The sequence below is a fragment of the Marinomonas gallaica genome (assembly GCF_001639745.1).
Lineage (GTDB): Bacteria > Pseudomonadota > Gammaproteobacteria > Pseudomonadales > Marinomonadaceae > Marinomonas > Marinomonas gallaica.
The window spans coordinates 57,109-111,801 of record NZ_LTAX01000012.1; the positions used below are offsets into that span (position 1 = coordinate 57,109).

Below are 54,693 nucleotides of genomic sequence, written 5' to 3' on the forward strand. Positions count from 1 at the left end.
TGCTCATGGCAGTATGTGGGGGGCAACGATTCTGCTGTTGCCTTTGGCGTTGTTGATGCCTGCACGTGAGCCGATTACGTTAGACATTGGCTTGCCGGTCTTGGCGCTTGGTATCTTTTGTACTGGCTTAGCGTATGTGTTGTATTTTCGTCTAGTGGACGACATCGGCGCTGCTTCAGCATTGTCGGTTACCTTCTTGGTCCCCGTATTTGGTATCTTATGGGGGCATTTATTTTTAGGGGAACCTGTGGGCTGGAATACACTCATAGGTACTTTGCTTGTGCTATCAGGTACGTCTTTAGTCACGGGGTTTTCCGTTACTCGAGCCATACGTAATGTTCGCCGAGCAGACCAATAGAAGACAATTAAGGAGACGGTTTTGTCGTCGTTTAAAGAGCGTTTAGAAAAAGCGCATGCTGAGCTGCAGGCCCAGGGTGTGTGGCTATCAAACTACAAACCACCAATGTTTAGTTTGCTGCGTATGCTGGGTATTAAAGTCCCGCCGCCGTACTACATTGGCTTTCATTTGAATGCCATCATCGCTTTTTGGTATTTTGCGCTGATCATCTTCTTGGTCATGTACTTTGGCATTTTAGGCAGCTCAGATACCTTTCAAACTGCGATGGACAAAGCGCTGTTGTGGGGTTTTGTTTATGGCATAGGGATGGCGGTTTTTTATACCATTCGTCGCCGAAAATTATCACTCAGTGACTGGTCGTCGCTGTAACTATTTATAGGAATCTATATGTCTAGCAAAGTTTATTGTGTTGCGCAGTTCTTGCCAAAAGAAGGTCAAGAAAAAGCGCTGTTTGAAGTATTGCAAAGCCTTGAGCCAAACACCTTACGTGAAGATGGCTGTCTTCAATACCGTGTGACGCGACAAATAGCCAGCCCGTTTGCGGATGGCAAGAGTTTCCCAATTGCCTTTCACGAGCAATGGGCCGATATGGCGTCGTTTGAAGCGCACTGCCAGCGACAGGAAATCGCTACATTCTTTGAAAAGTACTGCCAAGCAGACGACGGCTTAGCAGCGGATTGGAATGTCTGTATTTACTCTGACGAGCCTGCTGATTTTGATGCCCCTGTGTTTGAGTAACTAAGACTTATTTTTCTGCGTGATGCGATCCGCGTTAATGACGCGATTTCGACCGTGTTGTTTGCCGTAATACATGGCTATATCAGCCCGTTCGATGACGCTGACTAAGGGCTCTTGGTGTCGTGCTAGTGCGACACCAATGGTCACGCTGATTTGAATCGTTGCGTCATCCTGATGAACAATTGGCGTGTGGTACACCGTATGTCGAATAAGCTCTGCCAGTGCTTCGGCCTGCTTAGCTTGCACGGCACACAGCATAATGATGAATTCCTCCCCGCCATAGCGGTACATCGATTGATCTATATTCAATACATCATGCATTCGCATAACCAACTGTTGTAACACGGTATCGCCCATATTATGCCCGTATAGGTCGTTAATCGATTTAAAGTGGTCCACATCGATAAACATTAAGGCTAATGCGCCAGTGCATTGTTGCTGCTGAGTGCGAAACTCTTGTATTAAGCGTTGACGTAACGGTAAACCGGTTAGGTTATCAATTTGGGTGTAATGGTAAATGGCTTGGGTTTTGAAGTAGGCCAAGTGATCGATCAGCTCGGCTTGGCAGCGCTCGAAGTGTTCTAAATCTTCGATATTGCCCGCCAGCCCTTGGCTGATTGGTCGTGCTAAATTTCGAATAGTATCGTGCATTTGCTGGTGCACGGTCACTAAACGTTGGGTTTGCTCGGCATTGATGGATGTAAACGTGATGAGGTGTTGCGCTAAAAACTGGCCAAATTGGCATAGATGGTGGGCATCGTTATGCATGACGTCATCATCCGGAAATGAGCGCAGCACGGTGCAGCGTAAAATCCTACGGCTCCACTCAAGGTGAGCTTGTTGCCCTGCATCAAGTGCGGTAACAAATTCTTGGAAATCGAATTTTTGCACGATTAGACCATAAACTAGATTTATGAAGGTAATGTCAGTTTATCTTAGCCCAATCGAATGATCTATCGTTTGTCGAAGTGGCTTGGTATTGTGCTAAGTCAGTACTGAAGCGCAGTGATCAGCAGGAAAAATGACCTAGAAGCCTTATTTAGTAAGGCTTCTAGGTATAAAACGTCGACCGGAATGTTAGCTGCTTTGCATGGCAATTCATAGAATACAAAGTATAAGGCGTACTTATCAAAACCACATTCCAGTCGCGCTGGGAGTAAGGCATACAGCAAGTTTCTGGTCGGCAGCAGAGTTCACATGTTTCACTAATACCGACGCTAAAACTACTGTAAGCAGGGTTGGTAAGCTAACCAAACCATAAATGTTATAGTATAACATTTATGGTGAAATGCAATACTTCTTTAAATGGAATGTTAGTACGCAGTCTGAGTGCTGAAATTATTGCGCCCACGTTAACTCATTTAAGTAATAGCTTCGTTCATACGGGTCAAAGCGGAATCCATTCAAGCGCTTGCTTACGGCCGTTTGTTGTACGTAGTAAGCGATTGGTATTACAGGCTTCTCGTCATAGATGACTTGTGCAATCTGCTGAGCTTTTTGTTTGTAAACGACAGGGTCGAGCTCAGTGACTAGAGACTTAAGTAGCGTTTGTACACTTTTATTGGCCCAATTCATACTGCCCCAGTCGCTGCCTTGAAGTGTACTGAAATCATCTATTAATACCGTTAGTGGGTCGGCGATGATTCCATAACTGCGCGAAATAAGAGCGGTTTCGAGCGAGCCATTTGAGTGAGCGATTGGGATGGCGCTGAAATGTTTGATTTCAATATTGAGCTTGATGCCGAGCTGTTTCCACTGATCTTGGATGACAGTAGCCACCTCAGCCAGTTCTGGACGGAGAGGGTAGGTCAACATGTCAATTTCAAAGCGCACTTCGTTTTTTTCGAGCCAACCATCTCGGTTTTTCGTCCAGCCTTGTTGTGTCAGTAATTCGCTCGCTTTTGCCATATCTTGCTGCATTGATGTTTCTGCTAAATACCAGTCGCCCATTGATGGCGGCATTAATTGGGCTGAAGCAGACTGGGGGGTTCGCAGTATTGCAATGGCAATACCTTGTCGGTCGATGGCAAGACTGAGGGCTTGGCGTGTCTTAATGTCCTTCAAATAAGGGTGCTCTGCATTGAGCTTAATCGCGACGGTGCGAGGCAGTTCGGAGCGCATGATATTGAGATTGGGCTGTCGTTGCAGTGTTCCAATGATAATCGGGTCTAAATCAAAAATAATATCGGATTTGCCGCTTCGAGCTTGCAGCATGCGGGCTTCGGTGCGAAGCCCTGTCAAATAGCGGGCATAAGGAATGGCGGCTTTTTTACCCCAGTAACGATCAAACTTTTTAACCACCAAACGATAAGGGGGGGTTATTTTGTAGGCCGAATAAGGCCCCGTGCCAATGAGCTGTGTCTCAATACTTTCTTGATCATAAGACTCTGTATCAATGATGCCGCTCGAATGGTGTGCTAAGATAGCTCCGAGTGGCTGGTAGGGGCTATTGAGAAAAATATCAATATATTGGTCGCTCTCTGAAGAGATAACCCTGACAGGAACGTTTCTCCAGACGCTGGCATGTTTCACAGCGTTATGTAAGGCTTTGACGACCGCCGCCGTTGTGAGCGTTTTGTCGTTATGAAAAACAACTCCGTCGCGCAGCGACAACCTCCAATGCGTGCCTTCCTCTAGGATTTGCCAGTCGGTTGCAAGTCCTGGTAGCAAATTGCCTTGGCGATCAATGTTCAGCAAGGTTTCGACCACTTGCATACGGGTAAACACATAGCCATAGCGTGACAAATCTAGATTCTGGAATTCAAAACTAGCACTAATATTGACTGTATTGGTCTGCGTAGGTTCAGCTTTTATCGATGCATTGGCCCCGAAAAATAGCGAAAACATAACGACCATAGATATCGCTTTTGAGAAAGACATGGTAATGGCGAGACCTTAAATTACATAAGTAATGTTCAATATACGTTCACTTAAAGATTATAGGCTTTAAATACGCATGAAAGATTTTCATGTTCTGAATGCACTTTAAGCGACGTATAACAAAAAACCAGTGTGTTTATGAATAATAGGCTGGTTGAGATGTTTTTTCTGAAATTTTGAGTGGAGAGATTGTGAACTAATGTGTACAATTTTCGGTCGAAATTCTGATTTAAGTCAAAATTGATTATATAATGATCAATTCTGTTCTGTCACAAGTCAACAACGTAGGTATCCGATAGTGGATGATAAACAAACCAGCAACATGATGAGCAATTTTGGCGAGCTACGCCAGCCTCTTCAGTCTCTGAAGTGGGCGGCTCGTTTGAATGCGTTTGTTTTAGCTGTCGTCGCGGTGAATCTGATTATTTTTCCGCTCGGTGGCGCTTATGATCCAAGTGACTTTTTCCACACGGTCTTCAAAGACCTTCCGCTTATCTCCCTGTATGCCTTCTTTGGCATGATCAGCCTCTTTGTGTTTGTCTACTGGCTATTTATGCCTAGTGGGCAATTTGTGTTGCCGGAAAGAAACCGTCGCAACATAAAGCCACCGCGTCAGGTGGTTATTCGACAAGCCAACTACCGTAAGGTATCTGCTTGTCGTGCACCTCCCGTTTCTGCTTAAAGAGTTTTGCGGATTAACTAACGACTCATCCGAGTTTGCGGTTAGTCACGTACTCTTTGAGTGCACGCATTACTCCCGCGCGGAAAAGTTACCGGCCTGAGCCGGTCTGAAATCCTGTCATCGTTTCGATGTCAGCCTACGTCAATCTGGGTTAGAGGATGAATCTCTTGTTAACTCGTAACTTAAGTAAAGTCGCTTTGGCAGCACTAGTAGCATTACTAGCTGGTTGTCAGGGTGGTGTGCTTGACCCGAAAGGACAAATCGGTGTGATGGAGAAGGAGCTGATTATTACAGCTACTATCCTAATGCTGCTTGTTGTGGTTCCGGTGATTCTCATGACTCTTTACTTCGCGTGGAAGTATCGCGAAGGTCGTGGTGAAGCATATGAGCCAAAATGGTCACACTCCACAAAAATTGAAACCGTAGTATGGGTTATTCCAATTATCATCATTGCGATTCTTGGTGTAATTACTTACAAATCAACGCATGCGTTGAACCCGTACAAGCCTATCGAATCTGAAGAAGAGCCGATCACTGTTGAAGTGGTATCTCTTAACTGGAAATGGTTATTCATTTACCCAGATCTTGGTATCGCTACGGTAAATGAGTTGGCGTTCCCTGCGAATGTTCCTGTGAACTTCAAAATCACGTCTGCCGGAACAATGAACTCATTCTTCATCCCACAATTGGGTAGCCAAATCTACTCTATGGCGGGCATGGAAACGAAGCTTCATTTGATCGCAGACGAACCGGGTACGTTCAAGGGCATTTCAGCAAACTACTCTGGTCATGGCTTTACAGGCATGAAATTCGAAGCGATCGCGACACCAACGCGTGAAGACTTCCAAGAGTGGGTTGAAGGCGTTAAAGCTAGCGGTGAAACACTGTCTACTGAACGTTATGAAGAGCTTGTTGAGCCGACTGAATACCACCCAGTCGAGTACTTTGCATCGGTTAAAGATGGCTTGTACTTCGATATCATCTGGGAATACATGGGCGATATGGGGCGCATCGATTTCTACGGTAAGCCTGAATACGGTGCACAGCTTCCTGAGGGCGTAATCCTTCCTCAGCGTGAGCAAAAGAGTACTACCCATGAAGCTGAGGAGGCCTCTCACTAATGAATCTTCTAGGTAAATTGTCTTGGGATGCGATCCCTCATGACCCAATTGTCCTAGTTACCCTTGCTATCGTAGCGATTGGTGGCGCGGCATTGTTCGTGTTCATGACGTTGGCGAAGAAATGGGGCTGGCTATGGCGTGAATGGTTGACGTCTGTCGACCACAAACGTTTGGGTATCATGTACATCATTCTTGCGTTAGTAATGCTGGTCCGTGGTTTCGCGGATGCCATTATGATGCGTACACAGCTCGCTGTGGCAACCAATGGTTCGGAAGGTTACTTACCACCGCACCACTATGACCAGATCTTTACGGCACACGGTGTCATCATGATCATCTTTATGGCGATGCCATTTATGATCGGTTTGATGAACATTATCGTGCCACTACAGATCGGTGCGCGTGACGTTGCCTTCCCATTCCTGAACAACCTATCTTTCTGGTTGGCAGTGTCTGGTGCGTTGCTAGTAAACATCTCTCTAGGTCTTGGTGAATTCGCGATGACAGGTTGGGTAGCTTACCCACCATTGTCAGGACTTGAATTCAGTCCGGGAACCGGGGTGGATTACTACATATGGGCGCTGCAGATATCCGGTATCGGTACCACTCTAACGGGTGTGAACTTCTTAGTCACTGTACTTAAGATGCGTGCACCGGGCATGAAGTTGATGGAAATGCCTATCTTTACTTGGACCTGTACTTGGGCCAACGTATTGATCGTAGCGTCTTTCCCGATCCTGACGGCTGCGCTAGCCATGTTGACGCTTGACCGTTACTTGGATTTCCACTTCTTCACTAACGACCTTGGCGGGAACTCGATGATGTATATCAACTTGTTCTGGGCATGGGGTCACCCTGAAGTATATATCCTAGTACTGCCAGCATTTGGTATGTTCTCGGAAATCGTATCGACTTTCTCGGGTAAGCGATTATTCGGCCACAAGTCAATGATTTACGCCTCCGGTGTTATATCGCTTCTAGGCTTTATCGTATGGCTGCATCACTTCTTTACCATGGGGTCGAGCGCGAACGTTAACGCCTTCTTCGGTATCATGACGATGATCATCGCGATTCCGACTGGTGTGAAGCTGTTCAACTGGCTATTTACTATGTACAAAGGTCGCATTCGTATGACTGTGCCAATGTACTGGGTAATGGGTTTCATGATCACCTTCTCTATTGGTGGTATGACAGGTGTATTGCTTGCCATCCCTGGTGCGGACTACGTATTGCATAACTCTTTGTTCCTAATCGCTCACTTCCATAACACGATTATCGGTGGTGCAGTGTTTGGTTACCTAGCGGGCTTCGCTTTCTGGTTCCCGAAAGCAATGGGCTTCCACCTAGATCCAAAACTGGGCAAGGTGTCTTTCTGGTGTTGGTTCATCGGCTTCTTCCTAGCATTCATGCCACTTTACGTGCTTGGTTTCCTAGGTATGACGCGTCGTCTAAACCATACAGACAACCCAGACTGGAACGTTTGGTTATACATCGCAGCAGTCGGTGCGTTTGTCATCGCTATTGGTATCGCAGCGTTCGTTCTTCAATTGATTCTTGGCTTCAAGAACAAAGACAAGAACTTGGACAAAACTGGCGATCCATGGAATGGCCACACTCTAGAATGGTCTCTAGCGTCTCCACCACAGTTCTACAACTTCGCGAAAATTCCGCACGTTGAAGACTTGGATGCGTTCACTGACATGAAAGAGAAAGGCACAGCGTACCAGCGTCATGCGAGCTACGAGCCTATCCACATGCCAAGCAACACCAATGCAGGTCCAATCATGGGTCTACTAGCGACAGCTATGGGCTTTGCCTTGATCTGGCACATTTGGTGGTTAGCTGGTGCAAGCTTCATCGGCTTGATCGTTGCCTTCATTTTCCGTGCTTACGCAAGTAATACTGATTACTACGTACAGCCTGATGAAGTAGCACGTATCGAGAATGAACACCTAGATAACGTGGCGAAGGGGTAATCATGAGTACTTCTGCAACTGCGCATCACGATGCGCACCATGACGAGCACCACGATACCGGACGTAATACTACGTTAGGTTTCTGGATTTACCTGATGACGGACTGCATTCTGTTCTCGTGCTTCTTTGCGACGTACGCAGTGCTGTTCATGAACACCGCAGGCGGTGTTTCTGGTAAAGATATTTTTGATCTTAATCTGATCGCAGGTGGTACGGCTGCACTATTGTTGAGCTCGATTACATTCGGCTTTGCAATGATCAGCGCGTACAAAAAGAGCAAAGGCGGCACGCTACTTTGGTTAGCTGTGACGTTCTTGTTCGGTGCGACCTTCATCGCGATTGAGCTTTACGAGTTTAATCACTTGATCCATGCGGGTCACGGGCCAAGCACAAGTGCGTTCCTAACGGCGTTCTTCTCGCTGGTTGGTTTGCACGGTTTGCACGTAACTGCCGGTCTACTATGGATCACGATTATGTTTATCGATGTTGCTAAGCGTGGTCTTAAAGACCGCACTGTAACTCGCTTAGGTTGCCTAAGCTTGTTCTGGCATTTCCTAGACGTAATCTGGATCTGTGTATTCTCTTTCGTCTACCTAATGGGAGCTATGTAAAATGAGTCAACATGATCACGATGCGCATTCTCACGGTAGTAGCGTAAGCTCATACGTAGTCGGTTTCGTACTGTCTGTTATCCTGACTGTGATTCCATTCTGGGCAGTGATGACGGGTGCGTTTGACCGTGCCACATTGTTCGCGGTAATCGTTGTAACAGCCGTGGTTCAGATCGTTGTACACTTGAAGTACTTCTTGCACCTAAACTTCACTAAAGAAGGCAAGATCGATACTTTATCGTTCATCTTTACAGCCATCGTTATCGTAATGGTCGTAGCGCTATCCATCTGGATTATCTACGAATCTGTTCTGATGATGATGTACTAGGCGAAGAAGCGTATGTTTAAGCGGATATCATCGTCGCAAAAACCAGAGCAACATAGTGTGTTCGACCGTTACGTAAAAGTGACCAAGCCGGGCATCATTATGGGCAACTTGATCTCTGTGGCGGGGGGGTACTTCCTCGCCGCTCGCGGAGACATCGATTGGCTACTTATGCTGGTGACCATCATTGGATTATCACTGGTCGTGGCTTCTGGTTGCGCAATCAACAACTGCATCGACCGCGACATTGACGCCAAGATGCAACGTACTCGTAACCGCGTAACAGTTACTGGTGAAATGTCGCTGAAAGCGGCATTAGCACACGGACTGGTACTAGGCGTGGTTGGGTTTAGTTTACTGGCGTACTTTACGAACGCTGTGGCTGTGTTTTTCGCAGTTTTCGGTTACTTCGTATACGTCGGTTTATACAGCCTGTACTTCAAACGCAATTCGGTTTACGGCACGCTAATTGGTAGTTTGTCTGGCGCAGTCCCTCCTGTGGTGGGTTACTGTGCTGTGACGGGTCAATTCGATGCGGGTGCGGCGATTTTATTGGTGATGTTTAGTATTTGGCAAATGCCTCATTCTTATGCCATTGCCATTTTCCGCTACAAAGACTACGCAGCGGCGGGTATTCCAGTGCTACCTGTAGCCGAAGGCATTCAAAAAGCGAAACACCATATTGTTTTGTGGATCGCCGTGTTTGCCGTCGCGTCAGCATTGCTACCTTTGACAGGTTACGTAGGTGTCGGCTTTATGGCCGTCGCCGCGTCAACCAGCCTCTGGTGGCTTGGTATGGCCCTTAAAGGCTACCGTGCTGACATTGATGTGAACCGTTGGGCACGCCAAGTGTTCTTCTTCTCCATCATTACCGTTACGGCATTGAGTATTACCATGTCGTTAGACTTTCGTGACGTAGCCCCTGACTATCTCGTTATGCTATCGAACTAAGTCTGATTCGTCTGACGAACTTCAAAACGCCCCGCTGGGAAACCAGCGGGGCGTTTTTCGTTTGTGTTAATCTTATAAGATGTGCCATGGATTTTGGATTTGTGCTAACTCGCTCATGCACTCGCGTCTGCCACTAAGTATGGCTTGCTATGCCATGGCATACAGCATGGTCTGATATAAGTTATTCGCGATGGTGATTTTTTGCTAACTGTACCCGCAAGCGATTACCTGCTGTATAAGTATGGATACAAGTTTATGCTTAGAGGCCAGCTGCTATGCTTGCATTAAAACTGGCAGAGTCTTTGCTTTAATTAGGCATCAAAACCTCCAAAGTGGGGCAGTATGGCGCGCCAGTAAATAAACCTTTTATTGGTCGCTGTGAGCATTGGAATCGCTAGTAGAAGGATGTCACTCATGAAACATTACTTAGAACGAGATTACGCCGGATACGGACGTGCTAACTTGCCAAAAGTTGAATGGCCAAACCAAGCCCGTATTGCGTTGCAATTTGTGCTGAACTTCGAAGAAGGCGGTGAAAATTGTGTGTTACACGGCGATGAGCATGCAGAAACCTTTTTGTCCGAGATCTTTGGTGCGCAGCCGTTTAAAGATCGTCATATGAGCATGGAGTCGCTCTACGAATACGGCTCTCGCAATGGTGTTTGGCGTATCCTGAATGAGTTTGAAAAACGTGGACTGCCGTTATCTGTGTTTGCTATTGCCACCGCATTGAAACGTAATCCAGAGGTCGCAAAAGCCTTTGTTGAAGGTGGGCATGAGATCGTTTGCCATGGTTTAAAGTGGATCCATTACCAAGAAATGTCCATCGAAGAAGAGCGTCAGCACATGCAGGAGGCGCTGCAAATGATTCAAGAAGTGACGGGTGTGATGCCCATGGGCTGGTACACTGGACGAGACTCACCCAATACACGAACCTTGGTCGCCGAACAGGCTCAACTGCAATACGACTCTGATAATTATGGCGATGATCTGCCGTATTGGGTGGAAGTACCGCATCATGAAGACAAGACCACAACTAAGCCTCATCTGATTATTCCCTACACGCTAGATTGTAATGATATGCGCTTCGCATCGCCTTACGGATTCAGTCATGGCGAAGAGTTTTTTCAGTATTTGAAAGACAGTTTTGACTGCTTGTACGCCGAGGGAGAAAGAACCCCCAAGATGATGTCGATCGGAATGCATTGCCGTACTTTAGGCAAGCCAGCACGCTTTATGGCGTTAAAGAAATTTCTCGATTATGTGCAATCGCATGATGGGGTATGGGTAGCACGGCGAGACGATATTGCCAAACATTGGATCGCACATCATCCGCCAGCTTGAAGAGTTCAGATAGAGAGCATCCCGTGCCCGATTGCTATCTTATTGAGAGTCAAGAATGTAGCAAGTGGGCATCGAAAAGTGGGTGTTTTCATAGCACGCCAGAAGTGCCTGCTCTTCTGCTTCAGTTTGAGTTTCTGCTTGTGTGCTTGCTTGAATACCCGATAAATTGCCAGCAATGGCTTTGTGGCCTGAGGTGGCTTGATGTTTATCCCAGTGGGCTGCATCGCGGTAAGCGATCACTTCTTTAGGGTAGTTATCTTGGTTTAAGGGCGCTCTATCGGTTGTGGATTCGTCTTCTAAACGACAACCCGTGTTTTGGTTTTGAGTGTACGCATGGCACAGCCTTAGCGCTTCTCGACGGGCTATTTCAATAGACAGCTTGTCATCAGCAAAACCAGTCGCTCGTGGAATGCCCTGTTTATCCCAATAGACGGCGAACGCTTTGTTGCCCGTTTTATCAAGGTATACTTGGTACTCATCTTCAAGCCATTGGGTTTGCTCTAACGCTTCGAAAAAGTGTGGGCGTAGCGTCTTTGATGATGCTGTAGAGTCGGTATTATGAACGATAGAACAGGCACTTAGCGTAGCCACAGTAAGCGCAGCTAGGCTTACTGTAAGTAGAGGCGAAGTTTTCATCTAATGCTCCCTGATGATTGATTAACCGTCATTGGTTTCATCCATTTATAAATACTTTATGACAATATTATATGTAATTCAGATGGTTAAGTTAAGGTTGTTTAAAGCGATAACATTGGTCAAGTAGAGCGTATTTTTTGCTTAGTAGCATTCAATTCTCCCGATATAACTGGGTTGTCGTACTTGGTTTTTATAATCCATTGGCGTCGCGTGTACGAGCTGCTTGAACTCCCGTAAAAAGTGAGATTGATCGCTAAAGCCTAAATTATGCGCCATATCTGATAATGTCATTTGATGGTTATGATGGATGCTGTATATGGCACTTTGACAACGCACGATGCGGCTAAAGCGCTTCGGGGACATGCCCATATCCGCACGGAAGACTCGTTGAATGGTTCGAGTTGTGTAGTCCGTGAGCATGGAGAGTTCATCCATACGGATGTTCCCTTGGCGATCAAAAATACATTGCATCACGGCCTGTGTGAGTGAGGATAACGAACGTGCGGTATACGGTTCAAAAAAGCCCTGACACAAGGCTACTCGCGCTGCGAAACCTGAATTCTCAACAATGCCTTCAAACAACGACTCCACGTGAGGGGCAAGCTCTAAAAGGTTGTACCCATGTTGAACTAAGTCCTCAGCTGAAATCGCCATCCAGTCGGGAACGGTGCCTGAAGCAAAGCGCACACCGAAGTAATGGTGGTCGTTTCTTATATCGGCTTCAATTGCTTCGATAGGGGTTCCAAATACCCGTGCACCTGGGTACGTGGCGTCACAATCAAATAATATATCGACACAGCCATCTGGTACAGCAAGCGTTTTAGTCGGACTGTCACTGGCTTTAAAGCTATAAAAGTGAGAGATGCTTGGATGATTAGAGTGCGCCAAACAAAATGTTTCAGCGGCACTTAAGACCATCCAAGGTTGTTTCGAACGAATTCTCTTTAAATCAACAATAGTCGCATGATACGGCATTTTATACCCCGTCTAGGAGACGTTATAAATACGTTGTCTCACGGTTAAGTTGTTATTTTCTGCCTAGGTATTACTTGTTATAGCATGTCGCAAAAATTCTATACATCCAATATCGGTAACATTAGCATCGAAGCATATCCCTATTTTTAGCTTGAGCATTTAAGTGTTCACGTACCTTTTCGTTTCAAGCCTAAAATAATGAATCGTTAATGAATCACTTCGAGGTGTTAACAATGTTTGGACAAAAACGAATACGTGTTCTGGAACAAGAACTTGAAAGAGCGCATCAAGAAAACCAAGCATTAGCGAAAGAAGTTGAAGACTTAAAGATACAGCATGAATCATTGCCCTCCATAGAGCAGGTAGACACTCGAGCAAGCACCGCCATGACCAGTGCGTTGTTGCAAAACCAAACGTCGGCCATGCAAGGTGCGCTTGAGCTTATCAATAAAATATTAGACCAATTGTTTGAACCGATGAGTGCATCAGAAGGTGCGAACGAGGAGATCGAACAGAATAAGCAAGACATTTCGACGTTGACACAGAAGATGTTTGCAATTGCACAACAAAGCTCGGCCAGCTTGGAAAACGTGAATGCGTTGAAAGATATTTCATCGGAGATTAGGGGGTTTACGGACACCATTCAAAGCATTTCTGAGCAGACCAATCTATTGGCTTTAAATGCTGCGATTGAAGCCGCTCGTGCTGGAGAGCAGGGGCGAGGCTTTGCAGTGGTAGCGGATGAGGTGCGTACTTTGGCCACGAAAGCAAAGGAGTCGAGCGATAAAATCTCGACCTTAGTACTGCGCATCGATGAGCGAACGCAAACGGTTGCGGATCAAATTGGCGGTTTAAATACCTCTGCTACGGATGTGAGTGAGTCGTCAAGACGATTGGAAGCATCGTTTGAACGCACCGCACAGAACAGTGATCAATTGTCGAAAGCGAGCTACTTGTCGATGACCTTTGCACACCTGACGTCGTCCATGTTAGATCTACATGTGTGGCGTTCAAGCGTTATCTTGGCGGCAACCGATGACTCTAAAAATTGGCCGAATGCCGTTGAGAGCACAGGGTTCTGTCAGTGGTATTATCACGATACGGATAACGACTTTAATTTCCGTCAACAAAAAGCTTTTATCGCCATTGATTCGGATTTAAAAGAGCTGCAGTCGTTAGCCGACGAGGCTCATCAGCTAACGCTGTCTGAAACGTCCGAAGTCACTCAGATGGATCAAAAAATGGTCCGAGCGATTGGTACGATACGCAGCCATATGGAAACGGTTCAGACTTATTTACTGCAGCATTTATCTTAAAGTGCAACGATCAATTTTCCTTTATTCTCTCCACGGAATAATAAGTTGATACCATCAGGGGCTTGATCTAAACCGTTTAATACATGCGCTCGATAGGTGAGTTCGCCTTTACTTAGCATTGCACCAAGCGCTTGACCGTATTCTGGGATACGGTGCCAATGATCAGGCATAGTAAAACCTTGAATAGTTAAACGGCGTTTAATAATGCCCACCCAGCTAGGTCCTGGCGATGCTTCCGTCTTATTGTACTCTGCGATCATGCCACATACGGCAATGCGGCCGTGCGGGTTCATTGCTTCAAAGATCGGCTGTTGAGCAATGCCACCGGTGTTTTCAAAGAATAGATCGATGCCATTTTTGGCTGCTGCATTGAGTTGGTCTGCAAAATCGGCGTCTTTATAATTTAGAGCATGATCAAAGTTCAACTCGTCTTTTAGCCAAGCGCATTTTTCCTTTGAACCGGCGACACCAATGACTGTTAGGCCTTTGTTTTTTGCCATTTGTCCGACTAGTGAGCCAACGGATCCAGCCGCTGCGGTAATGGCAATGGTTTGACCTGATTCCGGTTTGAGTACTTCAAAAAGCCCGTGGTAGGCGGTGATGCCGGGAAGTGCAATAACACTTAGTACGGCTTCGGCAGGAAGTTCGGCGGGAAGTTTGTTAAGGCCACTACCATCGCTGACCGCGTATTCCGTTAACCCCATAAGGCCCATAACGCGCGTCCCCACTGGGAATTGCTCATTGTTCGACTGCTCAACGAAGCCAATGCCGCTAGCGCGCATGGTATCTCCCAGTTGAACCGGAGGGATGTAACTGTTTTCGTCGGCGCTCATCCAACCGCGCATGGCAGGGTCCAATGAAAGATGAGTTAGTTTCACCAACAGTTCGCCGTCTTTTAATGTTGGAAGTGCTTGGCTAGTGGTCTCGAACAGATCAGGTGTGATGGCTTCTGTGGGGCGTTTAACCAGTTTGATCGCTTGATAAGTCATAGGTTTGGTTCCGAATCTAATAAGTATAAAATCGAGCCTAGACCTATTTGACCAATAGGTTAAGTAGTTGAGGCTAAAATGATGGGCCTTTCCATAGTTGTTTAATAATTGGTCGGCGTTTATTCTTACTTTAGGAAAGCAAAAACAATCATTTTTCGTGAGGGATCACTGTATGACGCGATTTTATCTATTGATGTGCGTCTTAGGCACGGCGTTACCGTTTAGCAGTTTTTTACCTTGGATCACGACGTTTGGCTTTGATTTACCTCTAATATGGCAAGGTATCTCTCATCCGCTCAGTGCTTTTGCATGGCTGGATGTAGTGGTATCAGCGCTGGTGTTATTTGGTTTTATCATCGTGGAAGGCCGTCGTTTACGTATGTCTAAGCTTTGGTTACCTATTATGGCAACCTGTATCGTCGGTGTTTCGTTAGGGCTGCCACTGTTTTTGTATTTACGTGAACGACAATTAAATGAAACAATCAACGCTAAGTCTGATCTTAGTTTCCCTTCTATTAATTAATGGGCTCATCATTCGTTCGTGAATATTTTTACTTCCCCTGATGTGATCCAAGAGTTCACACGAGTTTACTTAGCAGTCTTCTACACTGTCGTGGCATTGTTTTACACTGTTCGGATTATTACCTTAAAGCGCTCTACTGGTATGGAACGTGTGTATCATGGACCGTTTATGTCACCTAACTGGTGGCATCATAAAGTATTCGGCGTTTTTCGCGTGACTATTTGGATGGTGTGTGTAGTGCGCTGGCTGTCCCCAAGTACTGACAGCTATCTTGGTATTTTTCCTGCCATATCCTCATCATGGAGTCTGATGTTAGGTGATATTCTGCTTACGTTTGGTTTTGCTTGGACGATTTGGACGCATTTTTCATTGGGTAGACAGTGGACCTCTGGGATCAGTCAAATAGGTCCGACCAAGTTGGTCACACAAGGCGTCTATCACTACAGTCGCAACCCCATATATATCGGGGTGCTGGTGTCTCAGTTTGGGTTTGTGTTGGCGCTACCGTCTTGGTTTTCAGTGCTGTGTTTTGCGATTGGAGTCACAACCATTTTACGTCAAACTCGAGAAGAAGAGCGCCATCTAGCTCAGCTTTTCCCTAAAGAATACCCTGTTTATCAAGCGCAAGTGCCTCGTTGGCTGTAAGAGTTAGACGCGCTTGGCTAATATCACCGTCAATATCCCACCTAAAATACACAGTGCAGACAATAGCAGTCGTAAGCTAATAGGCTCAGCGATAAATAATACGCCACCAAAGGCTGCAATCACAGGTACCAGTAGCTGTAAAACACCGGCTTGCGTGGCACTCAAATGAGATAGCACAAGATACCAAACGGTGTAGCCTAATCCTGAAGCAATCGCGCCAGAGAGAATGGCATAGAGCACGCCTTGATAATCAAGTGAAAGCGTCGACCAGCTTGCCAGCATCAAAATAATGACGAATGGTGTGCAGCGTAGAAAGTTGTAAGCGGTGTCGGCTAATGGGTCACTAGAACCTCTTCCAAGTAATGTGTATAACCCCCAAGCAGCGCCTGCGATAGACATCAGCAGCACACCGGATACTGATGGCGTAGAGACTTCAGGCCAGACCAAATAGACAAACCCTAGAAAGGAAACCCCAATCCCCAGCCATTCTAATTTGTGTAAGACGTGTCCTTTCAACAACGACACAGCCACCATAGTGATTTGCACCATACCAAATAAAATCAGTGCGCCAGTTCCTGTCTCAAGCAGCAGATACGCGTAAGAAAACCCCGTTGCATAAAGAAACAACATAATACTGGCAAACCAACTGCCGTTAGCTTGCGTGGTAGCAGGGCGTTTTTGTCGAAGCCATAAAATCGACATAAGAATGGCGCTGCCCGACAGTAAGCGAATGCTGGTGAAGCTGCCTGCGTCGATTAGCGGTTCTGCCAGCGCCATACGTGTCAGAACCGAGTTAGCCGCAAATGCGATCAAAGCCAGGGCCGTTAGCAGTCCAACTTTAACAATAGGTTGAGTCGACACATTGGCTCCTAATCGATGCTATGGCATGTTTTGTAGTGGCTTGAGTAAGCGCCAACCCAGTTTGTTGTTGTAATCGGCAACTATAATTTGGCTACGGAACAAAGCGGGCAGCTCAAGTAAGCTCACTAAAATCAGCAGCGCTACGCCAAGTAGGGGAATGATGAATAATAGAATGCACCCGATCAGCATAAGCATCAGGTCTACTATGCCTGCTAGCCATTCTTTTAGGTAAAAGTTATGCAGCCCAGAGACAAAAAACCAATTGAGAGTGGCATAGGTATCCGGGTCTTTGAGTTGAGGTGTGTATTGCTTGTAAAAGAGACTGCGTTGTTCGTCAGATAAATTGCGTAGCGCTAACCGAAGCGCTTCATCTTGCTCTGTCACTTTTTCCGAGCGTAAATGCCAAGCTTCAAACATTTAGTCCCCTTAATCGACAGGGTCGTCGATTTTATCTACACGGTCGCGCTCATTGCACCGTTTTAGGCGCTTAAACGCCATGCAGCAACCTTTTATCGAGCCGTGTTTTAAAATGGCTTGGCGAGCGTATTCTGAACATGTCGGATTAAAGTTGCATGACACGCCGAATTGCGGTGTACCACCACCTTTTTGCTGATATCGATCGATACGTTGAAGTATAAAACGCTGCAACCAAGCCATAATAAAGGGGTTAACGGCCTAAAGTGAGAATAACCGTTTCACGCGTCCAAAACAGCCAAAAGCGCTTTTGTTCAATCACTTGGAAGACCATTTGCCAGCCTTCAGAGGCCGCTTCATTCAGTCTCGACTCAAGACGTTTGATCGGTAAACCTGATGAACCTAAAAGCAGTGTGCCACATCCGCCTTCGGTTACGATTTCGACTTTGTATTCCTTGTACATTGCTAAGTTCTCCAATTTAAGATGCTGGGATAATAGTTGGCAGTTTGTTAGCAATACATGGAATTTGCAACTAAAAATAGGCTAGCGTGGGCTAGCCATAGAGGGTTAAGCGTCAGTCGCTTTGCTTTTTGAAGAACGTACATGCAATTGTAGTCCGAGCAAAAAGTAACGCAAAATCTGGTCTTTACACTCACGGTAGTGGCGGTTGTCCGGTTTACGGAAAAATGCACTGAGCTCATGTTTACTTAGGTTAAACTCTGCCAAGCGCATCATTTCCAACATGTCTTCTGCTTTAAAGTTCATCGCGATACGAAGCTTTTGCAGTACGATGTTGTTGTTTAAACGTGTCTCAGGCTCAGGCTGTTCGCCGTCACGTGGACCACGCTTTAAGACGATTAAACCGTTTAAGAAAGATGCCAGCTCGACATCTTCAATTGGCTCAAAGCCGTCTACATCATCTTTTTTTAACCAAGCCGCTACTTGCTCTTCTGTTACTGTTACTTGCGCTAACGCGAAGATTTCCACCATAGTGCTGTCTTTAAAATCGAAGGTGTAGCGTACGCGACGCAAAATATCATTGTTGGTCAAAATAGATTCCAGTAGTCGATAAGCCCAGCTCAATCCACATGATTGCTGGTAAGCACGCATGGTAACAGACAAGCACTACTGCCAGCACCGAATTTTGACGCGATTGGCCGGTAAAAAGGGCTTTTCAGTGTATGTATTACGTCTCTTGGGTTAGTTTATGCGTCATAGCGGCGGCGGAGATCGCGTCGCAGCCACTGACATTTTGCCCTGCCCAAAGCGGAGAAAAATCTCCCGAGCCTTGTTTTTCTGCGGCCGCTCGAAGCGGCGCGATAGCTGCGGAAGCCAATGGGAAAGCCGGTGTTTTCTGGCTCATTGGCCCCAACTCTGTCATGGCACGATTGACGATACCTCGTGCGGCGCCGCCACTGAATAAATTGGTCAAAGCGGAGACGTGAGCCGCATTACTTTGCAGTGCTTCACGGTGAATAGGCGTGGTTTTCGCTTCGTCACATAACAAATACGCAGTACCTACTTGCACGCCCGCGGCTCCTAAGCTCATTGCCGCTTGAACCCCTTTGGCATCGGCAATGCCACCCGCGGCAATCACCGGAATGGATACCGCATCAACGATTTGCGGCAGTAAAGCAAAAGTACCGACTTGCGTGGTGATATCTTTATCTAAAAAGAAACCACGATGGCCTCCGGCTTCTAGACCTTGGGCGATGATGGCATCGACACCATGTTTTTCGAGCCATAGTGCTTCTTCAACCGTGGTCGCAGAGGATAAAACTTTGCCACCCCACGCACGAATCTGTGCAATGAGCGAGGGTGAAGGCAACCCGAAATGAAAACTCACTACTGGCGGCTTAAAGTGTTCTAGCACCTTGGCAAAGTGTTCATTAAATGGTGTACGGCCAGCCCCTGATTCTATTGTCGCAAGGTCGAGACCAAACTCCTCAAAGTAAGGCAGCAGAGCGGCACGCCAACCGCCTTCAATGGCACTATCAGGCTCTGAGGGACGATGGCAAAAAAAGTTAACGTTATAAGGTTTATCCGTTTTACGGGTCAGTGCCGTTAATTCACGTTCGAGCGCTTCGACATCTAACATAGCGCAAGGTAAAGACCCAAGACCGCCAGCATTAGAAACCGCCGCCGCTAGTTCATGATCTTGCACGCCCGCCATGGGCGCTTGGATAATGGGCAACTCAATGCCGAACACTTCTTGAATTGTCATAATGCCGCCTTACTCAGTCCATTGTTATAAAAACAGGCTACCACTGAATCATGACGGAATGAAATTAAGATTTTTGCCATTCTGCTTGAGGCTCTACAGGCGTGACAAACTCGATCCAAGAATAGTCCTGTAGAGATATTGGCACAGGCTTTGCGAACGCCTTTATAGCAATACCGAATCTGCTTACAAAACGGCATTTTTGCAGATTTTATCCACGGGACAGAGGAAATAAGCGGTTTAAAATTGCCATGTCTGCTCTCTCGCCCGTTATGTTTGATTATCAAAAGGAGTTTGTATGAGTATAACGTCAATAAAACTAAACCCCGATCTAGTGGGACGAGTGAGTCAAAATACCGCGACGGTGCGAGAGTTTAATGAGCTTCGCTCAGAGGGTTTGATTGGGGAACAATCTGGGGCGCTGCAAGAAACCAATCCTCGTAACAGCTACGACGACCCCATCGTGCAGCAGGAAAAGCTTAGATTCTGGAGTGAGCGTACCAATACTCAGTGGTGGGCGATGATGGAGGATGGTGAACACGGCCAGCAAGCGGCCAATTACTTGGCACAAATGACGGCAGAGAAGCGTCAGCTAGCCGCTGATTATCTTGCTAATTTCAACGATCTAGCGGATGCCTTGCAAGCACATTTGGGTGATCAAGCGGGTGGCGAAGGTGATTTGGACCAATTATTAGATAATGTTGCAGCTGGACGCGCGCCGACATTGAACGCCGATGGCTCCAGTGTGGAACATGCCGAACAGATCCAACCATTCTGGCAAGCGCAACAAGCCAACATCTCTGAAGTTGAGCAGCAATATGAAGGTTTAAAATCCTTCCCGCAGCATCTGTCTGAGTGGTTTAATGATAAACACATTGAGCGTTCAGCAGAAGTCGATGCGATGGTCGAGAAGCATCGCTACAGTGGCTTGAATGGTTTAAGGGAACACAGTGAAGCCTTAAAAGAAAGCTATCGTTTTAATATCCGCGACGGTGAAGAGGCGCAAAAAATAGTGCCGAGTGAACTTGGTGGTCTTCGTTCTAAAGACAACTTTTCCCTTTTCGATGCCTTGCTATTCTCTTTTCCCGTGCATGAAGACTATACCAAGCGATCCATCCAAATGGCGCTGATGCTGGGCGATGCGGGCGCTATGAAAAACGCTCTCGCCACCGGTATGATGCAACAAGAGCAGCAAAGCCAGCTTGCCAAATACAGTAATATCTACTCAACAGTGTCAGCGAATATCCAAGCTCAAATGCAAAGTATCGAACCTAGCATGTCGCTCCAGGAAATTTTGGATAACCTTGCATCGGGTAAAGACCCAGCGATGCTGCCTGGTGACAACTTACACCCAGATGCAGACAAAATTCGAGACTTAACAAACAAATTTGGTGGATTGATCAATGCGGTGCAAGCCCAGCAACAGCAATTTGAAGACTCCCCCAAGACAGTGGGAGAATGGTTGAAGCAAGGTGAAAATAGTCAACTATTCGACCAAATGGTTTATGACAAATTTGGCTTAGAGCCTTGGGAAGTCGGTACTAATAGTCGCTTACTACGTGAGTCCAATAGCCATCCAGGTCTAGCGTTTTTCCAGCAACAAGGTGAAGACTACCGACAGAAAGTTATGGATGAAGCGGTCGAACGTCGTGACCGTCTTGAGTCGCAACTCTTTCAAATCACTGGTGGTGACGGCACACTCGATTTAGACACTGTGCTGCATAACTTCCGCTTCAATCTTCCTCTTGGGTTGATGGAAAATGGTGAGATTCATGATGCCAGTTATTCTCTAAAAGCCTTTGTCGAAGACAACATGGACGATATTGCCAACCATATCGACTGGTCTTGGGTGCTTGGTGAACAAGAAAACCTCACCATGATCGACTACAACCAGTGGATGGGTTATGACCGTGCGGAGAAAATCGCCGAGCCAGTAGTAGATTGGTTATTGGAAAGCTTGAGATCTAAGAAGTTTTAACGCGTATTGAGAATGACAAAGAGTGACAGTCGCCTAATTTCATCGGGTGGCTGTCCATTTTAAGACGATTGTTGTCAGTTATACCTCAGACGGACATTGGCAGGCTTTTTACTATCTTCGCTCTCATTCGTTATTTAGGAGCGTTTCGGTCATGTTAGACAATCCGGCAAGAAAATACCCTGCTGCCCACATCATTGATTACCCCCAGCGTACTTGGCCAGCCAAACGATTACAGGCTCCGCCTAGGTGGTGTTCAACAGATTTGCGAGATGGCAATCAAGCGCTCGTAAATCCAATGGATGCGCAACGCAAACTGACATTTTTTAAGCATCTAATTGCCTGCGGATTTAAAGAAATTGAAGTGGCCTTTCCTGCCGCTTCTGAGGTTGATTTCGCTTTTGTGCGTTTATTAATAGAAGAAAATCATATTCCGGAGGACGTTACTATTCAGGTGATGACTCCAGCTCGTCCAGACTTGATTGAACGCACGATCGTTTCCTTGAGCGGTGCCTCGAAAGCGATAGTGCACGTCTACAATGCAACAGCCCCGATCTTTCGTGAGATGGTGTTTCAAAAAGACAAGGCGGAACTGATCGCATTGGCCACTGCTGCGGCGAAGCAAGTTCGTCAATTGTGTGAGCAATTCCCGCAGACGGATTGGACACTGCAATATTCGCCGGAAACCTTTTGCTTTACGGAAGCGGACTTCGCGTTGGAAATTTGTGAAGCGGTCGCGCAGGTATGGGAGCCAGAACCCAAGCGTCCTTTGATCCTCAATTTGCCAACGACAGTTGAGGTAAATACCCCCAATGTATTTGCGGATCAAGTAGAGCACTTTATGCGCTCTTTTTCAGACTTGAAGAACATCACTATTAGTGTACACCCGCATAATGATCGGGGAACGGGGGTTGCCACAGCTGAAATGGCAATGTTGGCAGGTGCGCAGCGAGTAGAGGGGTGTTTATTTGGCAATGGCGAACGCACAGGCAACGTAGATCTTGTCACCCTTGCGATGAATCTTTATACGCAGGGCGTCCATCCTCAATTGCAGTTTGCCAATATTCGGCAAACCGTTGAAATTGTCGAACAGTGTAATCAACTTCCGGTGCATCCGCGTCATCCTTATGGCGGCAGTTTGGTGTTTACGGCGTTTTCTGGTTCTCACCAAGACGCCATTAAAAAGGGCTTTGCTCATCGAGCTAGGCTGGGCAGTGAAGCGTGGCATATTCCTTATTTACCGCTTGATCCTCAAGACGTCGGTTGCAGTTACGAAGAGGTGATCCGAGTAAACAGTCAGTCAGGGAAAAGCGGAGCGGCTTGGCTACTACAGGAGAACCATGGGCTAAGATTACCGCGAGCATTGCAGGTTGATTTTAGCCAACATGTGCAGCGCCAGACGGAGCAAACAGGCAAGGAAATCTCGCAAGCACAGGTGTGGCAGCTGTTTCGTTCGCTCTATGGGGTACTAGAAAACCGTCCACTGAGTTTGCTGCACTACACAAGCGAATCACGCGGGGCGGAGCAACGCGTCACGGCGACACTGCGCTATGGCGTGGAGACATTGTCGCTTCAAGGGCAGGGGTGCGGGTTATTATCTGCTTTATCTGATGGTGTACAAAAAGCGTTCGATTGCGTATTAAACATCATGGATTACCAAGAACATACACTGGGGCCGCAATCGAGTAGTAACGCGATTTCTTATATTCAAATTGCCTCCCCTAGCTGTGCCGTCACGCACTTTGGCGTGGCCATTGAAGCCGATGCGAGCAAGGCTGCTTTGCAAGCCTTGTTGAATGCCGTAGCGAATTTAATACGAGAGTGAGGGGAAATAATCCCGAGGTGAGACCCCCAGTCGGCTTTTAAACATCGCACTAAACGCACTGGGGCTTTCATAACCAATAGCCAACGCCGTATCCAAGACGCTATGGCCCATCCCTAAGCTTTCCAGCGCGTATTGCAGTCTTTTTTGTCGCAGCCATTCGCTAAATGTCATCCCTAGCTCTTGCTGAAAGCGGCGTAATACGGTTCTCTCGCTGACGCTTAACCATCCCGCAATGTCGGCGGTTGTCCAAGGGTGTGCAATACGTTGGCTAATGTCGTGGCAGAGCTGCTTTAGGTCCGCTGAGGTAGGAGTGGGTGCATAAAAAGAGAGCCCTTTTAAGCGCCTGAGTTCATCGAGAATTAATTCGATGATGCGTTCATCACGACTGCCTGTCGGACGCTCCAAAGGCACGTTAATCGCTTCGACGATCAGTGCTTTCAGCAATAAGCTGATATCGACGACGGTACAGCGGTTTGGTAAATCTGCCCGCGCCAACGGATCGACAAATAAAGTGCGGACTTTTACCGCGCCGCTGATATGTAAACTATGGGGAACACCAGCAGGAATCCACATGCCTTTAGAGGGCGGGATCACCCAACTGCCTTGTGCTGTTTCGATACGTATCACGCCGCTTAACGAATGGAGTAGCTGTGCGCAACGATGGCTATGTTCTGCTTCAACGGTGCCATGTGGATAATCTTTTGCGTAAGCAACAAGATTGTGCGAAAGCACTTGATCGGTAAATTTCATAGAGGAATTGCGAATGCCCATTGGTTGGTAGAACAGCATTGAATATAACGGTCTTACCGCGATGCGCCTAGCCATGAGGCTACTTGGCTAGGCGGTTCTTGTTGTGTAGCGCTTACTTATCTTCTTTAAGGTCAATGCCTTGTAAGGATTCGTTTAGGGTATTCGATAAGCAGTAGATAGTCGCGATACGCTGATTTTTGTTAGCCACGGTGACACCGGAGGTAAGTGGGAAACCTTCGGTCATACGGTCAACTGAATAAAAAACGGTGTAAGTAATAGCGCCGTTTGGCAGCGTAACTGAATAACCCATATAACGACCTATGCCTGGCCATTGCCATGTGGCAGCCGCTTCGCGAGGGACGGAGAGAGACAACTCAGGACGGTCTAAGTCACGGCCAAATGCGTACTTAATATGTTCACCAGCGTCTTCAACCAAGACCTGCTTACCGTTTGTTGTATCGCAGGAAAATATAACGTCGGCCGACACTAGCCCTGTGTATAGACCACTCGCTATTACCAGCGAGGCTTTCATGATTGCGCTTCTATCCATGTTCATACTCAAATACATTAGTGAAAGTGAGGGTTCAAGTACTTACTGTATAGACTCCAAAGCCGCTGTTCCAACATTTATAAAATCGAACACTTGCGCATAATAGCCCTGAGCAATGATAGAGCGGACAATATTAGGATCGATGTTTAAATAGTCATGCACCAACGCATTACGCAAGCCAATGACTTTGCGCCAGCGAATTGAATTGCATGGAGAAGGACTTACCGAACTTACAATGCTGAACCTTCAGGAAGGGTGACAAAGATTGAGTGGCGGATTTCGTTGTTCAAGGCTTTTGAACAATGGCCTTCGCCTTCGGTGTCTTCTAGCAGTAGCACATCTCCGCCTTTAAATTGACGGGTTTCACCGTTCGACACTTTAAACTCGCAGCTGCCTTTGATAATGAATAGCAACTGACGCTGTGGCGCTGGATGCCATTTAAAATCGTAGTCGGCTGGGGTTTCACGAAAGATCATTTCACCCGCGGAGAAACGCTCCGACAACATACCAATCGGCCCACCGTCACGGACATCGATATTCACTTCACCAAAATGGCTCTTGCCCTGATCGTCATTATAAATTCGAGTAAATTGCATCAAGTAATCCCTGTAAGTATTCAGGGGTCAGATCCCTTAAATCTGTCTTATTAATAAGCTTTCATGCGTTGAATTAGCGCAGACGCGGTCGAGGGACGAGAATTGCGCAAGCTAATTGAATTGCATGGACGCTTATACCCACAAAAGGGATCTGACCCCTTCATCTAATTGGCAAGCATCTATGCGTTCAATTGGTGCTGACGCGGTTGAGGAACGAGAATTGCGCAAGCCAATTGAATTGCATAGACGGGTGCATCAACGAGAGATAGGAAACTCCCCCAATGATTTTGTATGAATGCGTATCTGTAGAGCTTACTTCAAACTCTGCAGTGTATGGCTTAGTACGGCCAAGGTCGCACTCACATCTTCAGTTGTGATGGCTTCTGCTGGATGATGGCTGATTCCTTTATCACAACGCATAAACAGCATAGCAACAGGGCAGATGTCGGCCATGGCTACCGCATCGTGTCCAGCGCCAGAAAACAATGTATGCACACCAATACCCTGCGCTGCGATCGCGTTGCATAGTACGCTTTGCAGCTGGTCGTCACATTGCACAGCGTGTGCACTGTGGGTCGGTCTGTGCTCTAACGCCAGATTCCGTTTTGCTGCGATGTTGTCTAAGCGATCCATAATATCGGCAATGGCATCATCACGCTGAAAGTCTTGCGCACTGCGAACATCAAGTGAAAATACGGTTTTCCCCGAGATCACATTGACGCCGTTGGGCCTATTGCTGATCTGGCCAACGGTGGCGACTACACCATGTTCTTTAGCAACGCTTTCGACGGCTAAAATCATTTCGCTACTGGCCGCCAATGTATCCAGGCGCATGGGCATAGGAACGGTGCCTGCGTGACCCGCCATGCCAGTAACGGTAATCTCAAAACGTTTGGCGGCGGCAATCGCACTCACGACGCCGACGGGCAGATTTCTTTGTTCTAACACTGGGCCTTGCTCGATATGTAATTCAAGGTAACCCTTTAGATTTTCAGTTGCTATGGTGGCTTCAGAGACGTTATCGAAGCTCAGCCCAAAGTTTTCTAACGCTTGGGCGAGGCTGATGCCATCTTCATCTTGCAGGTCGGCCCAGCTTGCTGCCCATTGACCCGTTAATGCACGGCTGCCCAATAATGTGGAGCCAAAGCGTGTCCCTTCTTCATCGCCAAAGCCAACGATATCCAAGTGAAAGGGTAAACGAATGCCTTCTACATGGAGGGCTTCGATCAATGTGATAGGAGCGACCACACCCAACATGCCATCGTACTTACCGCCATTTGGTACGGTGTCGAGATGGCTCCCCATGATATAGCGGGGTGCATCGCTTTGCTCTGCTTCAAAGCGGCCCCAAATATTACCGGCTTGATCTTGCCAAGAACGCATGCCAGCGGCGGTCATCCATTTATCTATCAGTTGATTGGCTCTCTTGTGCTGCTCAGATAAATAGCGTCGGTCCAAATAATCGGGTGACTGACTTATTTTGCCAAGTGTTTCTAAACGTGCCATGACGGTTTGGCCGAGCGTCTGGAAGTCGATCATGACGTAGCCTTCTCTGTTGCCGCACTATGTTGAGCAGAGCTATAAACAGCTAGGGCCGTATCGACACCTGCACCATTAGGCAAGCCAAGACCTTGTCCACGCAATACCGTTTCCAGTGATTGCAGGGTATGGAGTACTGCATCTTGGCGTGCGTTATAACCCATCGTGCCAATGCGCCAAACTTTACCTTTCAATGGCCCGAAACTGGTGCCAATCTCGATATTAAAAATGTTCAGCAAGTCGTGGCGGACTTTCTCACCATCCACGTTGTCTGGGATAGACACACCGACCACGTTGCTCATCTTGTTGCTCAAGTCGCCATAAGGCTGTAAGCCCATTGCTTGAATACCTTGCAGCATGGCATTGCCCGCAAGCTGGTGGCGAGCAATCACCGTATCTTGTCCTTCCCGAAGCAGCTCGACAGCACACTGACGCGAACCAAATAACATCGTTGCCGCTTCGGTGTGATGGTTTAGACGCTCTTCCCCCCAGTAATCCATGATCATGCCAAGGTCAAAGTAGTTGGAACGAATCCGTGAACCTTTTGCGTCCTCGTGGTGGGCGTCTCGAATGCCTGCTTCGACATGGTGGCGTTGGCGCACAACCGATGCGAAGCGATCGTTGAAACTGACTGGCGCACTGCCAGATGGTCCACCAAGGCATTTTTGCAGACCCACGGAGACCGCATCGATCTGCCAAGCGTCCATATCAAACGGGTTACCGCCAATTGATGCTGTGGCATCGGTATACAGCAACACATCGTGTGCTCGACAAATACCACCTAGCTCGTGCAATGGCTGTAACATGGTGGTTGAAGTATCACCTTGTACGATCGCTAAGACTTTGGGTTGCACACGTTTGATGGCTTCTTCAATGTGTTGCGGGTCAAACACTTCGCCCCAAGGTACTTCGATCGTATGCACATCGGCGCCAGCGCGTTCTGCAATTTCCGTTAGCAGATGACCAAAGCGGCCAAAAATCGGCACAAGCACCTTATCGTTTGGCTCAAGCACCGATACCAGAGAGGCTTCAATGCCTGCACGAGAGGTACCATCGATGAGGAACGTTTGTTCGTTTTGTGTATTGAATACTTGGCGATACAACGCCATGACCTCATTCATGTAGCCAGTCATGGTTGGATCGTATTGCCCGACAAGCTGCGTCGACATGGCTTGCAGAACGCTCGGGTAGCAATTAATAGGGCCTGGGCCCATCAGCAAACGGGGTGGAAAGTGAAGAGGTTGCATGAGAGGCTCCTAAACTAAAGCTTGGTATAGCATTCTTAGACCGGTGAAGATCAGCACGACGGCAAAGACTTTTTTCAGCATGGCGGCGTTCAAACGTTGCGCAAGGCCTGCGCCAACGGGCGCAAACAATACGGTCAGCGGGATGATACAGGCTGCGCCGACTAGGTTTACTAAGCCAAATGTGCCGAATGGTGAATCGATAGGCGTTTGGCCCACAATAAGCATAGTGATGGCGGCAGGCAGTGAAATGATCAGACCAACTGCGGCGGCGGTACCTACTGCTCGGTGTGCGGGGTAATTACAAAACGTAAGCGTTGGTACGGTTAACGTACCGCCTCCGATGCCAACCATAGAGCTAAAGAAACCAATGCAAGCGGCGATGATTCCTTGCCCGCCTTTGCCCGGCAGGGATTGGAACATGGCGTCCTTCTTACCCAACAACATGTTTAAAGCGGATAACGTTGCGATGATACCGAACATCAAGGTTAACCATTGGCCTTCGACTTGCGTCACCACATAGCTGCCCACTAAGACACCTAGAAAGATAAAAACGCCCCAGAACTTCAGTAACTGAAAGTCCACATTGCCTTTAGCATGATGGGCGCGGATAGAGCTAATCGATGTTGGAATGATTGTTGCGAGCGACGTTGCGGTGGCCACTAGCATCGCTGTATCAGCGCTAACGCCGAGCCCTTGGTACAAAAAGAACAGTACTGGAACGATTACGATACCGCCGCCAACACCTAAAAGACCTGCCAAGATACCGGCAATTACACCTGTGCCCATCATGGCTAAAATCATGGAATAGTTTTCCATTATGAATGACATGTTTTGCTCTCTTTAACGTTAAATATGTTGTTGTGTTCTCGGAACAGCAACACCTTCTCGACTCGGCTTAGACGGCGCTTTCAGAATCAACTTCGATGCATCTCAGACCCAATGACTTAACCTGAGTGACTAGCCGAAGAAACCGCTAAGCCATCACTGCGTGGGTCGGTGGCGGCGTCGGTGTTGCCCTCAGGGAATGACACCACAGCGCCAGCATGGCCCATTAACTCATTGCAGGCAGGCACTTCAACAAGGTCGTGTCCACGAGTAATCAATGATTGTGCGGCATCGGCGGCGAGATCACTTTCCACTTTTAAATTGTGACTAACATCGCCCCAGGTGCGGCCAAGTAGCCAGCGCCCAGCCGCGATACTAATGTCTAAGGGCTGCTTGTGATACACGTAACGACTGAATAAAGCCGCTTGAGTTTGTGGTTGGCCTTCGCCACCCATGGTACCGTAGCTGATACGGCGTCCATCAGCTAGCTCTGCAAATGCAGGGTTTAGGGTATGAAAAGGCTTTAAATTGGGCTTAAGTTCCTGCAAGTTGCCTTTCTCAAGACTAAAGGACGATCCTCGGTTGTTCCAAACAATGCCTGTGCTTGGACTGACGATGCCACTGCCAAATTCCCAGAACAAACTTTGAATATAGCTTACTATTCTTCCTTCGTTGTCACAGCAGCCCATCCAAATGGTGTCGCCGTGTTTCGCTGGGTGTGGCCACGCTTGTGCTTGGTCGATTGCAATCTTGTCAGTCATCGTTGCGAGGTTTGCATCACTGAGTAAATCTTGCAGGTTAATACTCAGGCGCGCGGGATCTGTGACGTATTCGTTGCGAGCAATAAAGGCTTGTTTAGTGGCCTCAATCAAAAGATGTGCCATGTCGGTTTGGCCCCCATCGCCTAAGTGATGAATGCGATCGTACAAGGCCAAGATAATTAACGAGGCAATACCTTGGGTCGGCGCTGGCAGGTTGTAAAGTTTGCCAACGCTGGTTTCCACGCTTAATGGTGTTACTTGTTCGGCGCGGTAATCGTGAAAATCCGCCAAGCGAAGCGGTGAGCCAGCGGCTTCTAAATCGGCAGCGAGTTGCTCTGCGATCGAGCCGTGGTAGAAGTCATCAAGGCCTTGCTCTGCCAGATGCTTTAACGTATCAGCCAAAGTACTAAGCGTTAAGCAGTTGCCATGAGTCAGTGTATTACCTTGATCTAAGAACTGCGCAAAGCCTGGTAATGTTGCCAAGTCGTCATGCACTTTACGACTTGCTGATTGCAGACTTTCGGTAATCTCAATGCCATTTTTAGCGTGATCGATGGCATTTTTAAGAAGTTCGTTTAGAGGCTTGGGTGATTGCCAAAAGGCGCTGATGTCTAACGCTTTTTGCCAGCCGGCCACGGCTCCGGCCATCGTCACGGTGGCTTTGCCTCCGCGAGTTGGGATGGCATCGTCTTCTGCATAGAAATCCAGCGTGGCTCTTTGCGCCGCTTTACCCGATGCATCAATGCCAATCGGTGTTTTACCTGGCTCGCTGATCAGCCAAAATCCATCACCGCCCAGACCATTCATATGAGGGTAGACCACAGCAATTGTTGCGGCGGCAGCGACCATCGCTTCGATGGCAGTGCCACCTTGCTCAAGAATGGCTTGGCCTGCTTTGGTCGCCTCATGGTGCGGTGCGGTAAACGCGATAGAAGACATGTATTACTCCATTAATGTTTTGGCGAGGGCGATCAAACTAAGATCACTGCCTCGTGGGCCAATCAAAGACAGGCCACACGGTGCATTGTTGATCTCACAAACAGGTAAGTGCAATTGAGGAAGGCCGCACAGTCCGGCAATCGCTGTCAGCTCTAAAAGCTGGTTGCGATAGTCGGCTAACTCATTGTCTTGCATGGTTAACAGTGGAGAGCGACCCGGTGTGGTGGGCACTATCAAAACGGCACTTTCAAGCTGCTCATCGAGCCATGCTCGAAACTTGGCTTGTTGTGTTTTTGCTTGGGCAACGTCATCGGCGCTAATCGTTTTTGTCCATTCAAAACGGCTGGCAATGTCTGGTCCAAAGTCAGGATCGTTTTGTGTAATCCAGTCTCCGTGAGTTTGCCAAATTTCCGCCCCTTGCAAAGTGCGGAATGTGGTGCCGGTTTGCCAGTACATGGGATCAATTTCAAGATTTTGTTCAGTGCTAAGAAGGCCTTCCGCTTGCCAAATATCGAGCTGCGCTTGGAGCGCGTCTTTGTGTTCCACTTGACTGATTAAATCTTTCGCAATCAGTGTCTTAGTTAACTTGGTGGGCGGTGTTGGTAACAACACCTGAGCGACTTTTTCAAGCTCATCTAAGCGACGAGTCATAAAACCCACGGTATCGAACGATGGTGCTAACGCGACCATGTTGTCCATAGCTATGGCGCCATGGGTCGGGCGCAAACCGAACAGGCCGTTGTAGCTGGAAGGAACACGAATCGATCCACCCGTATCGGTGCCTAAACCAATGTCAGCAAAACCTTTTGCTACGGCCACCGCTGAACCAGAAGACGAACCACCCGGTAAGCGATCCGGTGTCACCGGGTTCTCGGGGGTGCCGTAATGGATATTTTGGCCGTTGAGGCTGTAAGCCAGTTCGTCGGTAATGGTTTTCCCGACAAACTGTGCGCCGGCTTGCAACAGCTTGATCACGCTTGAGGCCGTTTTGGTCGGTAAATCGTGAGTGGCTAACCAAGTCGGATTGCCCGCTGAAGTAGGTAAGCCTTGCATATGAAACAAGTCTTTCACCGCCAAACGCATTCCAGCCAACGGTTGCTCCGATGCAGCAGGGCAGCTTGGAAAGCTGGCCAGTGTCAGTCTTAAAAATGGGCTCGTGGTGATCGAATGCTGCATTGTTCGCTCCTTTGATTTGTTTATATGAAACAATCGTTTCCACTTCCTGTCAACTGAAACAAAAGAAACAATTTATGCACCAATTTTGGTCGTTATTCCCAGAAATACTCTGGTAAATCTTGCAGCCGGAAACCGGCAATTTTATGTACTTCGTTTAATGCATGACGGAACTCTTTTTCTGGTGCATTGGGCAGGCGAGTTTCAAACCCTTCAATGATTTGGTCCTTTGTCGCACCTCTGACCGCCATGATGAATGGAAAGCCGAATTTGTCTCGATAGCCTGTGTTCAGCGAGAGGAAATGCTCCAACTCGGATGGGCTTAAGCGATCTAACCCAGCGCCTGCTTGCTCATTACTGGAGGCATCGGTTAATTCCCCAGCCAGTGCGGCTTTACCCGCCAGATCAGGATGAGCGCGTAACAGTGCCAACTGTGTGCTGTGATCAGCCTGTTCAACAATGTCCTGCATGACTTGTGCCACTGAACATTGCAGCCCCTCTGGATGCGTTTTGAGCGCATCACGTTGCTCATAAAGTGCAGCAGCAACCCACTTGGAATGTTCATAAATGTCTTTTAAATGATTGATAAAGCTGTCTTTATCTTGCTCTAAAAGTGATTGCTTATGGTTACTCATTACATCTCCTTGTTGGTGTCTGGGGTGGATTTGTGATTAGCTGACAGTCACTTTTGATCGTAATCACTTGTCAGTGCAAGTGTTAATTTTCTGAATGGATAGTGGACATAGAGCTATTTTGAGGACTAAAAATGGGCTATTTAACGACACATATTTTGGATAATACGCGTGGCGTTGCAGCATCGGGCGTCATCATCGAACTGTACAAACTAGCAGAAGATGGCACGCGAAACTGGGTCGCTAAAACGATTTCAAATACTGATGGCCGTTGTGATGCGCCGCTGCTAGAAGGCGATGCTTTCCTTGCTGGGTGTTATGAATTGGCATTCTCGGTCGGTGACTACTTTGCTGCACAAGGGGTTGAATTACCTGAGCCTCGCTTTCTTGACGTGGTGGTATTACGCTTTGGTATAAGTGATGAAGACAGCCATTATCATGTGCCATTGTTGGTAACACCTTATTCTTACAGCACTTATCGAGGCAGTTAAGGCGCACGGCTTTGATTCAATGCACTAATTGAGTGCATTGTTTTTGTTCTTGAATCATTGAGTTTGACCACGTGGTCAATCAAATCCTTGCCGTCAAAGACGTTCCTAGGAATGTCTGTTTCGGGCACGGTTCTTGCGATGCGCTGTATAACGCAGTATTTGGACAGTGAGGTATCGTTATGAAAGCAATCATCATTGGTGCGGGCATCGGTGGTATGTCGGCCGCCGCAGCATTGGATCAGCAAGGCATTGAATGCGAGATCTATGAAGCCGTGAAAGAAATGAAACCGGTTGGTGCAGCGATTTCGGTTTGGTCCAATGGCGTAAAGTGTATGAATCACTTAGGTATGGGCCAAATCATGGACGATCTGGGGGGGCCGATGCATCACATGGCGTATCTTGAAGGCTTTAGTGGCGAGCAAATGACACAATTTAGCTTGGCGCCCTTAGTTGAAGAGGTGGGCGAACGACCATGTCCGGTCTCTCGTGCGGATCTGCAGTCTCGTATGATTGATTGGTGGGGGCGTCATAAGGTCCAGTTTGGTAGACGCCTAGAGAGTGTCAGCCAAAATGAACAAGGTGTTATCGCCACGTTTGCCGACGGCAGCTCAGCACAAGGAGACTTTATGATCGCCGCCGATGGCGCTCACTCTATCGCTCGTGACTATCTAATGGGCCATAAAGTGGAGCGACGCTACGCAGGCTATGTGAATTGGAACGGCTTAGTTGAGATCGATGAAAGCATCGCCCCTGCGGAGCAATGGACGATGTTTGTGGCAGATGGCAAGCGTGTCTCCGTCATGCCTATTGCCGATAACCGCTTCTACTTTTTCTTTGATGTGCCGCTTGAAAAAGGTTTGCCGCAAGATCGCTCGACCGTAATCAAAGACCTTAAAGGCTATTTTGAAGGGTGGGCTGAACCGGTCCAGCGCTTGATAGATGCCATTAACCCCGATACCACCAACCGTATTGAAATTCATGATGTTGACCCTTTTAGCCCGTTAGTGAAAGGGCGTGTTGCCTTGCTAGGTGATGCAGGTCATAGCACTACCCCTGATATAGGCCAAGGCGGTGGCGCAGCATTAGAAGATGCCGTGGTATTAGGACGCTGCTTTGCGGCCAGCTGTGATATCGAAGGAGCTTTGCGGTGTTACAACGATGCTCGTTTAGAGCGCGTAAAAGACTTAGTGCTTAAGGCGCGCAAGCGCTGTGAGGTGACACATGGCGTTAACCCTGATGAAACCAATGCGTGGTATGATGAATTACGTAATGAGAATGGCTCTGGTATCTTGAGCGGTTTGTCAAAAACGATTTTGGGTGGCCCATTAGGCTGAGTGATGGATTAATATCGCAGAAATAAGCCTTACCATTGGCTAGATGTGGATTAGGTCTAGTAAATATCTACCAATGAAGTATTTTATAAAGTATTCATTATTTTATTGGATCACTCCATGTGCAAAATTAAGTATCGTCTGTATTCGGCCGTTTTCAACTTCGCCAAATGTCGTCAAGGCGTTACTTCAATTGAGTATGCGGTCATGGCAGTTTTAATTGCTACCTTAGTTTCTGTTATCTTTAATACGGATAGTGGAGGTTTTCATGATGCTATGGAAGCTGCTAGAACTACTATAGTTAATGCACTATCTAGTTAGTCATAGTACGTTTTTTTCATATATGATGAAGGTGAAGATAGTTTTTGCTTCATCGCTGCTTATCAGTAAAATCCGTTTACCATTGTTTGTACCTATAACGGATTAACACATGACAAAACTCCCACCAGATCGTTTAAAGCATCTTTGGTTTGAACGTGGTGCGTATGCCAATAAAAAAGCACGCCATTTTTTGCGCGAAGAGTTTGATCCAAACGCGATCAAAAAAATTACTGTAATTCGTCATGCTGCGTTGGGTGATCAAGTGATCCTACGTCCCTTCTTAGTCGAAGCGCGCAAGTTCTTTCCGAATGCAGAAATTACCTTGGCGGCCGTTTCTAATTATCAATATGGAATGCCGGTCGATTTAGTGGATCATGTGAACATCATGCCTGGCACCGATAGGCGGAAAACCACAGGTAGCAAAGATAAACTTGCCTGTGTCAAAGCACTTGGTGAACAAGATCTCATGTTCGATCTCGCCAGCACCAATCGCTCCCATTGGATGATGGCGCTGGGCAAAGCAAAGCTTAAAATCGGTTTCCCCTACAATAGCTTGATGCGTAAGGTACTGTGTGATGTGGCGGTTTTTCGTTCTGATTTGCAACCTGAAGTTGAAGTGATGTTAGATATGCTGCGTATTTTAGGTCACACACCACCAAGACGTTTAGAGTTTGCCTACCCTGACCACCAAGTTGTTTGCGATAAGGACGCACCATTTATTTTGTACTTCAATGGTGCTTCGATGAAAAGCAAAATTCTGTCAAAAGAGCAGATGCGTGAAGTGGTGGAGCAGGGAATGGCTGCGTTACCAGACTACCTGCATGTGTATTTAGAAGGTAAGAATGACTTTGAAAAAGGTGAGTTTCTGGAAGACTTAACATCGAAAAGTAACTTCTCGATTCAGGCGTGTTTACCTCTAGATGACTTAGTGCTGAAAGTGGCTCAAGCGTCGTTACTTGTGGCGCCCGATACAGGGGTTCGAAATATCGCGATATCGACACATACGCCAACGGTAGGAATCTTCTATTTTACGGTACCTTACCGCTATACGCCGCTTTACGAATCACATCATATTGTCATGTGTGCTGATGCGAGTATTCCTTCAAGCTCAGAGGTTGTAGCCAGTATGGTCACTGCATTACAACATTAATTAAAACTGCAGAAATGGTTAAAAACCAATCTGTTTGAAGGTTGGTTTTTATTCGTAGTCATAGCACTTGGGCAGTTATTCCATCTCACCTAATTCATTGAAAAGCTGAGAAATCGCTTGGGTGCGATGGTGACCATTTTTGCCAATCAGGTCATATACGCGATTAGACAGCATCGACACCAAGCTCATTGGCGCTGCATAGCTGTAAAAAGGGTTGTCATTGCCCAAATGGCACACTAAAACTTGGCTGACTTGTTGATTGTACATTTGACCTGTGGGGTCCGTGATCAGAATCGTTTGATGCTCTTTCAGTACTTCGACGATTTTCTTAAAGACACGAGTACGGCGCTGGAAGCCAAATAACACAATCACTTCACCGTCTAAAATATCGTGTAAATCTTCCCCTAATGTCTGCCCTGGTTGAGGCAGTAAGCGGATAGACGGTCGAATCTGCTGTAACTGCTGGCGAAAGTGCAAGGCCACGGGATAAGAGTTACGAAAGCCAATCAACGTAACACGGCTGGCGTTCGCTAATTGAGCGCACACGTCATTGAGTATATCGGCATGCAATCCTTCGAAAGTCAGTGATAAATTTTTTAATTCTTCAGCGGTTTGATCTATTGAGTTGTCTTGAGTTAAAACAGGCACTCCGTTCTGACGCAATTGTAATTGCGCCTGTTTAGCATCTTGTTGAGACTCAAAACCTAATTGACGAAAGAAGCGGCTGACCGTGGCTTTAGAGGTATGCGTATGTTCGGCAATCTCGGCCGATGTTTGGCTAACAATCGCTAGCGGGTGCTGCTGCAAGTAATTTGCGATGCTACGCGCTGAAGGCGATAAGGTCGGATAGTTTTGCTCGATTAAAGAAAGAACATCTTGCTTCACGTGTTGTATCGCCTTAGTAGATCAATGTATGACGTATAAGGTAATCTAAAGCGGGCTAGCGTGCCAACGTTGAATGTTTTAAATAGCGTCGAACCTTGTCCCTAAACATGCCTCAATAACCCTTTTAAGCTGTTTCTGTATGTCCGGCAGTTTTGCGTTATCCAGATGGTAAATGCTCTGTGCAGCCTGCTCTTCATTGAGGTAAGTTGCTTGTGATAATTCTAACTGAATCGCGTGGATGCCTTGCTCCGGTTGGCCGAAGTGTCGAGTAATGTAACCGCCTTTGAAGCGCCCATTAGAGACAACGGAGTAATTTGGATCAATGGTGTCGAGTACCGCGTCGAGTAGGGCTTGATCACAGGATGCGCCTTGGTTGGTGCCCCAGTTGAAATCAGGCAGTGTCCCTTCAAACAGCATGGGGACTTGGGCGGCAATGCTGTGAGCATCGAACAAGATGGCGTAGCCGAACTTGGCTTTCAATCGTGCCAGCTCCATGGCGATTGAGGTGTGGTATAGCTGCCAAATATGTTCTTTAAACTCTGCTCGCTGAGCCTCTGTTGGGCTTTTATGGGCTTCGAAGATGGGTTGCTCGTCAAATAAAATATTCGGAAACAGCCCCGTCGTTTTACTTTGGTACAGGGGTTTGTCATCAAGCGGTCGGTTAAGATCAATGACATAGCGAGAATAGTTGGCTTTGATGACACCGACACCTAAAGACTCTAAAAAGCCATACAGCTCAGGGATATACCAATCCGTATCAGGCAGTTTTTTAGCTTGTTCTGTTAACCCATCGACAATGCTATTTGGCACTTCTAACCCCGAGTGCGGCATGCTAACAAGCAGAGGGGTTTCGCTTTGGCGAAACTCAAATGGCGCATGGTCGAGCGTTGAACTGAATGGTGTCATGAGCTAATGATTCCCTGTTGAATACGTTGTTTCACGAGATCGCCTCCTAACCAATAGCTCAATTCCCCCGGACTTTCTACATCCCAGCAAATAAAATCGGCTACTTTCCCCATTTCTAACGATCCATGCGTGTGCGCCATACCCAAAGCGTTGGCGGCGTTCAAGGTGGTGCCAGCCAAGGCTTCTTCGGGTGTCATGCCAAACAGTGTACAGGCCATGTTCATCATTAAGCGCAATGACAGCGCAGGCGAGGTGCCTGGGTTGGAATCGGTGGCAATGGCAATTTTGACACCGTGCTCACGCAGCAAGCTCATTGGCGGTCGTTGGGTTTCTTTTAGCGTATAGAACGCACCAGGCAATAACACCGCCACAGTACCGGCGCTGGCCATGGCTTTGACATCGTCTTCAGTGATAAATTCCAGATGGTCGGCGGATAACGCTTGATACCTCGCAGCCATGGTACTACCGCCTAGGGCTGACAATTGTTCCGCATGGAGTTTAACCGGCAAGCCTAATTTACCTGCCGTTTGAAAGTAACGCTCGACTTGCTCGGGACTGAACGCAATGTGCTCGCAAAAAGCGTCGACGGCATCGGCCATGCCCAACGTGGCGACCTTCGGCAACACCTCATGACAGAGATAATCAATGTAGCGATCTTTGTCATCAAACTCTGGGGGCATGGCATGGGCTGCCAAGCAGGTACGCTTGATCGTGACGGGCAGTTCATTGCCTAATGTGGTTGCGACACGCAGCATTTTTAGCTCGCTTTCAAGGGACAAGCCATAGCCGGATTTGATCTCAACCGTGGTGACGCCATCTCGCATTAAGCTTTGCAAGCGACGTTTACTACTGGCCGCCAAGTCTGCTTCACTGGCGGCGCGCGTAGCACTAACGGAAGCCGCAATGCCGCCTCCTTGGGCGGCAATGTCTTGATAGCTGACACCGTTTAAGCGTTGTTCAAATTCACCCGCACGATTGCCACCAAATACTAGGTGTGTGTGGCAGTCGATTAGCCCAGGCGTGACCCAGCACCCTGCCATATCGTGCTCTTGCTGAGTCTGGTAACGCGGCAACTGATCGTCGGGGCCAATCCACGCAATACGGCCGCCGTGAACACCGATGGCGGCGTTTTCTATCGTACTGTATTGACCGTCTTTCATGGTCGCGACATGCACGCCGCGCCATAAACTGTCGAGCTGCATGAGGTCGTCCGATTGCGTCATGTGGGCTCCTTAGATCAATGCAAACTTGGCAGTAAACCCTCAGGCATACTGTCATTGTGAGTCGCTTCTTTAAGCAAGTTATTCGCCTTTTCAATATCGGGTGCGAAGTAGCGGTCTTTATCGTAGAACGGTACGCGTGCTCTTAACGTAGCGCGTGCCAGCTCCAGTCGTTCTGATGACTTTAACGGCGCGCGAAAATCCAACCCCTGCACCGCGGATAAGATTTCCACCGCGAGAATGCCACGGGTGTTTTCCGACATGTCGTTTAATCGACGCGCGGCAAACGTCGCCATGGACACATGGTCTTCTTGGTTAGCAGAGGTCGGTAGACTGTCGACCGACGCAGGGTGGGCATAGGTTTTGTTCTCACTGGCCAATGCCGCGGCGGTGACTTGGGCGATCATAAAACCTGAGTTAACGCCGCCATTATCGACCAAGAACGGTGGCAATTTGCTTAGATTGCTGTCGATCAGCAGCGCCATGCGACGCTCAGACAAGCTGCCAATCTCGGCGATGGCTAACGCGAGATTGTCGGCGGCCATGGCCACGGGTTCGGCATGGAAATTCCCCCCAGAAATAATGTCACCTTCAGCGGCAAATACTAACGGGTTATCCGAGACAGAGTTGGCTTCTACGCACAGCACGTTGGCAGCACTGCGGATTTGTTCTAAGCACGCGCCCATAACTTGTGGCTGACAGCGCAACGAGTAGGGGTCTTGGACTTTCTCACAGCCCACATGGGAATCACCCAGCTCGCTCGTTTCGCCCAATAGATGGCGATAAGCGGCCGCGGCGTCGATCTGTGTTTGATGGCCTCGCACTTGATGAATACGGTCGTCAAATGGGCTACGGCTGCCGAGTGCGGCTTCCACGGTTAAAGCACCACACACGGTAGCCGAAGCAAACAAATCTTCGGCTTGGAACAGACCTTCTAAGGCAAACGCGGTGGACGCTTGGGTGCCGTTCAGCAGTGCTAGACCTTCTTTCGGGGCTAAGGTAATGGGTTCTAATCCGGCAATGGCGAGCGCCGCTTTACCCGATAGGATTTCGCCTTGGTAACGGGCTTGGCCTTCACCCAGTAGCACCGTGCTCATATGCGCCAATGGTGCTAGGTCACCGGACGCGCCCACGGAGCCTTTTTTCGGAATACACGGATACACTTGTTTATTGATCAAGGTGATCAAGGCTTCAATCACACTTAAACGGATGCCCGAGAAACCACGTGCTAGGCTGTTTACTTTAAGTGCCATGATCAGCTTAACCGTTTGATCGTCCATCAGTGCGCCGATGCCAGCGGCGTGGGACAACACGATGCTGCGTTGCAGCTCGTCTAAATCTTCTGGGGCGATGCGGGTATTGGCCAGTAAGCCAAAGCCTGTGTTAATGCCATAAACCGTGCGGTTTTCCGCGATCACATCGTTGACCACTTGGGTGCTGGCATTAATCGCCGGAAGAGCGCTTTCGTCCAATTGTATCTTGACTGAACGGCGGCTGATTTGGCGCAAATCGTTTAGGCTTAACTTGCCCGGTTGTAAGGTTAATTCAAACATGGTCTACCTCGAATTATTGGCCAGTGATCATTGGCAAGTTAAGGTGTTGTTCTTTGGCGCAGTCGATGGCAATGTCATAGCCTGCGTCGGCATGACGCATAACGCCTGTTGCTGGGTCGTTGTGCAGTACACGCGCAATGCGTTCAGCGGCATCGTCGCTGCCATCACAGACAATCACCATACCGGAGTGTTGTGAGAAGCCCATACCCACGCCACCACCGTGATGCAACGACACCCATGTGGCGCCAGAAGCGGTATTCAAAAGCGCGTTTAATAGCGGCCAATCTGATACCGCGTCGGAGCCATCTTGCATGCCTTCGGTTTCACGGTTTGGACTGGCAACAGACCCTGAGTCTAGGTGGTCTCGGCCAATCACGATAGGCGCAGACAATTCACCACTGCGTACCATTTCATTAAAAGCGAGGCCAAGTTTGGCCCGTTGTCCCAGTCCGACCCAACAAATACGGGCTGGCAGACCTTGGAATTGAATGCGTTCGCGCGCCATATCAAGCCAGTGATGCAAATGCTCATCGTCAGCGATCAGTTCTTTTACTTTGGCGTCAGTTTTATAAATGTCTTCGGGATCGCCTGACAGTGCCGCCCAACGGAACGGGCCAATGCCGCGACAGAATAAGGGACGAATGTAAGCGGGCACAAAGCCCGGGAAATCAAACGCGTTTTCGACGCCTTCTTCCATCGCCATTTGACGAATGTTGTTGCCGTAATCAAATGTTGGTACGCCCATTTTTTGGAAATCCAACATGGCTTGTACGTGTTTCGCCATGGATTTTTTCGCAGCGGTGACGATTTCCTTAGGCTGTGTTTGTGCTTTATCGCGGTACTCTTTCCAGCTCATACCAATCGGTAAATAACCATTAAGCGGATCGTGCGCGGACGTTTGGTCGGTCACCATATCAGGTCGAATACCACGCTTGACCATCTCTGGCAGAATATCGGCAGCGTTACCACAGAGGGCGATCGACACCGCTTTACCTTCGGCCGTGTATTGCTTAATGCGTGCCATGGCATCGTCTAAATCGGTCGCTTGCTCGTCCACATAACGAGTGCGTAAGCGGAAGTCGATACGGCTTTGCTGACATTCGATGTTCAATGAACAGGCACCCGCCAAGGTGGCGGCAAGGGGCTGTGCGCCGCCCATGCCGCCTAAGCCTGCGGTCAGTACCCAGCGACCTGCAAGTTTACCATCATAATGCTGGCGACCTGCTTCCACGAACGTTTCATAGGTGCCTTGCACAATGCCTTGGCTGCCAATGTAAATCCAAGAGCCCGCCGTCATTTGACCGTACATCGCCAAACCTTTGGCGTCGAGTTCGTTGAAATGTTCCCAATTAGCCCAGTGGGGCACCAAGTTAGAGTTCGCAATCAAAACGCGCGGAGCGTTGCTGTGGGTTTTGAATACGCCTACCGGCTTGCCCGACTGAACCAGCAAGGTTTCGTCTTCTTCTAGTTCGGTGAGGGATTCAACGATTTTATCGTAACTTTCCCAATTACGTGCGGCGCGGCCAATGCCACCATAGACCACCAACTCTTCTGGGTTCTCCGCCACATCTGGATCTAGGTTATTCATTAACATGCGCAGTGGCGCTTCGGTGAGCCACGATTTAGCGGTTAACTGGGTGCCGGTAGCGGCTTTGATCACGCCAGAGCGATGACGGGTATGATGATTAGGTTGTGACATGAACCACTCCTACAATGAATACGGCTGTTTAATTGTTATTAGATGTATATACAAGCTTGTATTGAAATTAGTGCTTTTAAGGGAGGTATGCAAGTATTTCACGGACATTTTTTATGAATAAATGAGCTATTCATCAATGTTAAACGTAATTTTTTAGGTTTATTTCAAATAAAACAAACAGTTATAATTTTAGCTGGGGATTTATATTCATAGGATGCTTTTGTTTTACTTGTATATACATTAAATGCTCTATTACACTCTTTCTTATCGCTTTTATTGGACAGGATTATGATCGAGACGAAAACCAAGCCTACAAAGAGTGACCTGTACTTCGCTAAGCGTGCCTGGTTGGCGACCGGATGGGCAAACAATGTTGTGTTGGACGTTCAGGCGGGGGTTATCCGTTCGGTGCAATCCGATCAAAAATGTCCGGCAGACGCGACGCTTCTCTCAGGTCCGGTATTACCAACAGTGGCCAATGTGCATTCACACGCCTTTCAGCGGGTGATGGCGGGGGCCGCTGAAGTCTGCTTGAATCCGAATGATAGTTTTTGGAGCTGGCGTGATCTGATGTACAAGGTCGTGCAAAAGCTAACACCTGAAGACGCGCGCATTATCGCCAAGCAGCTCTATATTGATATGCTCAAAGCGGGTTACTCCCAAGTCGGGGAGTTTCATTATCTGCATCATCAAGCCGGTGGCACGCCGTATCATGATCCCACTGAAATGGCACAACAACTGCTCTTCGCCGCGAACGATTCAGGCATCGGGTTGACCTTGCTGCCTGTGCTTTACAGTCATTCAGGTTTCGGCGCTCAAGCGCCAACGTCTGGGCAAGCGCGTTTTATTCATTCCACCGATGCCTATTTAGCGTTATATCAAGCCTGTGACGCTTTGCTGATCGCGCAACCGCAGCATCAATTGGGCGTCTGTTTCCACTCATTAAGGGCGGTGACACAGACGCAAATTGAAACAGTGCTACAGGCCACACCAGAACAGGCTCGTGTGCATATCCACATCGCCGAACAACAAAAAGAAGTGCAAGACTGCGTTCAATGGAGCGGCCAGCGCCCTGTGGCGTGGCTGCAAGAGCACATTGGTTTAAATAGCCGTTGGTGCCTAGTGCATGCCACCCATTTGGATGACAGCGAGTTACAGGCGATTGCGCGCTCAAACGCCGTCGCTGGTTTGTGTCCGACCACGGAAGCGAATCTTGGCGATGGCATTTTTCCCGGGGTGGCGTTTGAGCAGGCTGGCGGTCGCTGGGGAATTGGCTCTGACAGCCATGTGAGTTTGTCGATCGTGGAAGAGTTACGCACTTTGGAATACAGCCAGCGTTTGCGTGATCAACAACGTAACCGATTGTATCGCGTCACCCAGCCACACGTTGGCGATTACTTATTTGACCAAGCCTTACACGGCGGCAACCAAGCCTGTGACGTGACGCTTGGATTACAGACAGGGAGTCGGGCGGACTTTATGGTGCTGGATGACACGCATCCGTTTATCGCCGCCAGTGAATCGCACGATCTGCTTAACCGCTGGCTATTTGCCTGCCAAGACAATGTTATCAAAGATGTGTTTGTCTTCGGTAAGCAGGTGGTAAAAGACTTTCACCATGAACAAGAAGCGGAGAGTCGTCGCGATTTCGCTAACGTTATTAAAAGCGTGATATACGATGCTTAACTAGCGTCCAAAATGGCCAAACAGCTGGAAACGTGAGCCAGGGTGCAATAAGCGTGTGGCGGTGACGATATCATCGCCCGCCCAAGTGCGTCGTTGAATTTGCAAGCAGGGTTCGCTTGTTTCAATCTGCAAATGTTGGCTTTCTTCTTTGCTGGGCATCACGGCTTCGACCAAATGTTCTCCTTCCGTCATGGGGGCGACGCTCATGAGATACTCGTAGGCGGTGTGCTGAGTGAAATCTTGCGTAGGGTAGTCCGGCGCCATCAACGCATTGACGACGCGCTCTTCGATCTGGATGGGCAAATCGTTTTCAAAATGCAGCACTGCGGAGCGAAAGATAGCGTGACCAGTCCGTAGTCCAAGCATCATGGCTTCTTCGACAGTCGCCTTGCCAGACTCCAGCAACAGCAGTGTCATATGATGCTGATTGCCACGTTCACGGATCTCTTCAGCGATGTTATGCACTTCAAATAAGGCCGAATGCGCCTTTTTCTCCGCCACAAACGTGCCTAAGCCTTGCTGACGCGTAAGAATGCCTTCTGCCGTCAGCTCACGCAGAGCACGGTTAACCGTCATGCGGCTAACGCCTAAACCCTGCACGAATTCCGCTTCGGATGGCACACGTTGTTTTGCCTTCCAATGGCCGCTTTGAATGCGTTGAATGATCGCGTGTTTCAAGCGCGCATAAATCGGCTGCGGCGTATCGTCCAAGCCATCGAATAAATGCTCAAGTAACGGGTTTTCAGGTTTCGACACAGTGCGCTATCCAAGAATCCAACGAAAGCATTATGGTACTCCAAATGGGGCTAGAGACACCATGCCAAGCCCCTAGTGGCAATCGATTACTTAGGTAGAGAAAAGGTTGACGTCGCGCTTTTGCTTTGCCCTACGGCCTCATTTAACACACTAGTTAATTCATCAAGCTCTTGTGAGGTTTGCGTGTTACGGTGGATGATGTCTGCAATGGCTTGGACCTGTTGGTTGATATTACTTGCGTCCTGAACTTGTTGATTCGCCAAATGGGTGAGGTCGTTTAAACTCTGTAAGGCCAGTGCCGAGTCTTTCTCTAATTGTGATAGCGGAGTGACTACTTGCTCGATCTGATCGATTCCCTGACGCATTTTTTCTCGCCCTTGTCCCATTTCATTGGCCACTTGCGAAGCCAGCTGGCTGATTTGCGTGATAACTTGGTCGATGGATTCTGTGACGCGCGCGGTATTACTGGCAAGGTTACGTACTTCATCTGCAACCACAGCAAAACCACGGCCAGTTTCCCCTGCGCGAGCGGCTTCGATGGAAGCATTCAGTGCCAGTAAATTGGTTTGGTCGGCAACCTCTCGGATCTGATCGACAAACTCGGTGACCTTTGCTGCACTCTGCTCTAAGTTTGCTACAGAAGAGGCGCTGTCGGCCATAAAGTTAGCAACACCATTGATTTCTTTCGACGCAGAGTTAATCACTTGCACGCCATGCTGCGCTAATTGATGGGCTGTTTGTGCCTGATCTTTAGCCGAGCCCAAGTTTTGGGCAATTTGAGACGAGCCTGAACTTAGCTGATTGACCGATGAATCAATGCTTGAGACCATCGATTCTTGAGCGTGAGCGCCGTCACGAACGGTATTGACGGTTTTCCCGATCGCTGTGGCAGAGTGTGATACGCTGTTAACGCTCTGATCTATTTCTCCAACAAGCCGAACCAAGCTAAGGCGCATTTTTTCAGTGCTGCTGGTCAGTTGAGCCAATTCGCCAGACGCGCCCACATTGACGACCTTTGATACATCCCCGTTGGCGACTTGGTCTAGCACTTGGCCTACTTGTTGAATTGGTAAGACGACAGAGCGAGTAATCAGTGTGGCCATCAGTAAGCCAACTAATAGTGCTAACACACCGACTACCAACATGATGAAAATGGCTTGATCGCTGCTGGCTATCACTGCTTGTTGCTGAGCCGCCATTGCTTGGCGCTGCTCATTGGCAAAGCCAAGCGCTTGTTGGGTGAATTGTTCCAGTTGAGTGCGCGTATTGCCGGCCATTTGTGTTCTTGCATCGGCCAATTCACCAAATTCTAAAGCTTCTACTGTGGCCTGTAGCGCACCTTGGTAGAGCGTCTTTTGTTCAGCTAGGCGCTTTAAAGTGCGGCTATGCTCCGCCGTCGTGACAAGTGCCTGCATCGATTTTATTTGCTGATCCATGGCAGCGTTCTTTGCGTCAATTTCTTTATAAATGGCGACGCGCTGTTCGCGCTCTTCGAGAACAAATAGCAGTAATAAACGGCTAGCCAGCCCTTCAGCAAGGTTAGTCAGTTCAGTGCTTGATTCAACTAGCATCGCTTTGCCTTCAACAATTTGTTCTAAATTGTTGGTAAAGCTATGCATACGAGTAATGGCAACACTGGTAATCACCGATAGTAAAATCAGCAATGCTAGAAAGCTGCCGATCAGTTTTCCTTTGATGGTGCTTACGACCATTATTTATTCCCCGCACGGATTAGTTAGATTTAGATCTTAAACCTTATACGAACAAGATACAGACATTCTTACACCAAAAAGAGGTTATTTTTTGTGCGATCAGTTATCCGTTTTTTATGGCCTATTCAATAATAGGCAGATCGGAGTGTGTTCGTTATATAAATAAGTGTAATTCTGTCTTTCTCAAACACGCTCTTTTTGATATGTTATAACATTATCAAAACACGTTAATACACTCATACCATGTCATCTACCCACTCAGACTCAAAATGCGTACTAGAAGTGCGTAATCTATCCCTGTCTTTAGACCAGAAAACGCTGGTCGATAACATCAGCTTTTTGTTGTACGAAGGGGAGCGGGTGTGCCTGATTGGCGCATCGGGGTCGGGGAAATCTCTGACGGCCCGTGCAATCAATGGCACGGTCGCACCCTACATCGAGGTGGTGGGTGACATTCTTGTGAATGGGATCTCAGTGGCGCAACAGCCGGTCTTGGCACGACGAGCACACGCCCGTGTGGCAACGGTGTTCCAAGATACGTTCAGTGCGCTGAATCCATTGATGAGTGTGGGTAAGCAATTGTCGCTGAGTACCAATATTCAATCGCGCGACGAGTTATTAGCGCTGCTACAGCAAATGCAGTTGAAAGACGCTGAGTCCTTACTCGCACGTTTGCCCTCTGAATTGTCGGGTGGCCAGCGGCAGCGTTTATGCATTGCTTTTGCACTGCTCAGCGGCTCAAACTTACTGGTTGCCGATGAACCGACAACCGCGCTGGATGTGCTGAGTCAGCAGCAAGTCATTAAAGTCTTGCGTCAATGTTGTGACGATCATGTGTGCACTCACTCTGAACAGTTACACGGCAGCCCATTGTCGTTGCTGTTTATCACCCATGACATCAGTGTTGCCGCGCAACTGTGTGACCGTGCCATCGTGATGCAGAACGGAAAGATCGTAGAGCAAGGTGCGTTAGCGCAGTTATTGAGTGCGCCGCAACATCCCTACACCCAAAGCTTGGTCGCGGCGGCCCAACAAGTCTTTTCGGACATGACCCAACCCCCAAAAAAGGTTGTTAACGCATGAGTCAGGTGCCTTTTTTACAGTTGGAAGCACTGCGTTATGGCCGTGACCGAGCATCCGATATCATTCCACCATTGAGCTTGAACATCGGTCAGCAAGAGCGCATCGGTTTAGTTGGGGAGTCCGGCTGTGGCAAATCCACTTTGCTGAAGCTCGTGCTCGGCGTGATTCGAGCCCAGTCAGGTCAGATTCATTGCGAAGGCGAGCTGATAAGCATCAAGCCATGGCGCCCGATGAATCATTATCGCAAGTTGGTGCAGTACATTCCGCAAGATCCGCATACGGCCTTACCGCCACACCAAACTGTCGCCACATTACTGTCTGAACCCATCAAGCGGCTTAAGCTGGGCACCCCTGATATGGCTATGTTGCAGCGCGCGGTAGAGCAAGTGGAGTTGCCACATTCTGTACTGGCCCAAAAAGCCGGAGAGCTGTCGGGGGGGCAAGCCCAGCGTGTTGCGTTAGCCCGTGCTCTGATTATCAAACCTAAATTTCTTCTGGCGGATGAACCCACCAGTGGCTTGGATCTCCCTTTACGTGAGCAAGTCAAAGCTCTGCTTTCACAGGTATGCGATGAGAATCAAATGGGACTGTTGGTGGTCACCCATGATATTTCCATGGTGTCAGGGTTATGTGACCGCATGCTCGTCATGCAGCAAGGGCGCATCATCGAAGACCAGCCCACCGCCGATGCCTTGCGAGCACCAAACAATATTTATACCCAACGCCTTCTTGAGGCGGTGCCAACCGTTCATGCCAACGCATGGCAACCCTCTTCTTTATTATCGAACTAACTTAGACAAAGGAAATTTTCATGAAGCCAAAGAAAACTTGGTCATGGATGGCGCTTGCGCTGTCTATCACAGCATTAACGGGCTGTTTTGACGGAAGTGAAGACGCGAAACAGAGCGCCGATGCCGCCGCTCAAACTCAAGACGACCGTTTGAAGCTGGCGATGTTGTTGACGCCTCGTACAGGCCTGTCGCCATTGAGTGATGATGCCTTTAAATTCTCCCGTTGGAGCGTTGGTGAGACCTTGGCGTTTTTAAATGCCGAAGGCACGTTAGAGCCTAAACTGGCGACCGAGTGGGAGCAGATCACACCGAATGATTGGCGCATTACGTTACGAGAAGGCGTTATGTTTCATGATGGCACGAAAATGGATGCAAACGCCGTGGCCAATGCGCTTGATAAGGCGGCGAACGCTGCGCCCAAACCGCGCATTCTAGACGGCGTGGATTGGACCGTTAAAACCGACGGTGACAACGCGGTCATCGTTAGTAGTAAGGAACCAGACCCGCTATTGGCGCAACGTCTAAGTAGCCCACAGCTCACCATCTTAGCGCCAAGTGCTTATGGCGAAAACGGGGCGATCAACCCTGAAAGTACCGCAACAGGCCCGTTTCGTCTGGTGAAATTGAATGGCTCAAGCACAGCCACGGTCGATCGTTTTGATGGCTACTGGGGTGAGCCAGCCAAACTGGCGGGCATTGACGTGAGCTTCGTGCCAGATGGTATCGCGCGTGCATCGGCGCTGCGCACTGGGGAAGCCGATGTGGTTGAGGCGATTCCAGTGTCGCAAGCCCCGTTGTTGGATCCGTCTATGATTCGTGAAGTTGCGATGCCGCGTACCAATACGCTGTATGCGAATATGAACAGCAGCGTCATGAAGGATGCGGGCATGCGCGCCGCGGTGCGTGAAGCGCTTGACCGTCAGCAGCTGATCGACAACGTTTACGAGTCTCGTGCTGACATCGGTGTGGGTTTACTTGGACCAGCGCTACCTTGGGCGGCAAAACTGCGTCAACCAGTGGCAGCGCCGGTTGCCCCTTCTGATCCAGAGGGCGTGGAGATTGTATTGGGTACCTATACCGACCGAACTGAACTTCCTGAAGTGGCGGTGTATTTGGCTCAGCAATTGACTGAAGCGGGCTTTACCGTCAAGCAAGATGTGCGTGAATACTCGCAAATTGAACAGGATGCATTGGCAGGTAAATTTGACTTGTTCATCTTGTCGCGTGCCACCATGTTGGATCTCGGTGATCCCGTTGCTTACATGTCGAGCGACTTCACCTGTGAAGGTTCCTATAACCTAGCGCAGTTGTGTGATCCGGCGATCGATGACGCCATTGAGGCGGCGTCTGTGTTACCCGCTGGTGAAGCGCGTCAAAAAGCCATCATGAAAGCGGAGCGTTTGATTTTGGCAAGTGATGCGGCCATTCCCCTATTACACGAGCGTGTGATTCAAGGCGAATCAAAGCGTGTGAGAGAGGCCATTGCGGATCCCCGCGAGCGTTTGATTATTTCAACGCAAACTCATCTTGTGTCTCCTGACTCAGCGGAATAAGCGTTTAGCACTTCTATGAAAGCTCGACTACAAACGACGTTACAAGCTGCGGTTAAGACCTTTCCTCTTGACCGATCTTGGGCCTTTACTCTGTCTTCACGAATACTGTCCCTTATGGGGATGGTCATCGTGGTGGCAATGCTGCCTTGGCTATCAGGCCAAGACCCCGCGTTGGCATTATTGCGGGCGCGTTATTCAGAGCAAAACCCGACACCCGAGACATTAAACGCGATTCGCGAGTCCTTAGGTTTAGATCAAGGTCCGATGGCGCTGATGTTGTCTTGGCTGAAGGGGCTACTGCAGGGCGATGCGGGGGTATCTTGGGTCACCGGAAAGCCTATATTAGGCGATATGTTGAGCGCGGCAGGGGTGTCCTTGACGCTGATGGGGTTTGCCTTAGGGGTGTCGTTTGTACTGGCTTTGTTACTGTGTATCCCAACCATCCGACGTGGCCTGCGAGGTCAGGCCTATCGTAGCAGTGGCGCATTCGCGGTGCTGTTGACGGCCTTACCCGAATTTGTCTTGGCTTCGATGTTGTTATTGGTCGGCTCAGTGTGGCTAGGATGGTTACCGACGTATGGTTGGAAAGGCATTTCGTATGTGGTTTTACCTGCGCTAGCGTTAGCGATTCCTACCGCGGGCTACCTAGGGCGTCTATTGTCCGATAACATCGCTCAAGTCTTCACTGAGGCATGGGTCGCCACGTGGAGTGTGGCCGGTGTGAGTCGTTGGCATATTGTTTTAGCGGTGCTTCGCCGTGCCTTGACTACCGTATTGCCCATGATCGGCCTGACCATTGTGGCACTGACGGGCAGTGTGGTGGCCATTGAGAAAATCTTCGCCATCCCTGGCATTGGTCGTGCAACACTTGGGGCGGCGGTGTCGAAAGACGTGCCATCCTTGCAGCTAGGCGTGTTGTTCATGCTCGTGTTTGCCTTCTTTATTGGTATGCTGGTGAATGTCTTGAAGGCAATGATTCTCGGTCAAGCATTGCGTCAGGGGGCCATGCCGATTCCAAAAGAAGCGGATGTCATTCTGGCCAAAAGTACACGTCTGATTCCCGTGATGTGTTTACTGTTATTGGTCGTTATGACCTGCGCTGGCATCACACGTGATCCTTATTCAGTGGAATTTATGCGCTTACAAGCACCGTCGTTGGCACTACCGTTTGGTGCCGATGCGATGGGGCGTGATTTGTTAGCACGCTTAGCACACGGCAGTTTCTACACCTGTGTGTTAGCGATCGTCGTGGCGTTGGTGTCTTTGCTTTTGGGCTTTGTTATTGGGCAGTTCCCTCGTTTGATGGCGGGACCCATTGAAGTCGCGAATGCATTGCCACCGATTTTGAGTGGTTTATTGGTCGCGGCTGTCTATGGTCCTGGGCTGGTGGGTGCCTCCATTGCTGTGATTTTGGTCAGTTGGGCACCGTTGGCCGCCCATGCTTCAGCACTCACCGCTGAAGTGAAAGCGCGCCCATATGTTCAAATGCTGCCATTAATCGGCTTGGGAGTGATACGTCGCAATGTCTTTTACGTGTTTCCTGCGGTCATTAAACCGCTGTTACGTCATGCGATGTTACGCGTTCCCGGAATCGCTTTAACGTTGGCATCGTTAGGGTTCTTAGGCTTAGGCGCGATGCCTCCAAGCCCAGAATGGGGGCGTATTTTAGCCGAAGGCTTACCCTATATTGAGCGCAGCTACTGGGTTGTCTTAGCCCCTGTAAGCGCCTTGGCATTGCTATCGGTATTGGCCGTCAGCACCGCTAGTGCATTTGGCAACCGTCGATAACAGTATCGGCGGCAAACCGCTCTAAGGTTCACCTTCTTAGACTTTAGAGCGTTGGTCAGCCCTTAAGCAACGTGCGAAAAACGTGCATTAAAGTAAATAGTGCTAATGAAATAAGCACTCTGTTGGAATCTCCTAGTTAGTACGTTAACGTCGAAGGCATAAGGTGTATCGAAAGGACGAAGTTCGGGTTTCATATCGGTCAAATGGATTGGCTAAAAACGGATTGAACAGGACACCAACGAACAGAGAGCATAACTTTCAAAAATGCCGCGCGACCTGAAAAGCGACAAGAGTAGGGGCAATCAATATAGGAAGGATGAACAATGGAAAATTACGTTATTGCAACCAATGCGGACTCTAAAGTAGAAGCGTTTTATATTGATGAATCCGGCACAGTAATGCACACATGGCAACTTGATGATTCAAGCAAAACCCAGTGGTCTAAGCCGCAACCGTTACAGGGCACCTGCAGCAAGACTGGCAGCAATGAGCCACTGACAAATGCGACGCGTGTCGAAGCGTGTACCAATCCAAATGGCCAAATCCAAGTGGTTGCCTACACCAAAGAAGGTGGAAAAGATGGCACCTACTACATCTGCTACCAAACGCCGGGATTCTGGAACGGCTGGAATAAAATTACGCAAGAGTAATTAAGTGATCTGATTTTTCAAAAAGCTCCCTATGGTACGCGTCATAGGGGGCTTTTTCGTCATAACCTCGGTCACCAGTCCTTATCGCCATCTTGCAAATACTTCCTTGACGAGTTTATGTCTTACTTGGTTTGGCCTCACGCTATGACGGTTCAAGTATGAATCTGGAATTACGCGTATACTAGTCAGCCATTTACCTGTTTTAGGATCACATATATGTCGCTTCTGTTTGAAGAGCTGGACAGCCAAGACTCGCCTTTAGGTGAAATTTCCCTGCGTAAGCGCCGTATCCCTGCTTTGGGGGATCGTGATATCTATGAAGTGAAACTGGGCGAAGAGTTTTTAATGTCGAGCATGTTTGTCGCGGCGGAAGAAGCTTTATCAACGCTAGGTTTGGCGCAGGTAGAAGGCGAGCAACTAAAAGTCGTCGTGGGTGGCTTGGGGTTAGGCTACACCGCGGTTGCCGCCTTGGCCGATGAACGCATTGCTGAGCTGTTAGTGGTGGACGCGTTAGAAACCGTGATTCATTGGCATCAACAAGAAAGGGTGCCCTTGGGCAAAGTGCTCAACGCCGACCCTCGTAATCGTTATGTACTCGGCAGCTTCTTTGACTTAGCCACGGCCCCAGAGACAGGCTTCGACCCGCAGCAAGCAGGCAAGAAGTTCGACGCGATTTTATTAGACATCGACCACTCGCCAACGGAATACCTCAACCCTGCCAACGCTGGGTTTTATACCACCGCGAACTTGACCTTAATGGCAAACCAACTGGTTGAAGATGGTGTATTTGCCATGTGGTCGCAGAACCCACCGGAAGACGACTTCATTGCGTTATTGAAGACCGTATTTGAAACCGTCGAATCCCACTTAGTACCGTTTGAAAACCCATTCCAAGGCGGCATCGCCACCAACTCAGTCTACGTCTGTAAACACCCGATGCGATAAAGTACAAAACGCTTTGAAGACTCTATTCCATGTGTTTAATTCGCTTGCGCAATCCTCGTGCCTCGGCCACGTCAGCGCGAATTAAGCAACATGGAGTATCGCTACTTATGCGTATGAGCGAATGGTATCCGCGATCAAAGCAACAGCTTTGCCCCGCAGCATCCGAACCGTAGGAGCGCACTCCGTGCCGCGACCTGTACGACCTCGCTGCGCGAGGGAATCAACGCCGTAATCTAGACAACTTTCCTTCTAGGTTGCTAGTGCTCCAGAGTCGGTGCTTATTAACCTTATTGCAGACTCTATTCCATGTGTTTAATTCGCTTGCGCAATGTCTCATTCTTCGACCGTCAGCGCTCATTAAACAACATGGAACATCGCTAAAATGGTGCGTACGAGCGGATTGTATCCGCGATCAAAATGACCGTTTTATTCTGTTGTAGGACCTTGTTTTGCGAGGGTTTTATCTAAATTAGAAATAGCTTCAACCGCTTTTAAACCTCTTGTGGATAAGCTCAAAAACTTGTTTTTATATACAGTCTATTTTTGATTTATTAAATCCAAGGCACGCTTTTATGATCTGAATGCCGTTCAGTTTCTCGGTTTGTCATGGAAGCGTTAAGGAAACTGTATTAAGATCAATAATTAAACAATGCCGCAGCCAGAATAGCGTGCTGTGGAAAACTGTTATAACGCGCATGCTCGATTTCATGTTTTTAGTTGTTACTGGGCAAGCCTGAAAAATGCTTTTAAAACAAATCGTTAGAACGTTTTCTCTGAGCTATCCAATACTGTGTAAACGTGCATGCGCACTATCAAAATGTTGAACTAAGCCGCTTCGCGGGTCTTTTCTCAGTTTTCCCAATTCCCCCATTTAGAACCAAACTTAATCTTCCACTCAACAATGGAGAATTAAGTTATGACGCCTTTACGCCAGCAAGTCATAGACAGGATGACCCTAGAAGGTTTTTCTATGTCGACGCAAAGAGCTTATTTATACCAATTAACGGAAGTGGCTCGGTATTTTCGAGTACCGCCAGATCAACTCAATCAAAGTGATATTCAACAGTATTTGCTGTATTTGATACGAGAGCGTGAGTGGAGCTGGTCAAGCTGTCGCCAAGCATTACATGCTCTGAACTTTCTATACCGAAAAGTCGCTAACAAAGAGATGTCATCGGTATCACTTCCTCACCCTAATAAATCTCAGAAAATCCCAGACTTGCTCTATCCAGATGAAGTACAAGCGATGATTAGATGCTGTCAGCACCCAAAAGTGTATGTCGCCATGGTGTTGGCTTATACAACAGGGATGAGAATCAGCGAGATTAATGCACTGCGAGTCGATGATTTAGACCTTACGCATCACTGCATCAAAGTAAGGCAAGGGAAAGGGCAGCAAGATCGCTATGTTCTATTTCCGCAAAGCTTGCAACAGGTGCTAGGTGCCTATTGGCAACGATACGAACCTTGCGATGTGGTGGTTTATGGATTGGATAAGCACCGTCCTCTGCATAGTAAATACCTGCGATTAGAAACAAAAGAAGCCGCTAAGCGAGCTGGAATTCAAAAGTGCATTCGCTTCCATAGCCTACGTCATGCGTTTGCTTGCCATCAACTGTTAGCTGGAATGCCGTTACCACGGCTGCAAGCCTTATTAGGCCATAAGCAGATCCAAACAACATTCCGTTATCTTCAATGGGTTGCAATGATGGATCTAAAGAGACGGGAGAGTGAGGATCTATTGCCATCCGACTGGTGGCCGTCATGAATGGGATAAGCCTAGCGAGCGTGATT

The 54,693-nt window shown here is 48.3% G+C and carries 54 protein-coding genes (1 of these 54 only partly in view); 26 read left to right on the forward strand and 28 right to left on the reverse strand.

Annotation, left to right across the window (positions count from 1 at the left end; genetic code table 11):
• The 3 genes in view from AYW76_RS12205 to AYW76_RS12215 are tightly spaced (at most 21 nt apart) and all read left to right on the forward strand, a layout consistent with a single transcriptional unit that may run on beyond the window.
• Positions 1-358, forward strand: partial view of a DMT family transporter gene (locus tag AYW76_RS12205; protein WP_067220458.1) — the final stretch only. The gene continues 530 nt to the left of window position 1, outside the view; only the last 358 of its 888 coding nucleotides appear in the window; its start codon lies off the left edge, out of view; the stop codon is at positions 356-358.
• A gap of 21 nt (positions 359-379) precedes the next feature.
• On the forward strand, positions 380-727 hold the full coding sequence (locus tag AYW76_RS12210) for a DUF6404 family protein (protein ID WP_067035007.1): 348 nt from the start codon (positions 380-382) through the stop codon (positions 725-727).
• Positions 728-745: 18 nt separating this feature from the next.
• Complete coding sequence (locus tag AYW76_RS12215) at positions 746-1,096, forward strand: putative quinol monooxygenase (RefSeq protein ID WP_067220462.1); 351 nt, start codon at positions 746-748, stop codon at positions 1,094-1,096.
• Here AYW76_RS12215 and AYW76_RS12220 read toward each other — a convergent pair whose 3' ends face one another.
• Together AYW76_RS12220 and AYW76_RS12225 are read right to left on the reverse strand one after the other, a co-directional pair.
• Positions 1,097-1,987, reverse strand: coding sequence for a diguanylate cyclase domain-containing protein (locus AYW76_RS12220; protein ID WP_082866209.1), 891 nt, complete (start codon positions 1,985-1,987; stop codon positions 1,097-1,099). It lies immediately after the preceding gene.
• A gap of 447 nt (positions 1,988-2,434) precedes the next feature.
• A complete protein-coding gene (locus AYW76_RS12225) occupies positions 2,435-3,976 on the reverse strand; it encodes an ABC transporter substrate-binding protein (RefSeq protein ID WP_082866210.1) in 1,542 nt (513 codons plus the stop codon).
• Positions 3,977-4,274: 298 nt separating this feature from the next.
• Between AYW76_RS12225 and AYW76_RS12230 the strand changes: the two genes are divergently transcribed.
• The 7 genes from AYW76_RS12230 to puuE all read left to right on the forward strand — a co-directional run bounded on the left by AYW76_RS12230 (position 4,275) and on the right by puuE (position 10,986).
• On the forward strand, positions 4,275-4,658 hold the full coding sequence (locus AYW76_RS12230; RefSeq protein WP_067034996.1) for a hypothetical protein: 384 nt from the start codon (positions 4,275-4,277) through the stop codon (positions 4,656-4,658).
• Between the two features lie 158 nt (positions 4,659-4,816).
• Positions 4,817-5,779: a ubiquinol oxidase subunit II gene (gene cyoA / locus AYW76_RS12235; protein ID WP_067034993.1), complete on the forward strand. Its 963-nt coding sequence runs from the start codon at positions 4,817-4,819 to the stop codon at positions 5,777-5,779.
• Positions 5,779-7,755, forward strand: a complete 1,977-nt coding sequence (gene cyoB, locus AYW76_RS12240) for a cytochrome o ubiquinol oxidase subunit I (RefSeq protein ID WP_067220469.1) — start codon at positions 5,779-5,781, stop codon at positions 7,753-7,755. Before cyoA ends, cyoB begins: the two co-directional genes overlap by 1 nt.
• A gap of 2 nt (positions 7,756-7,757) precedes the next feature.
• Complete coding sequence (cyoC, locus tag AYW76_RS12245; protein ID WP_067220473.1) at positions 7,758-8,366, forward strand: cytochrome o ubiquinol oxidase subunit III; 609 nt, start codon at positions 7,758-7,760, stop codon at positions 8,364-8,366.
• Between the two features lies 1 nt (position 8,367).
• On the forward strand, positions 8,368-8,694 hold the full coding sequence (gene cyoD / locus AYW76_RS12250; RefSeq protein WP_067220477.1) for a cytochrome o ubiquinol oxidase subunit IV: 327 nt from the start codon (positions 8,368-8,370) through the stop codon (positions 8,692-8,694).
• Between the two features lie 12 nt (positions 8,695-8,706).
• Positions 8,707-9,642: a heme o synthase gene (gene cyoE, locus AYW76_RS12255; protein WP_067220480.1), complete on the forward strand. Its 936-nt coding sequence runs from the start codon at positions 8,707-8,709 to the stop codon at positions 9,640-9,642.
• Positions 9,643-10,056: 414 nt separating this feature from the next.
• Positions 10,057-10,986, forward strand: a complete 930-nt coding sequence (puuE, locus tag AYW76_RS12260; RefSeq protein WP_067220483.1) for an allantoinase PuuE — start codon at positions 10,057-10,059, stop codon at positions 10,984-10,986.
• A gap of 39 nt (positions 10,987-11,025) precedes the next feature.
• Here puuE and AYW76_RS12265 read toward each other — a convergent pair whose 3' ends face one another.
• Both AYW76_RS12265 and AYW76_RS12270 read right to left on the reverse strand, forming a co-directional pair.
• Positions 11,026-11,622: a hypothetical protein gene (locus AYW76_RS12265; RefSeq protein WP_067220487.1), complete on the reverse strand. Its 597-nt coding sequence runs from the start codon at positions 11,620-11,622 to the stop codon at positions 11,026-11,028.
• 141 nt (positions 11,623-11,763) lie between these two features.
• Positions 11,764-12,597, reverse strand: coding sequence for a helix-turn-helix domain-containing protein (locus tag AYW76_RS12270; protein WP_067220490.1), 834 nt, complete (start codon positions 12,595-12,597; stop codon positions 11,764-11,766).
• 233 nt (positions 12,598-12,830) lie between these two features.
• Here AYW76_RS12270 and AYW76_RS12275 point away from each other — a divergent pair, with 233 nt between their 5' ends.
• Positions 12,831-13,913 carry a methyl-accepting chemotaxis protein gene (locus AYW76_RS12275; RefSeq protein WP_269448104.1) on the forward strand — a complete coding sequence of 361 codons (1,083 nt, stop codon included), beginning with the start codon at positions 12,831-12,833 and terminating at the stop codon, positions 13,911-13,913.
• On the opposite strand, the gene AYW76_RS12280 is transcribed toward AYW76_RS12275, so the two are convergent.
• Entirely contained in the window at positions 13,910-14,902 is a 993-nt protein-coding gene (locus tag AYW76_RS12280) for an NADP-dependent oxidoreductase (protein ID WP_067220497.1), read from the reverse strand. The genes AYW76_RS12275 and AYW76_RS12280 overlap by 4 nt on opposite strands.
• Positions 14,903-15,074: 172 nt before the next feature.
• Here AYW76_RS12280 and AYW76_RS12285 point away from each other — a divergent pair, with 172 nt between their 5' ends.
• Entirely contained in the window at positions 15,075-15,425 is a 351-nt protein-coding gene (locus AYW76_RS12285) for a DUF2834 domain-containing protein (protein ID WP_067220502.1), read from the forward strand.
• 18 nt (positions 15,426-15,443) lie between these two features.
• On the forward strand, positions 15,444-16,070 hold the full coding sequence (locus AYW76_RS12290; RefSeq protein WP_067220505.1) for a methyltransferase family protein: 627 nt from the start codon (positions 15,444-15,446) through the stop codon (positions 16,068-16,070).
• A gap of 3 nt (positions 16,071-16,073) precedes the next feature.
• Here the strand turns inward: AYW76_RS12290 and AYW76_RS12295 are convergent, their stop codons facing one another.
• The 6 genes from AYW76_RS12295 to AYW76_RS12320 all read right to left on the reverse strand — a co-directional run bounded on the left by AYW76_RS12295 (position 16,074) and on the right by AYW76_RS12320 (position 19,570).
• A complete protein-coding gene (locus AYW76_RS12295; RefSeq protein WP_231872604.1) occupies positions 16,074-16,931 on the reverse strand; it encodes a DMT family transporter in 858 nt (285 codons plus the stop codon).
• An 18-nt stretch (positions 16,932-16,949) separates the two neighbouring features.
• Positions 16,950-17,348 carry a TM2 domain-containing protein gene (locus AYW76_RS12300; RefSeq protein WP_067034958.1) on the reverse strand — a complete coding sequence of 133 codons (399 nt, stop codon included), beginning with the start codon at positions 17,346-17,348 and terminating at the stop codon, positions 16,950-16,952.
• A gap of 9 nt (positions 17,349-17,357) precedes the next feature.
• The gene (yidD, locus tag AYW76_RS12305; RefSeq protein WP_067034955.1) at positions 17,358-17,588 is read right to left on the reverse strand and encodes a membrane protein insertion efficiency factor YidD; all 231 of its coding nucleotides are present in this window, start codon (positions 17,586-17,588) and stop codon (positions 17,358-17,360) included.
• A gap of 10 nt (positions 17,589-17,598) precedes the next feature.
• Positions 17,599-17,808: a DUF4177 domain-containing protein gene (locus AYW76_RS12310; RefSeq protein ID WP_067034953.1), complete on the reverse strand. Its 210-nt coding sequence runs from the start codon at positions 17,806-17,808 to the stop codon at positions 17,599-17,601.
• A 105-nt stretch (positions 17,809-17,913) separates the two neighbouring features.
• Positions 17,914-18,396, reverse strand: coding sequence for a YehS family protein (locus AYW76_RS12315; protein ID WP_067220623.1), 483 nt, complete (start codon positions 18,394-18,396; stop codon positions 17,914-17,916).
• A gap of 136 nt (positions 18,397-18,532) precedes the next feature.
• A complete protein-coding gene (locus AYW76_RS12320; protein ID WP_067220509.1) occupies positions 18,533-19,570 on the reverse strand; it encodes an NAD(P)H-dependent flavin oxidoreductase in 1,038 nt (345 codons plus the stop codon).
• Positions 19,571-19,865: 295 nt separating this feature from the next.
• On the opposite strand from AYW76_RS12320, the gene AYW76_RS12325 reads away from it, so the two are divergent.
• Entirely contained in the window at positions 19,866-21,545 is a 1,680-nt protein-coding gene (locus AYW76_RS12325) for a hypothetical protein (protein ID WP_067220513.1), read from the forward strand.
• A 151-nt stretch (positions 21,546-21,696) separates the two neighbouring features.
• On the forward strand, positions 21,697-23,367 hold the full coding sequence (gene leuA, locus AYW76_RS12330) for a 2-isopropylmalate synthase (protein WP_067220516.1): 1,671 nt from the start codon (positions 21,697-21,699) through the stop codon (positions 23,365-23,367).
• On the opposite strand, the gene AYW76_RS12335 is transcribed toward leuA, so the two are convergent.
• The 10 genes from AYW76_RS12335 to uraD all read right to left on the reverse strand — a co-directional run bounded on the left by AYW76_RS12335 (position 23,353) and on the right by uraD (position 32,382).
• The gene (locus AYW76_RS12335; RefSeq protein WP_231872605.1) at positions 23,353-24,156 is read right to left on the reverse strand and encodes an AraC family transcriptional regulator; all 804 of its coding nucleotides are present in this window, start codon (positions 24,154-24,156) and stop codon (positions 23,353-23,355) included. The genes leuA and AYW76_RS12335 overlap by 15 nt on opposite strands.
• Positions 24,157-24,229: 73 nt before the next feature.
• Complete coding sequence (locus AYW76_RS12340; RefSeq protein ID WP_156489073.1) at positions 24,230-24,667, reverse strand: hypothetical protein; 438 nt, start codon at positions 24,665-24,667, stop codon at positions 24,230-24,232.
• 42 nt (positions 24,668-24,709) lie between these two features.
• Positions 24,710-24,829 carry a hypothetical protein gene (locus AYW76_RS19675; protein ID WP_407943016.1) on the reverse strand — a complete coding sequence of 40 codons (120 nt, stop codon included), beginning with the start codon at positions 24,827-24,829 and terminating at the stop codon, positions 24,710-24,712.
• Between the two features lie 68 nt (positions 24,830-24,897).
• Positions 24,898-25,263, reverse strand: a complete 366-nt coding sequence (locus AYW76_RS12345; protein ID WP_067220524.1) for an AraC family ligand binding domain-containing protein — start codon at positions 25,261-25,263, stop codon at positions 24,898-24,900.
• 312 nt (positions 25,264-25,575) lie between these two features.
• Complete coding sequence (locus AYW76_RS12350; protein ID WP_067220527.1) at positions 25,576-26,802, reverse strand: allantoate amidohydrolase; 1,227 nt, start codon at positions 26,800-26,802, stop codon at positions 25,576-25,578.
• On the reverse strand, positions 26,799-28,049 hold the full coding sequence (locus AYW76_RS12355; RefSeq protein WP_067220530.1) for a pyridoxal-phosphate-dependent aminotransferase family protein: 1,251 nt from the start codon (positions 28,047-28,049) through the stop codon (positions 26,799-26,801). Before AYW76_RS12355 ends, AYW76_RS12350 begins: the two co-directional genes overlap by 4 nt.
• A gap of 9 nt (positions 28,050-28,058) precedes the next feature.
• Positions 28,059-28,877: a sulfite exporter TauE/SafE family protein gene (locus AYW76_RS12360; RefSeq protein WP_067220534.1), complete on the reverse strand. Its 819-nt coding sequence runs from the start codon at positions 28,875-28,877 to the stop codon at positions 28,059-28,061.
• Positions 28,878-28,993: 116 nt separating this feature from the next.
• On the reverse strand, positions 28,994-30,574 hold the full coding sequence (locus AYW76_RS12365) for a gamma-glutamyltransferase family protein (protein WP_067220537.1): 1,581 nt from the start codon (positions 30,572-30,574) through the stop codon (positions 28,994-28,996).
• Positions 30,575-30,577: 3 nt separating this feature from the next.
• Complete coding sequence (locus tag AYW76_RS12370) at positions 30,578-31,750, reverse strand: amidase (protein WP_067220540.1); 1,173 nt, start codon at positions 31,748-31,750, stop codon at positions 30,578-30,580.
• A 92-nt stretch (positions 31,751-31,842) separates the two neighbouring features.
• Complete coding sequence (uraD, locus tag AYW76_RS12375; RefSeq protein WP_067220543.1) at positions 31,843-32,382, reverse strand: 2-oxo-4-hydroxy-4-carboxy-5-ureidoimidazoline decarboxylase; 540 nt, start codon at positions 32,380-32,382, stop codon at positions 31,843-31,845.
• 131 nt (positions 32,383-32,513) lie between these two features.
• On the opposite strand from uraD, the gene uraH reads away from it, so the two are divergent.
• The 3 genes from uraH to AYW76_RS12395 all read left to right on the forward strand — a co-directional run bounded on the left by uraH (position 32,514) and on the right by AYW76_RS12395 (position 35,672).
• On the forward strand, positions 32,514-32,870 hold the full coding sequence (gene uraH / locus AYW76_RS12380; protein ID WP_067220547.1) for a hydroxyisourate hydrolase: 357 nt from the start codon (positions 32,514-32,516) through the stop codon (positions 32,868-32,870).
• 179 nt (positions 32,871-33,049) lie between these two features.
• Complete coding sequence (hpxO, locus tag AYW76_RS12385) at positions 33,050-34,204, forward strand: FAD-dependent urate hydroxylase HpxO (RefSeq protein ID WP_067220550.1); 1,155 nt, start codon at positions 33,050-33,052, stop codon at positions 34,202-34,204.
• Positions 34,205-34,631: 427 nt separating this feature from the next.
• On the forward strand, positions 34,632-35,672 hold the full coding sequence (locus AYW76_RS12395) for a glycosyltransferase family 9 protein (RefSeq protein ID WP_067220553.1): 1,041 nt from the start codon (positions 34,632-34,634) through the stop codon (positions 35,670-35,672).
• A gap of 75 nt (positions 35,673-35,747) precedes the next feature.
• Here the strand turns inward: AYW76_RS12395 and AYW76_RS12400 are convergent, their stop codons facing one another.
• The 5 genes from AYW76_RS12400 to hutU all read right to left on the reverse strand — a co-directional run bounded on the left by AYW76_RS12400 (position 35,748) and on the right by hutU (position 41,935).
• Positions 35,748-36,557, reverse strand: coding sequence for a MurR/RpiR family transcriptional regulator (locus tag AYW76_RS12400; protein WP_067220557.1), 810 nt, complete (start codon positions 36,555-36,557; stop codon positions 35,748-35,750).
• A gap of 78 nt (positions 36,558-36,635) precedes the next feature.
• Positions 36,636-37,463 carry an N-formylglutamate deformylase gene (gene hutG, locus AYW76_RS12405; protein ID WP_067220561.1) on the reverse strand — a complete coding sequence of 276 codons (828 nt, stop codon included), beginning with the start codon at positions 37,461-37,463 and terminating at the stop codon, positions 36,636-36,638.
• Positions 37,460-38,686: an imidazolonepropionase gene (hutI, locus tag AYW76_RS12410; protein WP_067220565.1), complete on the reverse strand. Its 1,227-nt coding sequence runs from the start codon at positions 38,684-38,686 to the stop codon at positions 37,460-37,462. The genes hutG and hutI overlap by 4 nt, the downstream gene beginning before the upstream one ends.
• A gap of 14 nt (positions 38,687-38,700) precedes the next feature.
• Positions 38,701-40,236 carry a histidine ammonia-lyase gene (gene hutH, locus AYW76_RS12415; RefSeq protein ID WP_067220568.1) on the reverse strand — a complete coding sequence of 512 codons (1,536 nt, stop codon included), beginning with the start codon at positions 40,234-40,236 and terminating at the stop codon, positions 38,701-38,703.
• A 13-nt stretch (positions 40,237-40,249) separates the two neighbouring features.
• Complete coding sequence (hutU, locus tag AYW76_RS12420) at positions 40,250-41,935, reverse strand: urocanate hydratase (protein ID WP_067220572.1); 1,686 nt, start codon at positions 41,933-41,935, stop codon at positions 40,250-40,252.
• A gap of 288 nt (positions 41,936-42,223) precedes the next feature.
• Between hutU and AYW76_RS12425 the strand changes: the two genes are divergently transcribed.
• Positions 42,224-43,621, forward strand: coding sequence for a formimidoylglutamate deiminase (locus tag AYW76_RS12425; protein ID WP_067220576.1), 1,398 nt, complete (start codon positions 42,224-42,226; stop codon positions 43,619-43,621).
• On the opposite strand, the gene hutC is transcribed toward AYW76_RS12425, so the two are convergent.
• Positions 43,622-44,377 carry a histidine utilization repressor gene (gene hutC, locus AYW76_RS12430; RefSeq protein WP_067094165.1) on the reverse strand — a complete coding sequence of 252 codons (756 nt, stop codon included), beginning with the start codon at positions 44,375-44,377 and terminating at the stop codon, positions 43,622-43,624.
• An 86-nt stretch (positions 44,378-44,463) separates the two neighbouring features.
• The gene (locus AYW76_RS12435) at positions 44,464-46,089 is read right to left on the reverse strand and encodes a methyl-accepting chemotaxis protein (RefSeq protein ID WP_082866213.1); all 1,626 of its coding nucleotides are present in this window, start codon (positions 46,087-46,089) and stop codon (positions 44,464-44,466) included.
• Positions 46,090-46,332: 243 nt separating this feature from the next.
• On the opposite strand from AYW76_RS12435, the gene AYW76_RS12440 reads away from it, so the two are divergent.
• From AYW76_RS12440 to AYW76_RS12470, 7 genes are all read left to right on the forward strand, one after another.
• Positions 46,333-47,172, forward strand: coding sequence for an ATP-binding cassette domain-containing protein (locus AYW76_RS12440; RefSeq protein ID WP_067220583.1), 840 nt, complete (start codon positions 46,333-46,335; stop codon positions 47,170-47,172).
• A complete protein-coding gene (locus AYW76_RS12445) occupies positions 47,169-47,963 on the forward strand; it encodes an ABC transporter ATP-binding protein (protein WP_067220587.1) in 795 nt (264 codons plus the stop codon). The genes AYW76_RS12440 and AYW76_RS12445 overlap by 4 nt, the downstream gene beginning before the upstream one ends.
• Before the next feature lie 20 nt (positions 47,964-47,983).
• A complete protein-coding gene (locus AYW76_RS12450) occupies positions 47,984-49,516 on the forward strand; it encodes an ABC transporter substrate-binding protein (protein WP_067220590.1) in 1,533 nt (510 codons plus the stop codon).
• A gap of 15 nt (positions 49,517-49,531) precedes the next feature.
• Positions 49,532-51,304 carry an ABC transporter permease subunit gene (locus AYW76_RS12455; protein WP_082866214.1) on the forward strand — a complete coding sequence of 591 codons (1,773 nt, stop codon included), beginning with the start codon at positions 49,532-49,534 and terminating at the stop codon, positions 51,302-51,304.
• A 323-nt stretch (positions 51,305-51,627) separates the two neighbouring features.
• The gene (locus AYW76_RS12460) at positions 51,628-51,954 is read left to right on the forward strand and encodes a hypothetical protein (RefSeq protein ID WP_067220594.1); all 327 of its coding nucleotides are present in this window, start codon (positions 51,628-51,630) and stop codon (positions 51,952-51,954) included.
• Between the two features lie 216 nt (positions 51,955-52,170).
• Entirely contained in the window at positions 52,171-52,899 is a 729-nt protein-coding gene (locus tag AYW76_RS12465) for a spermidine synthase (protein WP_067220598.1), read from the forward strand.
• 916 nt (positions 52,900-53,815) lie between these two features.
• Positions 53,816-54,667, forward strand: coding sequence for a tyrosine-type recombinase/integrase (locus tag AYW76_RS12470; protein ID WP_067220601.1), 852 nt, complete (start codon positions 53,816-53,818; stop codon positions 54,665-54,667).
• Positions 54,668-54,693: the final 26 nt, after the last annotated feature.

What these genes read in the sequence shown, in the direction of transcription:
- AYW76_RS12215 (WP_067220462.1), top strand. Translation starts at nt 746, where the DNA reads ATGTCTAGCAAAGTTTATTGTGTTGCGCAGTTCTTGCCAAAAGAAGGT.
- AYW76_RS12225 (WP_082866210.1), bottom strand. Translation starts at nt 3,976, where the DNA reads ATGTCTTTCTCAAAAGCGATATCTATGGTCGTTATGTTTTCGCTATTT.
- cyoA (WP_067034993.1), top strand. Translation starts at nt 4,817, where the DNA reads ATGAATCTCTTGTTAACTCGTAACTTAAGTAAAGTCGCTTTGGCAGCA.
- cyoB (WP_067220469.1), top strand. Translation starts at nt 5,779, where the DNA reads ATGAATCTTCTAGGTAAATTGTCTTGGGATGCGATCCCTCATGACCCA.
- cyoC (WP_067220473.1), top strand. Translation starts at nt 7,758, where the DNA reads ATGAGTACTTCTGCAACTGCGCATCACGATGCGCACCATGACGAGCAC.
- cyoD (WP_067220477.1), top strand. Translation starts at nt 8,368, where the DNA reads ATGAGTCAACATGATCACGATGCGCATTCTCACGGTAGTAGCGTAAGC.
- cyoE (WP_067220480.1), top strand. Translation starts at nt 8,707, where the DNA reads ATGTTTAAGCGGATATCATCGTCGCAAAAACCAGAGCAACATAGTGTG.
- puuE (WP_067220483.1), top strand. Translation starts at nt 10,057, where the DNA reads ATGAAACATTACTTAGAACGAGATTACGCCGGATACGGACGTGCTAAC.
- AYW76_RS12265 (WP_067220487.1), bottom strand. Translation starts at nt 11,622, where the DNA reads ATGAAAACTTCGCCTCTACTTACAGTAAGCCTAGCTGCGCTTACTGTG.
- AYW76_RS12270 (WP_067220490.1), bottom strand. Translation starts at nt 12,597, where the DNA reads ATGCCGTATCATGCGACTATTGTTGATTTAAAGAGAATTCGTTCGAAA.
- AYW76_RS12275 (WP_269448104.1), top strand. Translation starts at nt 12,831, where the DNA reads ATGTTTGGACAAAAACGAATACGTGTTCTGGAACAAGAACTTGAAAGA.
- AYW76_RS12280 (WP_067220497.1), bottom strand. Translation starts at nt 14,902, where the DNA reads ATGACTTATCAAGCGATCAAACTGGTTAAACGCCCCACAGAAGCCATC.
- AYW76_RS12285 (WP_067220502.1), top strand. Translation starts at nt 15,075, where the DNA reads ATGACGCGATTTTATCTATTGATGTGCGTCTTAGGCACGGCGTTACCG.
- AYW76_RS12300 (WP_067034958.1), bottom strand. Translation starts at nt 17,348, where the DNA reads ATGTTTGAAGCTTGGCATTTACGCTCGGAAAAAGTGACAGAGCAAGAT.
- yidD (WP_067034955.1), bottom strand. Translation starts at nt 17,588, where the DNA reads ATGGCTTGGTTGCAGCGTTTTATACTTCAACGTATCGATCGATATCAG.
- AYW76_RS12310 (WP_067034953.1), bottom strand. Translation starts at nt 17,808, where the DNA reads ATGTACAAGGAATACAAAGTCGAAATCGTAACCGAAGGCGGATGTGGC.
- AYW76_RS12320 (WP_067220509.1), bottom strand. Translation starts at nt 19,570, where the DNA reads ATGACAATTCAAGAAGTGTTCGGCATTGAGTTGCCCATTATCCAAGCG.
- AYW76_RS12325 (WP_067220513.1), top strand. Translation starts at nt 19,866, where the DNA reads ATGAGTATAACGTCAATAAAACTAAACCCCGATCTAGTGGGACGAGTG.
- leuA (WP_067220516.1), top strand. Translation starts at nt 21,697, where the DNA reads ATGTTAGACAATCCGGCAAGAAAATACCCTGCTGCCCACATCATTGAT.
- AYW76_RS12335 (WP_231872605.1), bottom strand. Translation starts at nt 24,156, where the DNA reads ATGCTGTTCTACCAACCAATGGGCATTCGCAATTCCTCTATGAAATTT.
- AYW76_RS12340 (WP_156489073.1), bottom strand. Translation starts at nt 24,667, where the DNA reads ATGGATAGAAGCGCAATCATGAAAGCCTCGCTGGTAATAGCGAGTGGT.
- AYW76_RS12345 (WP_067220524.1), bottom strand. Translation starts at nt 25,263, where the DNA reads ATGCAATTTACTCGAATTTATAATGACGATCAGGGCAAGAGCCATTTT.
- AYW76_RS12350 (WP_067220527.1), bottom strand. Translation starts at nt 26,802, where the DNA reads ATGATCGACTTCCAGACGCTCGGCCAAACCGTCATGGCACGTTTAGAA.
- AYW76_RS12355 (WP_067220530.1), bottom strand. Translation starts at nt 28,049, where the DNA reads ATGCAACCTCTTCACTTTCCACCCCGTTTGCTGATGGGCCCAGGCCCT.
- AYW76_RS12360 (WP_067220534.1), bottom strand. Translation starts at nt 28,877, where the DNA reads ATGTCATTCATAATGGAAAACTATTCCATGATTTTAGCCATGATGGGC.
- AYW76_RS12365 (WP_067220537.1), bottom strand. Translation starts at nt 30,574, where the DNA reads ATGTCTTCTATCGCGTTTACCGCACCGCACCATGAGGCGACCAAAGCA.
- AYW76_RS12370 (WP_067220540.1), bottom strand. Translation starts at nt 31,750, where the DNA reads ATGCAGCATTCGATCACCACGAGCCCATTTTTAAGACTGACACTGGCC.
- uraD (WP_067220543.1), bottom strand. Translation starts at nt 32,382, where the DNA reads ATGAGTAACCATAAGCAATCACTTTTAGAGCAAGATAAAGACAGCTTT.
- uraH (WP_067220547.1), top strand. Translation starts at nt 32,514, where the DNA reads ATGGGCTATTTAACGACACATATTTTGGATAATACGCGTGGCGTTGCA.
- hpxO (WP_067220550.1), top strand. Translation starts at nt 33,050, where the DNA reads ATGAAAGCAATCATCATTGGTGCGGGCATCGGTGGTATGTCGGCCGCC.
- AYW76_RS12395 (WP_067220553.1), top strand. Translation starts at nt 34,632, where the DNA reads ATGACAAAACTCCCACCAGATCGTTTAAAGCATCTTTGGTTTGAACGT.
- hutG (WP_067220561.1), bottom strand. Translation starts at nt 37,463, where the DNA reads ATGACACCATTCAGTTCAACGCTCGACCATGCGCCATTTGAGTTTCGC.
- hutI (WP_067220565.1), bottom strand. Translation starts at nt 38,686, where the DNA reads ATGACGCAATCGGACGACCTCATGCAGCTCGACAGTTTATGGCGCGGC.
- hutH (WP_067220568.1), bottom strand. Translation starts at nt 40,236, where the DNA reads ATGTTTGAATTAACCTTACAACCGGGCAAGTTAAGCCTAAACGATTTG.
- hutU (WP_067220572.1), bottom strand. Translation starts at nt 41,935, where the DNA reads ATGTCACAACCTAATCATCATACCCGTCATCGCTCTGGCGTGATCAAA.
- AYW76_RS12425 (WP_067220576.1), top strand. Translation starts at nt 42,224, where the DNA reads ATGATCGAGACGAAAACCAAGCCTACAAAGAGTGACCTGTACTTCGCT.
- AYW76_RS12435 (WP_082866213.1), bottom strand. Translation starts at nt 46,089, where the DNA reads ATGGTCGTAAGCACCATCAAAGGAAAACTGATCGGCAGCTTTCTAGCA.
- AYW76_RS12440 (WP_067220583.1), top strand. Translation starts at nt 46,333, where the DNA reads ATGTCATCTACCCACTCAGACTCAAAATGCGTACTAGAAGTGCGTAAT.
- AYW76_RS12445 (WP_067220587.1), top strand. Translation starts at nt 47,169, where the DNA reads ATGAGTCAGGTGCCTTTTTTACAGTTGGAAGCACTGCGTTATGGCCGT.
- AYW76_RS12450 (WP_067220590.1), top strand. Translation starts at nt 47,984, where the DNA reads ATGAAGCCAAAGAAAACTTGGTCATGGATGGCGCTTGCGCTGTCTATC.
- AYW76_RS12455 (WP_082866214.1), top strand. Translation starts at nt 49,532, where the DNA reads ATGAAAGCTCGACTACAAACGACGTTACAAGCTGCGGTTAAGACCTTT.
- AYW76_RS12460 (WP_067220594.1), top strand. Translation starts at nt 51,628, where the DNA reads ATGGAAAATTACGTTATTGCAACCAATGCGGACTCTAAAGTAGAAGCG.
- AYW76_RS12465 (WP_067220598.1), top strand. Translation starts at nt 52,171, where the DNA reads ATGTCGCTTCTGTTTGAAGAGCTGGACAGCCAAGACTCGCCTTTAGGT.
- AYW76_RS12470 (WP_067220601.1), top strand. Translation starts at nt 53,816, where the DNA reads ATGACGCCTTTACGCCAGCAAGTCATAGACAGGATGACCCTAGAAGGT.